Annotated in this window: 33 protein-coding genes, 1 rRNA gene, 3 pseudogenes and 1 riboswitch; of the genes and pseudogenes, 26 read left to right on the top strand and 11 right to left on the bottom strand. The window is 37.4% G+C overall.

From position 1 onward, the window contains the following. Window positions 1-105, top strand: a 5S ribosomal RNA gene (gene rrf, locus ACQKOF_RS21695); the annotation flags it as partial. A gap of 147 nt (window positions 106-252) precedes the next feature. Here rrf and ACQKOF_RS21690 read toward each other — a convergent pair. Next, a complete protein-coding gene (locus ACQKOF_RS21690; RefSeq protein WP_427561630.1) occupies window positions 253-717 on the bottom strand; it encodes a GNAT family N-acetyltransferase in 465 nt (154 codons plus the stop codon). Between the two features lie 159 nt (window positions 718-876). Continuing rightward, a complete protein-coding gene (gene chrR / locus ACQKOF_RS21685) occupies window positions 877-1,608 on the bottom strand; it encodes a class II chromate reductase ChrR (protein ID WP_427561627.1) in 732 nt (243 codons plus the stop codon). A gap of 284 nt (window positions 1,609-1,892) precedes the next feature. On the opposite strand from chrR, the gene ACQKOF_RS21680 reads away from it, so the two are divergent. Continuing rightward, window positions 1,893-3,413, top strand: a complete 1,521-nt coding sequence (locus ACQKOF_RS21680; protein WP_427561624.1) for a succinate CoA transferase — start codon at window positions 1,893-1,895, stop codon at window positions 3,411-3,413. A 148-nt stretch (window positions 3,414-3,561) separates the two neighbouring features. Here ACQKOF_RS21680 and ACQKOF_RS21675 read toward each other — a convergent pair whose 3' ends face one another. Together ACQKOF_RS21675 and ACQKOF_RS21670 are read right to left on the bottom strand one after the other, a co-directional pair. Beyond that, on the bottom strand, window positions 3,562-5,043 hold the full coding sequence (locus ACQKOF_RS21675; RefSeq protein WP_427561621.1) for a DASS family sodium-coupled anion symporter: 1,482 nt from the start codon (window positions 5,041-5,043) through the stop codon (window positions 3,562-3,564). A gap of 183 nt (window positions 5,044-5,226) precedes the next feature. After that, entirely contained in the window at window positions 5,227-5,859 is a 633-nt protein-coding gene (locus ACQKOF_RS21670) for a glycerol-3-phosphate acyltransferase (RefSeq protein WP_427561618.1), read from the bottom strand. A gap of 436 nt (window positions 5,860-6,295) precedes the next feature. After that, window positions 6,296-6,409: riboswitch (SAM riboswitch) on the top strand. Window positions 6,410-6,526: 117 nt separating this feature from the next. On the opposite strand from ACQKOF_RS21670, the gene ACQKOF_RS21665 reads away from it, so the two are divergent. The 3 genes from ACQKOF_RS21665 to ACQKOF_RS21655 all read left to right on the top strand — a co-directional run bounded on the left by ACQKOF_RS21665 (window position 6,527) and on the right by ACQKOF_RS21655 (window position 10,312). Next, the gene (locus ACQKOF_RS21665) at window positions 6,527-7,828 is read left to right on the top strand and encodes an O-acetylhomoserine aminocarboxypropyltransferase/cysteine synthase family protein (protein ID WP_427561616.1); all 1,302 of its coding nucleotides are present in this window, start codon (window positions 6,527-6,529) and stop codon (window positions 7,826-7,828) included. 395 nt (window positions 7,829-8,223) lie between these two features. Then, window positions 8,224-8,610 (top strand): hypothetical protein, encoded by a 387-nt coding sequence (locus tag ACQKOF_RS21660; RefSeq protein WP_427561613.1) that lies wholly within the window; start codon window positions 8,224-8,226, stop codon window positions 8,608-8,610. A gap of 715 nt (window positions 8,611-9,325) precedes the next feature. Then, window positions 9,326-10,312 carry a homoserine dehydrogenase gene (locus tag ACQKOF_RS21655; protein ID WP_427561610.1) on the top strand — a complete coding sequence of 329 codons (987 nt, stop codon included), beginning with the start codon at window positions 9,326-9,328 and terminating at the stop codon, window positions 10,310-10,312. 58 nt (window positions 10,313-10,370) lie between these two features. Here ACQKOF_RS21655 and ACQKOF_RS21650 read toward each other — a convergent pair whose 3' ends face one another. Then, the gene (locus ACQKOF_RS21650) at window positions 10,371-10,601 is read right to left on the bottom strand and encodes an excisionase (RefSeq protein ID WP_049667308.1); all 231 of its coding nucleotides are present in this window, start codon (window positions 10,599-10,601) and stop codon (window positions 10,371-10,373) included. 149 nt (window positions 10,602-10,750) lie between these two features. Between ACQKOF_RS21650 and ACQKOF_RS21645 the strand changes: the two genes are divergently transcribed. The 4 genes from ACQKOF_RS21645 (at window position 10,751) to ACQKOF_RS21630 (ending at window position 14,256) form a co-directional block, all read left to right on the top strand. Further along, window positions 10,751-10,975, top strand: coding sequence for a hypothetical protein (locus tag ACQKOF_RS21645; RefSeq protein ID WP_427561607.1), 225 nt, complete (start codon window positions 10,751-10,753; stop codon window positions 10,973-10,975). A gap of 244 nt (window positions 10,976-11,219) precedes the next feature. Continuing rightward, window positions 11,220-11,912, top strand: coding sequence for a response regulator transcription factor (locus ACQKOF_RS21640; RefSeq protein WP_370048551.1), 693 nt, complete (start codon window positions 11,220-11,222; stop codon window positions 11,910-11,912). Then, on the top strand, window positions 11,890-12,045 hold the full coding sequence (locus tag ACQKOF_RS21635) for a hypothetical protein (protein WP_199777833.1): 156 nt from the start codon (window positions 11,890-11,892) through the stop codon (window positions 12,043-12,045). Before ACQKOF_RS21640 ends, ACQKOF_RS21635 begins: the two co-directional genes overlap by 23 nt. Before the next feature lie 15 nt (window positions 12,046-12,060). Continuing rightward, entirely contained in the window at window positions 12,061-14,256 is a 2,196-nt protein-coding gene (locus tag ACQKOF_RS21630) for a histidine kinase dimerization/phospho-acceptor domain-containing protein (protein WP_427561603.1), read from the top strand. A 671-nt stretch (window positions 14,257-14,927) separates the two neighbouring features. Here the strand turns inward: ACQKOF_RS21630 and ACQKOF_RS21625 are convergent. Continuing rightward, window positions 14,928-16,076, bottom strand: a complete 1,149-nt coding sequence (locus ACQKOF_RS21625; protein ID WP_427561600.1) for an acyl-CoA dehydrogenase family protein — start codon at window positions 16,074-16,076, stop codon at window positions 14,928-14,930. A gap of 459 nt (window positions 16,077-16,535) precedes the next feature. Between ACQKOF_RS21625 and ACQKOF_RS21620 the strand changes: the two genes are divergently transcribed. The 4 genes from ACQKOF_RS21620 to ACQKOF_RS21605 all read left to right on the top strand — a co-directional run bounded on the left by ACQKOF_RS21620 (window position 16,536) and on the right by ACQKOF_RS21605 (window position 21,731). Further along, window positions 16,536-17,615: a metallophosphoesterase gene (locus ACQKOF_RS21620; protein WP_427561597.1), complete on the top strand. Its 1,080-nt coding sequence runs from the start codon at window positions 16,536-16,538 to the stop codon at window positions 17,613-17,615. Between the two features lie 257 nt (window positions 17,616-17,872). Then, window positions 17,873-18,706 carry an undecaprenyl-diphosphate phosphatase gene (locus ACQKOF_RS21615; protein ID WP_427561594.1) on the top strand — a complete coding sequence of 278 codons (834 nt, stop codon included), beginning with the start codon at window positions 17,873-17,875 and terminating at the stop codon, window positions 18,704-18,706. 235 nt (window positions 18,707-18,941) lie between these two features. After that, window positions 18,942-20,243 (top strand): protoglobin domain-containing protein, encoded by a 1,302-nt coding sequence (locus ACQKOF_RS21610; RefSeq protein WP_427561592.1) that lies wholly within the window; start codon window positions 18,942-18,944, stop codon window positions 20,241-20,243. Between the two features lie 525 nt (window positions 20,244-20,768). Then, window positions 20,769-21,731: a 2-hydroxyacid dehydrogenase gene (locus ACQKOF_RS21605; RefSeq protein ID WP_427561589.1), complete on the top strand. Its 963-nt coding sequence runs from the start codon at window positions 20,769-20,771 to the stop codon at window positions 21,729-21,731. Window positions 21,732-21,879: 148 nt separating this feature from the next. Here ACQKOF_RS21605 and ACQKOF_RS21600 read toward each other — a convergent pair whose 3' ends face one another. From ACQKOF_RS21600 to ACQKOF_RS21590, 3 genes are all read right to left on the bottom strand, one after another. Then, on the bottom strand, window positions 21,880-22,680 hold the full coding sequence (locus ACQKOF_RS21600) for a TIGR00266 family protein (protein ID WP_427561586.1): 801 nt from the start codon (window positions 22,678-22,680) through the stop codon (window positions 21,880-21,882). 176 nt (window positions 22,681-22,856) lie between these two features. Beyond that, entirely contained in the window at window positions 22,857-23,282 is a 426-nt protein-coding gene (locus ACQKOF_RS21595) for a type 1 glutamine amidotransferase domain-containing protein (RefSeq protein ID WP_427561583.1), read from the bottom strand. A 244-nt stretch (window positions 23,283-23,526) separates the two neighbouring features. Further along, complete coding sequence (locus tag ACQKOF_RS21590; protein ID WP_427561580.1) at window positions 23,527-23,865, bottom strand: ArsR/SmtB family transcription factor; 339 nt, start codon at window positions 23,863-23,865, stop codon at window positions 23,527-23,529. Window positions 23,866-24,033: 168 nt separating this feature from the next. Between ACQKOF_RS21590 and ACQKOF_RS21585 the strand changes: the two genes are divergently transcribed. The 7 genes and pseudogenes from ACQKOF_RS21585 (at window position 24,034) to ACQKOF_RS21555 (ending at window position 35,329) form a co-directional block, all read left to right on the top strand. Further along, a complete protein-coding gene (locus tag ACQKOF_RS21585) occupies window positions 24,034-25,032 on the top strand; it encodes an NADP-dependent oxidoreductase (RefSeq protein ID WP_427561633.1) in 999 nt (332 codons plus the stop codon). 401 nt (window positions 25,033-25,433) lie between these two features. After that, window positions 25,434-26,912: an aldehyde dehydrogenase family protein gene (locus ACQKOF_RS21580; protein ID WP_427561577.1), complete on the top strand. Its 1,479-nt coding sequence runs from the start codon at window positions 25,434-25,436 to the stop codon at window positions 26,910-26,912. A 26-nt stretch (window positions 26,913-26,938) separates the two neighbouring features. Continuing rightward, complete coding sequence (locus ACQKOF_RS21575; protein WP_427561574.1) at window positions 26,939-28,111, top strand: saccharopine dehydrogenase family protein; 1,173 nt, start codon at window positions 26,939-26,941, stop codon at window positions 28,109-28,111. Window positions 28,112-28,121: 10 nt separating this feature from the next. After that, complete coding sequence (locus ACQKOF_RS21570) at window positions 28,122-29,315, top strand: acyl-CoA dehydrogenase family protein (protein ID WP_427561571.1); 1,194 nt, start codon at window positions 28,122-28,124, stop codon at window positions 29,313-29,315. A gap of 420 nt (window positions 29,316-29,735) precedes the next feature. Further along, a pseudogene (locus tag ACQKOF_RS21565) lies at window positions 29,736-32,621 on the top strand (collagenase); the annotation flags it as partial. Window positions 32,622-32,633: 12 nt separating this feature from the next. Then, a pseudogene (locus ACQKOF_RS21560) lies at window positions 32,634-32,966 on the top strand (PPC domain-containing protein); the annotation flags it as partial. 269 nt (window positions 32,967-33,235) lie between these two features. Beyond that, the gene (locus ACQKOF_RS21555; protein ID WP_427561569.1) at window positions 33,236-35,329 is read left to right on the top strand and encodes a beta-propeller domain-containing protein; all 2,094 of its coding nucleotides are present in this window, start codon (window positions 33,236-33,238) and stop codon (window positions 35,327-35,329) included. 586 nt (window positions 35,330-35,915) lie between these two features. Here the strand turns inward: ACQKOF_RS21555 and ACQKOF_RS21550 are convergent. Then, a complete protein-coding gene (locus ACQKOF_RS21550; protein WP_427561566.1) occupies window positions 35,916-37,322 on the bottom strand; it encodes a polysaccharide deacetylase family protein in 1,407 nt (468 codons plus the stop codon). 261 nt (window positions 37,323-37,583) lie between these two features. On the opposite strand from ACQKOF_RS21550, the gene ACQKOF_RS21545 reads away from it, so the two are divergent. Together ACQKOF_RS21545 and ACQKOF_RS21540 are read left to right on the top strand one after the other, a co-directional pair. After that, complete coding sequence (locus tag ACQKOF_RS21545; protein ID WP_427561563.1) at window positions 37,584-38,336, top strand: threonine/serine ThrE exporter family protein; 753 nt, start codon at window positions 37,584-37,586, stop codon at window positions 38,334-38,336. A gap of 12 nt (window positions 38,337-38,348) precedes the next feature. Continuing rightward, entirely contained in the window at window positions 38,349-38,816 is a 468-nt protein-coding gene (locus tag ACQKOF_RS21540) for a threonine/serine exporter family protein (protein WP_427561560.1), read from the top strand. 79 nt (window positions 38,817-38,895) lie between these two features. On the opposite strand, the gene ACQKOF_RS21535 is transcribed toward ACQKOF_RS21540, so the two are convergent. After that, window positions 38,896-40,917: an EAL domain-containing protein gene (locus ACQKOF_RS21535; protein WP_427561557.1), complete on the bottom strand. Its 2,022-nt coding sequence runs from the start codon at window positions 40,915-40,917 to the stop codon at window positions 38,896-38,898. 710 nt (window positions 40,918-41,627) lie between these two features. Here ACQKOF_RS21535 and ACQKOF_RS21530 point away from each other — a divergent pair. The 4 genes and pseudogenes from ACQKOF_RS21530 to ACQKOF_RS21515 form a co-directional block, all read left to right on the top strand. Continuing rightward, a pseudogene (locus ACQKOF_RS21530) lies at window positions 41,628-42,169 on the top strand (DMT family transporter); the annotation flags it as partial. Between the two features lie 78 nt (window positions 42,170-42,247). After that, window positions 42,248-43,969 carry an ABC transporter ATP-binding protein gene (locus tag ACQKOF_RS21525; RefSeq protein ID WP_427561554.1) on the top strand — a complete coding sequence of 574 codons (1,722 nt, stop codon included), beginning with the start codon at window positions 42,248-42,250 and terminating at the stop codon, window positions 43,967-43,969. Further along, a complete protein-coding gene (locus tag ACQKOF_RS21520; RefSeq protein WP_427561552.1) occupies window positions 43,969-45,801 on the top strand; it encodes an ABC transporter ATP-binding protein in 1,833 nt (610 codons plus the stop codon). The genes ACQKOF_RS21525 and ACQKOF_RS21520 overlap by 1 nt, the downstream gene beginning before the upstream one ends. 661 nt (window positions 45,802-46,462) lie before the next feature. Continuing rightward, window positions 46,463-47,329 carry a GNAT family N-acetyltransferase gene (locus ACQKOF_RS21515; protein WP_427561549.1) on the top strand — a complete coding sequence of 289 codons (867 nt, stop codon included), beginning with the start codon at window positions 46,463-46,465 and terminating at the stop codon, window positions 47,327-47,329. Window positions 47,330-47,921: the final 592 nt, after the last annotated feature.

The raw sequence follows: 47,921 nt of genomic DNA, 5'->3' as shown, positions 1-47,921 counted from the left end.
TGGCAAAGAGGTCACACCCGTTCCCATACCGAACACGGAAGTTAAGCTCTTTAGCGCCGATGGTAGTTGGGGGCTTCCCCCTGTGAGAGTAGGACATCGCTAGGCACCTGAAAAAGTCGAGGATTTATTCCTCGGCTTTTTTATTTGCAATTTTTTAGTAAGTTACCCCTACCTTATTAATTGAAGAAGTGTCGACATTATATAAGCCCAGGCTCAAAATTAATTGAGTACTTGGGCTTTGGTGTTACATTTTCAAATTGTTTTAGCCATTGTTATATTCGTGATTTCATAACCCATTTTTTCATATAAGCCACGAGCAATTTTATTATGACCAAAAACGTTTAGACCAATTTTATTCATACCTAACTTTTTAGCAATAATTTCAGCTTCTTTCATTGCTTTTTTGCCATACCCCTGCCCTTGATACTGTTCAAAAATCACAAAATCGTATATAAAACCTTCATTAGGATTTGTAGGCGCCTTTTGTGAAATCCAAATCATTCCAACTAAGATATCGTTGTGAAAGATAGAGAATAAATGATTATTCTCGGTCTTCTCATTTTGTGGTAGTAGTCGTTCAAATGATTCCCTCGACAAGTCAATCGCTTTATCTTCACTCCAATTTCCGGAAGCAATCTTGTCTTTTGCATAGTCTTCAATTGCATAACTGATATATTGTTTGAACTCCTCTTGGTTCATAGGTTTTAATGTAATCAATTTATTTTCCTCCTATTCTATTTATTTAATTTTAGCATCTTTTTAAAATTTCCCATAATTGATACTTGAAACTGCGCATCGTACAATCCAATTAAAAAAATATAAAAAAAGTGGAGTTATTATCATAAGATAGTAACTCCACACAGCTTGTTGATGAATTTATTTCCAATTAAAACCCTTTTTCGCTAAGAAATCTTTGATATGAGGACGGCGTTGTTCAATTAAAAAATCAGCCATTTGCTTTGTCCAGTTATCAATTTTTCGATTGGATGAGCGATTATTATAGTATGCTTCCATTGTGTCGTTGTAAGCTGGTAAAAGCTCCTCATATTTTTCTGTATTGTATTCATTTTCATGTAATACTGCTGCGACAGGTAAACGAGGTTTTACTTCATTGCGACGAGCAGGAACCCCAATTGTTAAGCCGAATAGTGGGAAAACATAGTCAGGTAGATTGAATAATTCGCTTATTTCTTCAAGCTTATTACGCACTCCTCCAATGTAACAAATTCCATATCCCATAGATTCTGCGGCAACGACAAAGTTTTGAGCGAATAATGATACATCGGCTACTCCAACAAGTACGTTTTCTGCCGAATCAGCTACAATGTCTACACCTTCTAATTTACCTGCTGATTGAAGGCGCTTAAAATCTACACAGAAGACAAAGGCACCGCCAGAAGTTTCGTATTGACGAGGATTACCAGAGAGCAATCCTAATTTTTCTTTTTTCTCCGCATCTGTTACCCAAATTACACTATAAGCTTGTACAAAATGTGATGTAGCAGCCATTTGTGCAGTAGCAATTAATTCTTCAATAATTTCTTTTGAAATCGGATTCCCATCATAAATACGAACCGAAGAGTGGTTCCGTAATAATTCTTTAACCATTTATAAAATCTCCTTTTCCCCTTTATATATATCAAAAGCATATCACGCTTCTTCTTCAAAATCGAATTTTTTCGATTTTGAAGTTATTTTCAGATAATTTACGGATGTATAAAATCTCTCGTAAAATAAAATATTCCGTTAATTATAGATTAAAAATTCTAAATAGTTTAAAATTATGTATGGACGGTTTATTTGGTTGAATTTCTAATAATTGGATGTCTATACCAGGTGGATTAAACCGAGTAATTAGTTGGATAAAAATAAAGTGGGATGGAGGAATAAGGATGGCAGAAAAGTTGGCGAAAAAGCTTCGTAATGAACAGCTACGGAGCAAGGTTGTAACAGCAGAAGAAGCAGCATCTTGGATTAAGGATGGTATGGTACTTGGGATGAGCGGGTTTACACGTGCTGGTGATGTTAAAGTGATACCTCTTGCACTTGTGGAGAAAGCTAAAAAAGAGAGCTTCCAGGTAGATGTATATACAGGTGCATCACTTGGCCCAGAAGTTGACCAATACTTAGCGGAAGCTGGCGTTATTCGTAAGCGTGGACCTTTCCAAGCGGATGCTGGTATTCGTAACAAAATCAACAGTGGTGAAATCACATTTGTTGATGCGCATCTATCACATAATGCGGAGTTAGTACGTCAAGGTATTATTGGTCCTATTGATTTTGCGATTATTGAAGCGACAGCTATTACAGAAGACGGCTTACTAATTCCTACAACTTCAGTTGGTAACTCTCCGATTTTTGTGCAAGAAGCAGACCAAATAATCATTGAGTTGAATGTAGCTCAGCTTGATGCATTAGAGGGTGTCCATGATATTTTTGTACCAGGACCACAGGGGAAACGTGATCCAATTCCATTACAAAATGTATCTGATCGGCTTGGCACAATTGGCATACCACTAGATTTAGATAAAGTAAAGGGCATTGTAATTTCAGATATTTTAGATGCGCCATCAACGATCGTTCCTGCAGATGAAGAAACAGATATTATGGCCAATCATTTATTGAATTTCCTACGAGAAGAAATAAAAGTAGGTCGATTAACAACAAGCTTAAGACCAATTCAATCAGGTGTAGGCTCAGTTGCAAACGCCGTTTTATTAGGTTTTAAAGATTCTGAGTTTGAGAACTTAGAAGTATATTCAGAAGTACTGCAAGACGCAGTATTCGAATTAATTGATGCAGGGAAGGTAAACTTCGCATCTGCTACTTCTATTACCCTTTCCGAGGAAGTTGGACACCAAGTTTATAGTGATTTTGAAAAGTATGCAGATAAACTAGTATTACGTCCGCAAGAAATTTCTAACCAACCAGAAATTATTCGCCGACTCGGGTTAATTTCTGTTAATACAGCACTCGAAGTGGATATTTATGGGAATGTGAATTCTACGCATGTTTCTGGCACGAAAATGATGAATGGAATTGGCGGCTCCGGAGACTTTGCACGTAATGCACGATTAGGTATTTTCGTCACAAAATCTTACTCGAAAGGCGGAAATATTTCTAGTATCGTTCCAATGGTATCGCATGTAGACCATACAGAGCACGATGTAGACGTTATCGTAACAGAGCAGGGAGTAGCAGACTTACGTGGGCTTGCTCCAAAAGAACGGGTTGGGCTCATTATCGATAACTGTGCACACCCGGAATATCGTGAGCAATTATGGAAGTATTTTAACGATGCCAATGAAGCAACAGGTGGACACCATACGCCACACGAACTAGAAAAAGCGCTCTCTTGGCATGTGAATTACGCAAAAAATGGTACGATGAAGAACCCTGCTTTATCGAAATAATAAAAATAAAAGCCTTGAAGGACAGTTGACTTGTTCCTTCAAGGCTTTTAATTGTTAATAACGTAATCCCGAAAGCTTGGGTAGCTCTGGAATTTTGATCGGGTAACCCCCCGAAGTGCTCAGGTGTAAAAAAAACCCTAGCTGCTTCTTACAATAAGCCAACCCATTTCCAATACGTTGCGGAAAATAGAAGAACTAGGATGTATCCAATAATCGTTAATGGAATACCAGATTTTAAGAAATCCTTTGTTGTAAATGCTCCTGTACCATAGGCAAGCATATTTTGCGGTGCACTAATAGGTAAGAGGAAGCCAAAGCTAATAACGAATTGTTGCACGATAACGAAACCAACCTGATCGACATTAGCCGTTAATGTTGAGGCTAAAACGATAAATACTGGTATAAGCGCAGATGCTAAGCTTGTTGCACTTGCAAAGCCTAAATGAATAAGAATATTAAATAAAGTGACAAGGGCAATTGTTGCAAGAATTGGCATAGAATCTAAACCAAGTGAACCGAATACTTTATCAGATAACCACGATGCACCTTTAGTATTAAGTAAGACTGTTCCTAGCATAATTCCTACTGCAAAGACGATAATTGTCCCCCAAGGAATATGAGGCTCAACTTGCTTCCACGAATAGACTCCGATTTTTGGCATTAATAAAATGGCGATTGCAACGATTGTGACGGTTGTCGTATCGAATGGGTGGAGTTTGCCCTCCGCAGCCCAGAAAAATAGTAAAACTACCGATGTGATGATTAATCGAATTTCGGGAGCTTTTAATGGACCAAGTTCCGCAAGCTGTTTTTTGATTACTTCTTTACCACCTTCAATATTACTTGTTTCAGGCTTAATTAGTGTAATCATAATGAAAAATAGAGCCACTGACATGATGATTGAGAAGGGGGCAGCGTAAAGTAACCAAGCACCCCAAGAAATATCTACACCGAATTGTTCTTTGATGAAATTTAAAGCGACCATATTTTGAGCTGCTGCCGTTTTAATACCGATATTCCAAATGGAAACAGCTTGTACAGAGGTAATGACTAGTAAAGCAGCAAGTCGACTATCACGTGGTAAACCAAATGCTGCTACCATTCCGAGTAGTATTGGAACAACTGCGCCTGCACGTGCAGTAGCAGAAGGGACAAAGAATGCGAGTGCAATAGATACTAAAATAGCACCGAATACAATGGCTTTCGTTTTTGTCCCAACTAGTGAAAGTATCCATAGCGCAAGACGTTTATGTAAATTAGTAATTTGCATGGCTGCAGCTAGGAAGAGAGCTGCTGCTACTAGTGCAACTGCGGAATTACTAAATCCGCTTAATGCTAACTTTAATGCATCCGATGTTCCTAGCGCTCTCGTTGGATCTTCCATTGACGGAGCTAACCCTAGGAAAATTGTAACGAGAGCAATAATCATGGCAGAGCTAACGGGATAGGATACTGCTTCTGTAATCCATAGGATGACCGCGAAAGCTAAGATAGCTAAGGCTCGTTGTCCAGCTACAGGTAAATCGCTGTTGTTAGGTAAAAAAGTAATGATGATTAATGAAGCGAAGGCCAATCCAATCCATAGCGGCTTCAAATTACGTTTTGATTTTGCTTGTTCAGAAGTAGACATACTTTTTCATCCTTTCTATTACAATTTTCTATAACATCGGCTAGTAAAATGCTTTATTAAGAAAGTTAATTTGTCTATTTATTGTAAAAAAACTAGTATGTGAAATACCCTCTATTTATAGCGATAATGGGCAGTTACGAGAAAATATGCGGTCATAGAAAAGACAAAAATATCCAAAATATATTATTTTTTCTTTTTGAATGCAGAAGTCACTTTAGGCTCAGTTCCTATCATCAGTCGCTTAATATTTTCGATATGCAAAATGATGGCTAAACCAAAAAGTAATAGGGCTATAATCGTTGGGCCAACCCCAGGAATCCATAGATAAGTGGCTGTACAAAAAACGAGATAAAATTCAAGTACACCGACAATTAAATAGTTCGTTGCGAAAGATAAAATAACAAATAAAATGAGTGCAAATAAGCCAATTTTCCAATCAATCGCAAGTAATATCCCTATGATTGAAGCAGTTCCTTTACCGCCATTGAAGCCCATATAAAATGGGAAATTATGACCTAGAATAACACCAGCAGATATGATATAGAGAAAGAGCCAAACTTGTACTTCTGTTAATTGTGTTATATCTGCTAAATAGACATGTGCACCGATTATAGCTATAACGCCTTTACCGATATCGATCAGTGCAACTAATATGCCGTATTTCCATCCAAGTGAAAGTGTTGCATTAGAGGCACCTGCATTGCCATGACCAGTCTTTTTTAAATCTACCCCGGATAAAAACTGAGCAACTTTAGAGCCGTGAATACAGCCAATCAAATAACCAACAAGAAGAAAAATGATAACGGCTTTTATCATAAAAATCCTCCTTTCTAATAAGCTCATCACCATAGCGTGAGGTTGATTTCCATCCCTACTGGGCGCTTTGTTGCTGACGCTTCACTTTCGCACAGATAAAACATTTGTTGCTGACGCTTCACTTTCGCACAGATAAAACATTTGTTGCTGACGCTTCGCTTTCGCGCAGATAAAACATTTGTTGCTGACGCTTCGCTTTCGCGCAGAGCAAAGCTTCCTGGGGGCGTCCAGTCTCCACTCAACTGATATAAAGGCATACATTTTAAAAAAATTGCATCCCTAACTTTTGATAAAAATTATAAATATCTAAAATAGTGTATGCGTTCGTATTACGTAAAAAAGCAGACAGAAGTTTCGGAAAAAATAAAATTTTAGTGTTGACAGAGAAAAAGTCTATGTTTATACTTTGTAACAACGATGGAAATTGAATCTCATACTCTTATCAAGAGCGGCGGAGGGATAGGCCCTATGATGCCCGGCAACCAGTAAGTGACGAACTTGCTAAGGTGCTAATTCCTACAGATTCTTACTTGGATCTGGCAGATAAGGGGAGGAAAACTTGCAACCGCAACCCTCTTCTTAGCTGAAGAGGGTTTTTGTTTTCTACTGAAAAAATCCTCCTCATCTCCGGTACCATCGTAAAAAAATAACCATTTGGAGGTATACAATGACAAAATTTAAACCAGAAACATTGCTGTTACACGGTGGCCAAGAGCCAGACCCGGTAACAGGATCTCGTACAGTACCCGTATATCGCTCAACGGCTTTCGTTTTTAAAGACACTGCTCATGCGCAACGTCTTTTTGCCTTAGAGGAAGCTGGCAATATTTACACACGAATTACAAACCCAACTGTAGATGTTTTTGAAAAACGCGTCGCTTTATTAGAAGGCGGTACAGCAGCAGTAGCACTTTCATCTGGTGCAGCAGCAATCGCGTTTTCCATTTTAAATCTTGCAGGGGCAGGCGATGAAATTGTTGCAGGTAGCTCTTTATACGGAGGTACTTATAATTTATTCGCTAACACACTACCAAACTACGGTATTAAAACGATTTTTGTAGACGAAACAAATCCAGAAAATTTCCGAGCAGCTATTACTGATAAAACAAAAGCTGTGTTCGCTGAAATTTACGGTAACCCAAGTTTAAAGGTATTAGATATTGAAGCGGTAGCAAATATAGCACATGAAAACGGCTTACCATTAATTATTGATAGCACATTTGCTTCACCATATGGCTCTACACCAATTGACTTCGGTGCAGATATCGTTGTTCATTCCGCAACAAAATGGATAGGCGGCCATGGTACAACTTTAGGTGGCGTTGTAGTAGATGCAGGGAAGTTTGATTGGACTCGTGGGCGTTTCCCAGGCTTTACTGAGCCAGATGCTTCTTATCACGGTTTGCGTTATGGTATTGACACAGCAGATGCTGCATTTGCCACAAAACTGCGTGTGCAATTGCTACGCGACTTTGGACCAACATTAAGTGCCGATGCAGCATTTAATTTATTACAAGGTTTAGAAACGCTGCATTTGCGTATTCCTAAACACAATGAAAATGCATTAGCGGTAGCCGAATATTTACGAAACCACCCATCTGTGGAATATGTAAATTACAATGGCTTAGAAGATTTTGCTACGCATGATTTAGCTAAAAAATATTTAAGAAATGGCTTCGGTTCAGTGCTTACATTTGGCATTAAAGGTGGACGTGAAGCAGGGCGTAAATTAATCGATAGTGTGAAATTATTCTCGCACGTAGCAAATGTAGGGGATGCCAAATCGTTAATTATTCATCCAGCATCTACTACACATCAGCAACTATCAGCTGAGGAGCTAATCCAAACTGGCGTAACCGAGTCGCTCATTCGCTTATCCATCGGTTTAGAGGCAGTAGAGGACATTATTGCAGATTTAGAGCAAGCTATTGAACAAGTAACAGCTTCACAACAAAAAGTAGAAGCTTAATAAATAAAACATATTGGCTAATGTTGTAGCGTTTACGTATTTTCTCATTCGATAGGCCTCATTTGGTAATGCGTAAAAGTTGCTGCATCATCCGCTCACCTCATTTGATGAAGTAACTGAAATTTCTTAAAAATAATACCTAGTAATTTTATAAGTATTATTGACTTACTTAATTCCTTGCTTTATACTAGGAAATAAGAAAAGTGTTCGAAGGGCTACCAACCTAGAACCAATTTAAAGCGCCGACTAGTTGATCGGTAAAGTGTTTTCAATCAATGCTCAAACTAAATTAGTTTCATAAGTGCTCCCCCACTTTTGAATATATACGAAGAGGAGTAGTTGCTCAGCCAGTAGCTACTCTTATCTACAAAACTGATGATAAAGGAGTGTTTTAAATGGGAAATGTGTATAGTGCACAAAACATTGCATCTTATCTTATTTATGAGTTAAATGAAGGTCATGTGTTTGTGAACAACATGTCCATTCAAAACATACTTGCGTCAGTTGAGAGTAAATGGCAAGAGATCTTTGGACATTCTGTTTTTAAGGAAGTTGTTTATGTCAACGAGGAAGGCTATACAGTACAAGAAGTTTTCGAAGCTTATGAAGGCTATGGAACAAGTCATATTCCTCTACCTGCGACAGAGTATTATTTAAAATACGGCACATTCCAATTAGTTGAACGTACGTATGCAATACCAAATTTTACGCAGGAGGAAATAAGACTGGTGCAACGAGCTTTAACACAATATCGTTATAAATTGCTAGCCAAAGCTAGTTAATTATCCCTCATATAATTGGGCTCATTCTCTGCTGCTACAGGGAATGAGCTTTTTAATTAGATAAGGAAGATAGACCAGCATAATTGAAAAATTTTTTAATTAATATATTTCAAAAGAACAATTTTTATAAATGTCTTTACATACATATATATAATAGAAGAAAGGCATTTATTTTAACTTCTTTCAGCAAACATCCACTGAAAGAGAGGAACTCAGTCTAAGAACGCCACGTCCTGTGGCAATTTATCTGTGCGACAGCGGCAAATGTCTTCTGTAGTGAAAGCGAAGCGTCAGCTACAATTATGCCGAGGCATAATTGGTAAAGAATCGTCAATAGTTGTTCGATTATTATAGATCATGTGAAAAAACATATAATAAAAGGGATGAAAACGATTTCCCTTGCACGTCTACAGGAAACAAATGTCCATCCTAGAAAGATTTTTCTTGTGCAATGTATGTATTTACGTTACAATTTTCTTTAAGTTGATTTTTGAATTATTTGAAATTGTTTGTTTCCCAGTGTATCTTCATTCAGGATATTTTTTGTAGCGAAAGTGAAACGCCATGACTAAATATCTGTCTGAAGACGAAGTTTTAGAAACACGGCAAACTGACCTGCTTTGTATAGTCGGCGCACAATTCAAAATCTGTAAGAATTAAGCTGAGACGAAATAAATATAATGAAACTGCGGAATGTAAGTTGGAGGGAATAGGAATGGCAACTATAAAGGCAGCTATATTAGGATTTGGAACGGTAGGTCAAGGAATTTACCATATATTAAACGAAAAGCGTGAAGAGCTTAAAAATAAATTAGGAATTGAGCTAGAAGTAGCAAAAATTTTAGTTACAGACACTAGCCGTGAACGTGTACCAGGTACAGCGCATTTAATGACAACTAGTATGGATGAAGTCTTAGCGGAACCAGGTATGCAGGTTGTTTTTGAGGCGATCGTCAACGAGGAGCCAGCATTTACTTATTTAAAGCGCGCTGTTGAACATAAATGTCATGTCATTACAGCTAACAAAGTAATGTTTGCAAAACGAGGCTTGGAGCTACAGGATCTTGCAAAAGCAAACGGTGTTTTTGTAGGCTTTGAGGCAACGACTGCTGGTGGTGTACCAGTTATTAAAACGATGAAAAACATTTTGCTTGTCAATGATGTTAGTCGTATTCAGGGTGTTTTAAATGGGACATCCAACTATATTTTAACGAAAATGCGTTCACAGGGCTGGTCGTTCGAAACTGCATTAAAAGAGGCCCAAAATTTAGGTTATGCGGAGGCAGATCCATATAATGATATCTCAGGACAGGACGCCTTCAAAAAATTAATGATTTTAAGTGCTTTGGCATTTGGTGAACAACCAGACTGGTCTGACGTCGAAGTAGTCGGAATTGATAGCATTTCGGCAGAGCAAGTAAAAGAAGCGTGTGAAAAAGGCTTGCGTTTCCGCCACGTTGCTGAGGTTGAGAAGCTAGCAGATGGTAAAGTGGTCGCAAAGGTTGGCCCGCAATTAGTTGATAAGGAACATCCGCTTTATCCAGTTGATGATGTCAATAATGCTGTGGCATTGGATACAAATTATATTGGCACATTAACGCTAATTGGACCTGGGGCAGGTATGTATCCAACAGCAAGTGTAATGGTTGAGGATTATGCGGAAATTATCGGTAAGCGAGCTGGATTTGTCGTAACGATATAATTAGATAGATTATGCCTATCATTTAACAATGTACTAATTGTTGAATGATAGGCATTTTTTAATCCTCATCTTTAACATCAATATCCTCTGGAATAGGAGTATTCCGCCAAATTTCAATTTCCTCTTTAATACGATCTAACTGCTCAAAATAAGTGCTGAACTGTCCGCTATTAATCAGTATTTGATCACCGTCATATACTGAACGGATACGGCCCTCGTAAACGAGGCGAAGTACTTGATCCTCTGGCATACCAAGTTCGATGGCTGTTTCTTCAATGGTTTTATACATTTTTTCGCTCCTTTTGCTGTTTTTATTATAACCTCCCTCTAATAGAAAGCCTACTATGGGTTAATAAATGAAGAAAAAAGGTAATTGTTTGCTTTTGGATAAATCTGTATTATTAATGTTGATGAGTGGTGACGGTTGAGGGGCAATAAATGATGTATCCTGAAATGGTCATGGAAATGGACAAGTTTAGCTGCTACGAACATTGCGTTATTCCAAGGTCTTTTTTTTCATCAATTCGTCTAACCGGTGTAGCTATTGAAACAGTTGTAACGATTGGTAGCGCTCGTGTCTTTTCTGGTGCTTTAGAATGGATACTATGGAAATCACAGCCGACAAAGGTGTGGGGAATAGCAACTGTAATAGCAATTCATTAATAATGGGGAAGGGGCTGTCCATATAGGAGGGATTGGACTAGCCCTTTCTGCAGGTCTCCCCTTTGCCACATATTGTTGAAATAGAGAAAATAGAGGTGAGCGACTTCTGTTAGCTGACGCTTCGCTTTCGCTACAGAAAATAATTGCTGAAAGAAGTTAAAACCTTAAGAAATTCTTCATTTTTATAATAACTGGTTTTTAAGATTTAAAAGGTACACTATTAATTGAGAGCGAGGTGTATATCATGACGAAACTAACAGTTCTTGTAACAGACGATGATCAAGATATTCGTGATGGTATTGAAATCTATTTAAAGAATGAAGGCTACAATGTCATAAAAGCTGCTGACGGCTTAGAGGCACTCGAAAAATTAGAAAACAATGAAGTACATTTAATTATTTTAGATATTATGATGCCAAATATGGATGGAATTACAGCGACGTTTAAAATTAGAGCAGAGCGCAACATTCCAATTATTATGCTTAGTGCAAAAGCGGAGGATGGCGACAAAATTCATGGTTTGTCTGTAGGCGCAGATGATTACGTCACAAAGCCTTTTCATCCGTTGGAGCTATTGGCTCGAGTGAAATCTCAGCTGCGACGTTATGTACAACTTGGGACGTACAATGATGGAGCAGCAAAGGTGGAAATCGACGGACTTGTATTAGATGAAGATGCAAAGGAAGTCAATTTAGAAGGGGAGCCTGTTCGATTAACACCAATCGAATATAAGATTACGGAATTATTAATGAAAAATGCAGGGCGTGTATTTTCGATAAGAGAGATTTATGAGCGTGTGTGGAATGAGGAAGCTTACAATGCGGAAAATATTGTAGCTGTACACATTCGAAAAATACGTGAAAAAATCGAAGCAGATCCGAAAAATCCACGCTATTTAAAGGTGGTGTGGGGCGTTGGCTATAAAATGGAAAAATAAAATAGAGCAGTATGCTACAATTGCAGGGTTTGTAGCAGGGGTTATTGGACTAATTTATTTTGGTGTCTATGCGTATCAGATAGTAACTTCCCGTTCTTCGGGGATGCTACAATTGCTTGAGAGAATTTTTTAGAGAGGAGTTAAAAGTATGTTAAAAAATTGGAAACCTCTTCTCGCTCTTATATGCTTAATCTGGGTAATTTTCGGTATATTTACGTTCTCTAATATCGGGTACCAATATATTGGGAAGTCATATTTTCAATCTGAAAATTTCCAGCATGAACTTGATAATTTCCAGTCAGAAATAGGACCATTAGTGTTAAATATACCAACGGCTGAGGATTTAAAAAGTAAAATTGTGGTGACACAAAGTGAAATTGAAGAGCATCGAAATTTTTATGGAACATTAGGACAACAAATAGATAATATTAAGGTTCAATATGAAGAGCGTATTCAAGAAGCTGCTAATGTTAATGCAGCGGAATTAAAAACAAAGCTTGAAAAAGAGCGGGATGCAAAAATTAAAGATATTACGGCTAATTTCGAGGATGATGAGCATGTCCGTAAAAAAATTCTAACTCAAAAGGAAGAGCTTGTTGATAAATATATAAAGGCAGCAAAAGAAGAAGCAAAAAGTTTTGTGAAAAATTATAATTACTGGTCTTATGAATTAACGAACACTGAAACAGACAAAACATATCGTTCAGGTGATGTTTCGGATAGTAATGCTTTCAAAATAAAGTTCACAGGGCAACATCCATTAACGACTTCGAATATCAGCAGTTATTTAAATGATATTTTTTATCGAACTGATATCAACGTGGATACAGAAAATTTAAGGGAAACTTCTGATTACACTGGTATCATAACCATCTCGAAAAAATCAGCACAAGCAGTCGACATTTTGGAAGGATATGACCATTTTACACGCAATCAATACATGTTCTACTTTATATGGTTAACGAGTATTGTGGCAGCTATTGTTGCATGGAAAGGGCGTAAAGAAGTACTGCAGATGGTACGAGGTTTAAAGGAAAAAGAAGCTCTTGCAAAGATGAAAATTGATTACCCAATTGGATTATTATTAATAAGTGCATTCATATATTTGATAGCATCTGAAATTGCTTTTGAATCGATTGAGTTTGTTTCTTATCAATCTAACTATGTACATTACTTAATTAGTTTGCTGTTTAAAATAGGTGCCGTAATCATTATTGCAATGCTGTTCTTTGTACAGCTTATTTGGTTGTATGATCGAGTGAATACAACACAGAAATTAAAAGAGGACTTAAAAGCTAGCTATTTATGGTCACTAGGCGGATCAATGACAGATTTATTTATAAATCGTTCAATTGCATTACATTCCATTGTGATGATTGGGGCAGCATTTTTCGGTGGTGGCAGCCTTGTTGCCTCAATGATAGGAGGTGGCGGATTCCCCGTTCTAGTTTTGGGCGTTTGCGCAATGATTGGTATTCCAGCCATGATTCTCTTCCTTTCGAGAATGGGCTATCTAAACCGAATTATGAAGGATACAAAGGACATGGCGGAAGGGCGTTTAAATCGTGATGTCAAGGTAAGGGGCAAATCACCACTCGCGGGGCATGCCGAAAATCTTAATCATTTAAGAGAAGGCGTACGCACGTCTATGCATGAGCAGGCAAAAAGCGAGCGTTTAAAAACAGAGCTTATTACGAATGTTAGTCACGACTTACGCACTCCGTTAACATCCATTATTACGTATACAGATTTACTGAAAAATCCTGATATTACTGAGGAAGAGCGTAAGCAATACATTCATATCCTTGATAAAAAATCAGAACGTCTAAAATTACTGATTGAGGACCTTTTTGAAGTGTCTAAAATGGCGAGTGGTAATATGGAGCTTCATCGCAGTCGAGTTGATTTAACCCAGCTTGTACAGCAGGCGGTAGGTGAGCATGAGGAAGATTTAGCACAAGCTCATTTAGATTTACGCCTGACAAAACCACATGAGCCAATCTACGCGTATGTGGACGGACAAAAATGGTGGAGACTGATCGATAATTTAATCGTTAATGTATTGAAATATGCATTAGAAGGCACACGTGTTTATGTAACATTGAAACGTACGGCAGAAGGTGATGCTGAATTCACGGTGAAGAATGTTGCGAAATATGAAATTAGCGAGGATGCCGATGAGTTATTTGAACGCTTTAAGCGAGCAGATGCTTCACGCCATACAGAGGGCTCAGGGCTAGGCTTAGCCATTGCACAATCCATTGTAGATTTGCATGGTGCTCGTATGAGTATAGATGTAGATGGAGATTTATTTAAGGTAATCGTTCGGATTCCAACAGCATAAACAAAAAAGAGGCTGGGACATAACTAAATGGTTCCTTTATAAAGCCGAATAATCTCTAAATTAACAAAACACGATAAATAGAAAAACCGAACTATTCCGAAACACTTCATGAGCGTTTCATTGGATAGTTCGGTATTTTTGTTGGCTGAAACACTTTTGTCCCAGCCTCTTTTTTTTACTTTGAAAAACAAAAATGCTGAGGAAATCCTTTTGAATGTTGGGAATTTCAATCCGTCATTTTGGCGTTTTATTCCGTCGCTTTGGGTGTTCTATCCACGACATTGACGGTTCTATCCACGGTTTTGGGTGTTCTATCCACGACTTAGACGGTTCTATCCGTCACCTCGGATCTCCGTTTTAAATCGCTGCCAATTCGTTAGCACTACACTTTCACACATCCACATTTGTGCTGGAATTTTGATTATCACATAAAGTGATACGAAGCGAAGCGGATAGAGGAACGAAGGCTAAAAGCATCACGTCCTGTGATAACGCCTTTGTGACCAACATCCTGTCGCTGCCCATATGTTGCACTACGCTTTCGCACAGAAAACATTTGCTGCTGCCGCTTCGCTTTCGCACAGAAAACATTTGTTGCCCCGACACCCCCATGAAAGCGCTCAGTCAGAACGAAAATCAACCACTCGTTGTGAAGAGCCATACTTTATTAGTTATAACCCTAAATTCTTGGCAATAATCACTTTCATTACTTCGTTGGTACCTGCATAAATGGACATGACAGGAATATCTCGATACCTTCTAGCAATCTTGTATTCCTCCATATAACCGTAGCCACCATGTAACTGCATACACTGGATAGCAAGCTCGCGTGCATTTTCTGTTATCCAGTATTTTGCCATTGAAACTTTTGTCACAACATCGTTTCCTGCGATATGTTCCTCTATTAAAGATTCTAAAAATGATTTGCCAAGTTCAATTTTTGTCGCCATTTCAGCTATTTTAAATTGCGTATTTTGGAAGTCACTAATTGACTTTCCAAAAGCTTCGCGTGATTTTACATAATCAATTGTTAAAGTTAGCATGTCCTCAGCAGCGGCTTGTGCGGCGATGGCTACTGCTAAACGCTCTTGCTGTAGCTTTTCCATCATATAGATAAAGCCTTTACCTTCTTCACCAAGGAGATTCTCTACAGGTACGCGACAATCCTCAAAATATAGCTCGGCTGTGTCCTGCGCGTGCATACCAACTTTTTCGAGCTTGCGACCTTTTGTGAAGCCTGATGTCCCGTCCTCAATGACAAGGAGGCTAATGCCACGATGTTTTTTTTCTGCCTGAGGATTTGTTTTTACAGCAACGACTGCTAAATTTGTATGAATGCCATTAGTAATAAATGTTTTTTGTCCGTTAACGATATAATGATCGCCATCACGATTGGCAGTTGTTTGGATGTTTGCCAAATCGGAACCTGTACCTGGCTCTGTCATAGCAATGGCTGTAATATTTTCGCCTGTAACGCATTTTGGTAGCCAGCGTGATTTTTGCTCATGTGAGCCGTATGCCTCGATATAGGGCACGACAATATCGTTATGCAGACCAACGCCAATAAGGCTTGAACCTACACGCTCTAGCTCTTCTTGAATAATAACGCCAAAACTAAAATCAAGTCCGAGACCGCCGTATTGCTCTTCTACTTGAGGGCATAGATAGCCCATTTTCCCAAGCTTACGCCAAAATTCAAGTGGAATAAGATGATCTTTCTCCCATTGTGGATAGTGTGGCTCGGCTTCCTCTGCTAAAAACTTACGTAAGGTTTTACGAAATAACTCATGCTCTGTTGATTCGAATTTATATCTTGTCATATGAACAACACCCCTTTTTCGTTCGTACATGCGTTAAATTTGCTCTTGCAATTATAATGTTACTTAAATATTCAGAAAAATTAAAGAGTATATTAATCATAGATTTTTTACATAATCTTATAATTAGGTTGAATGGGGATTTCACCATTACATAGGTTTGATTTAGTAGGCGCTTTCTTAGGGCGTCCGATGAGCACTTCAGGGTTCCATTTGTGATCCTAAAGGAGTCAAACAACCTTCAGTGGTGGATGGTTGTATACGGCTTCATGTAATCGCCTAAATTACGATATCGTCACTTTCCTAATTAGATTGTCATGTAAATCATACGGTTAAATTACAAGGAATATGTACACTTAATATCATGAGCTGATCGGTTGTTCTTTTGCACTTACTTTCAATAAGAGAATGTTAAGTATAATGCTATAATCAACTAAGACTATATGAAAGTAGGGAACTGAAATGCCTAAAGTAGTTGGTGGAATTCTTTTATTAAGTATATATAGTGCATTAACTTTTTACTTAGGATGGGGATTGAGACATTGGCTTGTGGCAATGGGATGGTTCCGTTATCCAATTTTATATTGGTTAGTGCTGTATATCATTGCGTTTAGTATTATTATTAGCAGATTGCATGAGTCTTTACGAGTGTTTTCAATAATCCATAATTACTGGATGTTTATTTTTGAATACGGATTACTACTTTGTTTGGCAGCACACTTGATTCTTTGGCTAAGTCCTTTTAAAAGTGTACAGATAATTGGTAGTATTGCGATTGCTATGTTGTTTCTACTAAGTATTGTGGGCACTTATTTAGCGTATTCACCTGTTGTCCGTCATTTAGAAATAACGATGGATAAAAAGAGTAGTGAGCTAGAATCGATGAGAGCTGTAGTTGCATCAGATTTTCATTTAGGTGTTCTATCACATAAAAAACATTTACAGCGTTTTGTTACGTTATCGAATGAAGCAAATCCGGACATCGTCTTTTTAGCTGGGGATATTGTGGATGACGACCCTAAATGGTTTGTTAAAGATGGAATGGCAGATGTGATGAAACAATTAACATCTACATACGGAGTGTATGGTGTATTGGGCAATCACGAGTACTATGGCAAGAAAATTCCTGAATTTATTAAAGAGATGGAAAACGCTAATGTAAAAGTTTTGTGTGATGAAACTATTAGAATCGATAATGTGTTAGTATTAACGGGGCAAGAGGATATTACAAACAAGGATAGAAAGCAATTAGATGCATTGAAGACAACAGATGACTTGCCTTGGTTTGTCATGAATCATACCCCGAATGATTTAATTATGCCTGCAAAAATGGGTGTAGACTTCCATATGTCAGGTCATACACATAAAGGTCAACTATGGCCTAATCAGTATATAACAGCTCGTGTATTTGAGCTCGATTATGGTTATAAGATGAAGGAGAAAATGCATACACTTGTTTCATCAGGTTTTGGCTTTTGGGGTCCTCCAATGCGAATAGGCAGCCGTTCTGAATTATGGGTTGTGGATATAAATTTTCGTTAGTTGGTAAATTGGGCATGTGGCTCAAAATAGCCCCTGTATTATGGTGATGAGCTATCTACTCATAACTAAATGTTATAGTCATAGTATATGAAGAAGTGTATTTTATCTACATTCAGTAGAAGACTCTTACCTCTGAAGGGGTAAGATGAATGGGGATGTAGTTCCTCTTTGTCCAAACATCTACTGAATGACGCAATTACGCCAAGGCGAAATTGATAATATGTTGATATTTAATTAATAAAAGGTAAGGTGACAATGTGGATATCATTGAATTATTAAAGGCGCTTATTTTAGGCTTTGTCGAGGGAATGACAGAGTTTGCACCAGTGTCGTCAACAGGTCATATGATTATTGTGGACGATATGTGGCTAAAGACAGAGGAGTTTTTAGGGATGTATCCCGCCAATACATTTAAAATCGTTGTACAGCTAGGCTCCATTTTAGCCGTAGTCGTTGTAATGTGGAAACGAATGTTAAATTTAGTTGGACTCTATAAAATTGATGGCCAATCGAAATCAGTGAAAGGTCACTTCAACTTATTACATGTTATTGTGGGCATGTTACCAGCGGTTATATTAGGTTTTGCGTTCAAAGATTTTATCGATGATCATTTATTTAAAGTAGAGCATGTTGTTTATGCTTTAGTAGCTGGAGCACTTTTAATGATTGCTGCAGATAAATTAGCACCGAAAAGACCAAAAGTAGATTCTCTAGACAAAATTTCTTATGGTTTAGCATTTAAAGTAGGGTTAGTACAATGTTTATCACTTTGGCCAGGGTTCTCCCGTTCAGGTGCAACAATTTCTGGTGGTGTACTATTTGGAATGAGTCACCGTGTAGCGGCAGATTTTACTTTCATTATGGCAGTGCCAATTATGGCAGGTGCTAGTTTAGTGTCTGTACTGAAAAACTGGGATACGCTATCTATGGATTATTTTGGATTTTATGCAGTGGGCTTCATTAGTTCATTTATCTTTGCATTACTCTCAATTAAATTCTTCTTAGCACTTATTTCAAAAGTGAAATTAATGCCATTTGCTATTTATCGTTTAGTACTAGCTGCTGTACTAGCTGTTATTATCTTTATGTAATTAAAAAAGTCACTCTTCTGTTCAGAATGAGTGGCTTTTTTTAGCGTTTTTATCTTGTTTTAGGGAAAATTAAATGGTTAATAAGTATTGTTTGTAAGTAGGGTGGATCAATCCTTATTGCGAAAACAGATATTTTTTACCTATATATTGTCATTTTAATTGTCTAGAACTTATAATTGAATCATAGTTTTTTTTGCTATCGGATAATATTTAGTAAAATAGACATAGAGGTGAGGTGGATTTATTGTTTCAGATTGGAAATAGACCCAAGAAAAATACAGTTGAAATTAGTAATGAAGTAAATATAGGGGTTATTATTCAAGATCAGGAACGTTTATTACAGCTAAATCTAGTAAATTTAACTAGAGATGATTTGCAGTTGATCAGGAGTTTAAAACCGTATATTGAACGAAATGTCTTAGAGGTTGTAGCGGCATTCTATCATGCAATTGAAAGGGTGCCAGCCTTACGTGAGGTTATTGAAAAGTATAGCTCTAGTGAGCAGTTACGCCAAACATTACGCCATCATATTATAGAAATGTTCGAGGGGCGTATAGACGATGCATTTTTGGAGAAGAGAAGGCGAGTAGCGAAAATGCATGTGAAGATTAACTTGTATCCTAAGTGGTATTTAGCAGCCTTTCAAAATCTTGAAAAATTTTTAAGAAAGATTGTTTATAAGCTTCAATTATCGAGGGATGAAGAAGAGAAGTTTTGTGATGCCATCAGTAAAATCTGTAATTTCGAACAACAGATTGTCCTAGAGGAATATGATAATTATGCTAATACATTAATTGAGAAGCAACAGGATAGTGTTCGAGCACATGTTAAGGAAATTATAGGTGGGATATCTACGCAGCTAGAGACTCAATCTCATAGTACCAATGAAACAGTGACCGAACTTGTTTATAACGCCAAGGAAGTGAATGAATACTTGAAGGAAAGTATCGATGAGGCAAAAACAATGCAAAAGGTATCGTCTGAAGGTTATTCTAAAATAACATTAATTAATGAGCAAACAGGAAAAATTCATCATAAGACAGTTGAAATGTCGGGTATGGTGGAGCAATTAGATCACTCTTCCTCAAAAATCAATGCTGTTATCGAAATAGTGAAAAGTATTTCTGGCCAAACAAATTTACTGGCGTTAAATTCAGCTATTGAGGCTGCACGTGCAGGGGAGCATGGAAAAGGCTTTGCTGTCGTGGCGAGCGAAGTTCGTAAGCTTGCAGATCAGACGAAAAGTTCGGTTGAACAAATCGCGGATCTCATAACAATGTCTAATGGAATCACAAACCAAGTTGTTCAAGCAATTCATGAAATCCAAGAGCTGGTGAACAATAGTATTGAGCAAAACGCAGAATCTTTAAAAGCATTCGATGCAATATCTGGCTCAGTAAACGGTTCTATCTCAAACTTCCAAAACGTCGGACTGAAAATAACGGAATTATCAGGAATTATAGAATCAATTGGAGAATCTTCCGAGGAATTAAAACAAGCTGCCAATCGATTAGATACAACAATTAGAGATTTCTAATGACTATGCATAAAGCCTATGCATAGTTTTTTTGCTTATCACCTTAACGTGTGGTTGATTTCCGTTCCGACTGGGCGCTTTGTTGCTGACGCTACGCTTTCGCACAGAAAACATCCGCTACGCTCCAGTATCTCGGGCCAACAGATGTTTTTTGCGCGAAAGCGAAGCGGCAGCGGCACCGATGTTGGTCACGAAGGCGTTATCACAGGACGTGATGCTTTTAGCCTTCGTTCCGCTATCGCTAATCCCCAAAGAGTCCCAGTCTCCACTCCAATCAACTTAGCCTCATAAACAACTGTTTAAATAAAATGTCATTTTCAACTTTTAATGATAAGCCTAGTTTTATTTTTCATAAATGATAGGACAAAATCGCTTTTCTGAAGGATAAAACAATAAATAGACGGATGAAGTTTGTAGAGTGATAAAAAGGAATAGTTATCACACATGTAAAGATAAGAAATCCCTAGAAAATGAGCGTTCTAAGTGTTACGCTATAGGCGAATTGAATTGAGGGGTGTTCGGAATATGAAAAAGAAATTATTTATTACACGAAAGTTCCCAGCGCATATAGTTGAGCCATTGAAAGAGTATTATGATATCAAACAATGGGACGAGGAGGAAATTGTTATACCACGGGAAAAACTATTGGCAGCTGTTGCAGATTGTGAAGTATTGTGGGTAACGATTGCTGACCAAGTCGATGAAGAGTTATTATTACATGCACCCAATCTAAAACTCGTGACTAATTTAGCAGTTGGATTTAATAATATTAGTGTCAAAGCTTTGCGTAAGCGTGGAATAATGGCGACTAATACTCCAGGAGTTTTAACAAATACGACTGCAGATTTAGTATGGGGATTATTGCTTGCGACTGCTCGAAGAATTCCAGAAAGCGAACGATATTTGCGTGAGGGTAAATGGAAAAGCTGGTATCCGATGCAATTAGTAGGTAAAGATGTTTCAGGATCCACTATAGGAATTATTGGTATGGGACGTATTGGCCAAGCTGTTGCAAGACGAGCAAAAGGTTTTGATATGAAAATTTTATACAACAATCGTAGACGTCGCCATGAGGTAGAAGAAATGTATGGCTTTCAATATGTATCGTTGGAGGATCTTTTAAAACAATCGGATTTTGTTGTTATTATGACACCTTTTAACAATGATACTGTAGGACTTATAGGAGCAGAGGAACTTGCTTTGATGAAGGATGACGCGGTATTAATTAACGCATCACGTGGTGGCATTATCGATGAGAATGCACTGTATGAAACTTTAAAAAACGGTAAGTTGTGGGCAGCAGGGTTGGATGTCTTTGAACAAGAGCCTATTGCGTTGGATCATCCATTGTTGACGCTTCCAAACGTTGTAGCACTCCCGCATATCGGTAGTGCCTCGCTTCAAACTAGAACTGCAATGCTGATGCTGAACGTTAAAGAGCTTACCGCATATGGGCAGGGCAAGGCTGTAACGAATCGAATAGATTAATGATACGGAAGATAAAAGAAGTAGGAGTATCTTTTGCGATAAAGCGGCAAAGATTTGTTTGTGTTAGAAATAAATTGTATAAATCAACTGTAATTATAAGAGAGGGAGCACATCGAAATAAGATGTGCTCCTTAAATAAATAGCGTCATTATTTATTAAACATATCAAATAAACCGCCAATGCCACCTTCACCTTTAGATTGACCGCCTCCGCCTTGAGAAATGGGTGCTGCAGCAAAGACGCGGCTTGCTAAACGGCTAAATGGTAATGATTGAATCCATACTTTACCCGGACCACTTAAAGTAGCGAAGAAGATACCTTCACCACCAAATAATGCAGTTTTTACGCCCTTGACCATCTCGATATCGTAATCTACATCAGATGTCATAGCAACTAAACAGCCTGTATCAACACGTAATACTTCACCGGGTGCTAGAGTCTTTTCGTGAATAGTGCCACCTGCATGTACAAAAGCCATGCCGTCTCCTTCAAGCTTTTGCATAATGAAGCCTTCACCACCAAAGAAGCCAACACCGATTTTTTTCTGGAATTCAACGCCAATTGAAACTCCTTTTGCAGCAGCTAAAAATGCATCTTTTTGACAAATAATCTTTCCGTTTAATTGACTTAAATCCATTGGAATAATCTTACCAGGGTATGGAGAGGCAAAATACACATGACGTTTACCTGAACCAACGTTCGTAAATGTCGTCATAAATAAACTTTCACCTGTAATTAGACGTTTTCCAGCTCCAAATAATTTACCCATAAGACCACTTTCTAGGCTTCCTCTTGAACCATCGCCAAAGATAGTTTCCATGTGGATAGAATCATCCATCATCATTAAAGCTCCAGCTTCAGCTACTACTGTTTCTTGAGGGTCAAGCTCAACTTGTACGTATTGCATATCATCGCCATATAATTTGTAGTCAATTTCGTGATTATTCATAAAGGATTCCTCCAAAAAATAATTTTGTTATTATATACGATTATAAGTTGCATTAGTTTCAATGCAGGATTAAATATTTCAGGAAAAAAGGGGGATAAGCTAGTAAATCGATGTGGAACGGTTCTGTGTTCTCTTACTCCTACCATTTTAAAAAATGGCTATTACTTCAATTAATTTTATAAATTAGTTAACAACTTCTTAGCAACCTCTCTTGTTGAAAAAGGATTTTGACCAGTTATGAGGTTGCCATCTTGCACCACAAAAGAACGAAAGGCTCTAGCTTTCTGGAAAATTGCTCCATGCTTAATAGCCATATCTTTGTTTAAAAATGGGACAATAGATTTTTTAGTACTTAAAATTTCCTCAGTTGTAGTAAAGCCTGTAATCTTCTTATCTCTAATAAGATAATCATCATTTTTATCTTTAATGTTTAATAAACCTGCTATACCATGACAAACTGATACAATATAACCACCGTTATTATAAATGGTTAAGCTAAGTTGTTGTAATTTAGCATTATTAGGGATATCCCACATAACACCATGACCACCAGTATAATAAATTGCAATATAATCGTTGGGATTAATATCTGAAGGTTTCATAGAATTTCTTAATGCTCGATTTTGAAAATCTTCACTTACATAGATGAAAAGGTGGATTCGTCAACATATTTCATACTACGTGGATCAATAGGTACAAACCCTCCATTAGGGCTGACATAATCTACTTCAAAACCGCTTTTGGTAACTTCCTCAACAAATTCAGTAGCTTCACCAATCCATTATCCCGTAGCCTCAGTTGTATTTGCGTATCTCGCTATGTTTGTTAAAACCACTAAAATTTTTTTCATTTTTCCCTCTCACTTTTTTCAATAATAGTTGAAACATGATTTAATAATTTCATTAATTTATCAATTTCAGTAGTTTTATGAGATAGAAAATAATAATTTTTAGTTCCTTCACTATACATTTCGATAAGCCCAACTTGTTTTAAAATTTTCAAATGATGTGACACTGCTGGTCGAGATAATTGAGTCGCATCAGTTAAATCGATGACACGTAGCCCTTTACATGAATTGTTTTGTAAAAGCGTAATGATAATAGATTGACGTTTTTCATCACCTAAAGCAATGAGAAAGTCGCTAACATCGTTAAATTCTTTTTTTAATTGTTCTAAACATTCCATATGACTTCCCCTTGGTTTGTATTTTTAAACCATTAAACCAGTGTTCGTTATTATTGTCAACAAATCAGTAGATGATGATATGGTTGACAAATTAAATATTCCACCTTAATATATTCATTGGTTTAAACTAACGAACCGAACGTGGAGGTTAAAATAATGAATAAATATATGAATGCTGCAGTAATCAATCAATATGGTCAAAAAAATTTAGAATTAACTAAAGTGGAAATTCCGAAGATTTCTTCTGATGATGTATTAGTAGAGATCCATGCAGCAAGTATAAATCCCATTGATTATAAAGTGCGTGATGGTAAAGTAAAGATGCTTTTAAGTTATAAAATGCCACTAGTTTTAGGTAACGACTTTTCTGGAGTTATTGTACAAGTCGGGGGGGATGTTACTGAATTTCAGGTAGGTGATGAAGTATATGGCCGACCAAGAAAGTCTAGAATTGGAACATTTGCAGAATACATTGCCATTCATAAAGATGATATTGCTATAAAACCTAAAAATTTAAGTTTTGAAGAAGCTGCAGCTATACCATTAGTCGGCTTGACTACTTATCAAGCATTTCATGATATTATGCAATTAAAACCGAATGATAAAGTGCTTATTCACGCTGGTTCTGGTGGTGTTGGAACATTAGCTATTCAATTAGCAAAGTTAATGGGAGCATACGTAGCAACCACTACGAGTAGTAAAAATGAGTCACTAGTTAAACGTTTAGGTGCGGATAAAGTCATCGATTATAAAAGCGAAAATTTTGAAGATATATTGTCCGATTATGATTATGTTTACGATACATTAGGCGGAGAAACATTACAAAATTCGTTTAAAATTCTTAAACCTGGTGGGAAAATCGTATCTCTTTCAGGCACACCTAACTATCGCTTTGCCAAAGTGTACGGTTTGAATTTCTGGAAATCATTACTACTTAAATTTGCTACTAGAAAACTAACAGCTCTGGAAAAACAGTATCAAGTAGAATATCATTTCCTATTTATGAAGCCGAGTGGAATACAATTAAAACTTATCCGAGAATTTATTGAAGCAAAAAAAATTGTCCCTATTATTGATCGGGTAGTATTAATGGATGATATTCAAAAGGCTTTTGAATATTCTGAGTCTGGTAGAGCTAAGGGGAAAATTATTATAAAAATAAAATGATAGCTGATTGTTATTTTATACGATTATAAGTTTCTTTAGTTTTAATGAATAATAAATTATTTTAGAAAAAAAGGGAATAAACTAGTAAATGTCGAATATAAAACACTAGAATGAGTATTTTTATTTTCGTTTAGCTGAAAGCTTGTGATTGTTTTATATCGCTCACAAAAGACTTTCATCCTTAAGACATCAATGTTCAGCTAAAAGAAAATAAAGCCTCTGACGATTGTCACCGATATTGATCCAAAAGCATGCTCTTCAGACCTCTATATATTAAAAATTCGGAATTTTGACATATCTAATTCTATATAATATAGAGTAATAGATGATATCTGTCTGAAAGCAATGCGATTGGTAACAATGAGGCAGAGGCACCATAGATAGTTTAGGGGGTGTTTGTAGTGGAAATTAAAAACTATATCGGCGGTGAATGGGTAACACGTTCACATTTACAAAGTATAGTAGTGACCAACCCTGCTAATGGGGAGCAGTTAGCTACAATACCGCGTTCTACTGCAAGTGAGGTAGATGAAGCGGTAGCGGTTGCAAAACAGGCACAAAAAAACTGGGCATTAGTACCTGCGCCTAAACGTGCTGACTATTTATATGCCATCGGTCAAAAAATGAAAGAGAAAAAGGAACATTTAGCGACCGTTTTAACAAAAGAGATGGGAAAGGTTATTGAAGAAGCTAGAGGCGAAGTGCAGGAAGGGATAGACATGGCCTATTATATGGCTGGTGAAGGGCGACGGTTATTTGGGGAGACAACGCCGTCTGAGCTAGCTAATAAATTTGCCATGAGTGTACGGGCACCTATTGGCGTTGTAGGATTAATAACTCCGTGGAATTTCCCTGTAGCTATTGCTACTTGGAAGTCATTCCCTGCAATTGTTGCTGGCAATACATTCATTTGGAAGCCATCTAATGAGACACCAATGATGGCGTATGAAATGGGTAAAATTTTTGAAGAGGTTGGCTTACCAAGCGGAGTAGCAAATATCGTCTTTGGTACAGGGCCAACAGTTGGAACAGCATTGATTGAACATCCAGACGTTAAGGTCATTTCATTTACCGGCTCTACAACAACAGGAAGTAAGGTAGCGGAGCTAGGTGGTAAACACCTAAAGAAGATTTCGTTAGAGATGGGTGGAAAAAATGCAGTCATAGTGATGGATGATGCCGATTTACAACTAGCTACTGAAGGCATCTTATGGAGTGCATTTGGCACTGCTGGCCAAAGATGTACAGCATGTAGTCGCGTGATCGTGCATAAAGATGTAAGAGAGGAACTAGAAAAACGTCTATTAGACGAAATGCAAAAGCTAACAATTGGGGACGGCCTAGATGAAAGTGTAAAAATCGGACCTGTGATTAATAAAGCCGCATTGGAAAAGATTAATCACTATGTGCAAATCGGCAAACAGGAAGGGGCGACGTTGTTAGCTGGAGGTAGAATATTATCTGAGCCTCCTTATGACAAAGGGTTTTATTATGAGCCTACACTATTTACCAATGTGAAGCCTGACATGATTATTGCACAGGAAGAAATCTTTGGTCCGGTCGTTTCTCTAATTGAAGTAGCAAGTTTGGAAGAAGCAATCGAAGTAAACAATGGCGTAAAATTTGGCTTATCCAGTTCAATTTTCTCGCAAGATGTGAATACGATTTTCCGCGCACAACGAGATTTAGATACAGGTATTGTTTATGTGAATGCTGGCACAACAGGTGCTGAAATCCATTTACCATTTGGCGGCACAAAGGGCACGGGGAACGGTCACCGCGACTCAGGTGTAGCTGCCTTAGATGTCTATACGGAATGGAAAAGTATTTATGTAGACTATAGCGGTAAATTACAAAGAGCACAAATCGATACAGAATAACAGATCAATGAAAGGGGATGTTCTTGATGAAAGTTGTTGTATTAGGTGCAGGTTTAATGGGGAAAGAGGTAGCTCGTGATTTAATAAAAAATAGCAAGGTGGAACGTGTATTTTTAGGAGATATAGACGTAAAAATAGCGCAGAACTTTGTGGACTCCTTAAATACAGATAAGATTGAGGTTGTAGAGCTTCATGCTGAGCGCGACGACTCGTTAATGGAAGTTATCTCAAAAGGTAATGTAGTCGTTAATGCATTATTCTATTCCTTTAATGAGCGTGTAGCAAGAGCGGCAATCGCAGCTGGTGTTCATTCCGTGGATTTAGGTGGTCATATTGGCGGTGTAACAGAAAAAATATTAGATCTTGACGAAGAGGCAAAAGCAAAAGGTGTAACCATTATTCCGGACTTGGGTGTTGCTCCAGGTATGGTCAACATTTTAGCGGGTTACGGTGCTTCGAAATTAGATGAGGTAGAATCTATTAAACTATTTGTAGGCGGTATTCCAACAGAGCCAAAGCCACCTCTTCACTATACGCGAGTATTTTCTCTAGATGGTGTCTTTGATCATTATACAGAGCCGTCAAAAATGATTCAAAAAGGTAAACTTCAAGAAGTTCCATCGTTATCAGGTGTTGAACCTATTTATTTCAAAGATTTTGGTGTACTTGAGGCATTTTATACATCTGGCGGTATATCGACATTATATAAGACATTCCCAAATGTCCAAACACTAGAATATAAAACAATTCGTTATAAAGGACATGCAGAGAAATTTAAGCTATTAGCAGATTTAGGATTCCTTGATGCTAGTAATAAGGTAGAGGTAGAAGATCAGGAAGTTTCTGTGCGCCCAGTTGTTCGCGAGGCACTTAAAAAGAAACTTGAGCTTGGTACAAAACCAGATGCAGTGCTGCTACGTGTTATTGTAGCGGGTGAAAAAGCGCAGCAACAAGTGACGTATGAGTTCGAAATGGTTGTGCGTAAAGATATGACGATTAATGAAACGGCTATGGCTCGTGCAACAGCAAATACAATTTCTGTCGTTGCTCAAATGATTGGAGAAAATAAAATTACAGAGCGCGGTATATTTGCACCTGAATCAATTGTACCGGGCGATATTTATATTCAAGAGATGGCAAAACGTGGTGTTGTCATTAAGGAGACGTCTCATATATCAGCAATGATTGTGAAATGGTAGGTGCTTGGTCATGAATTTCGAATTTACCACTGAGCAAGAAATTCTACGTAAAACAGTGCGGCAGTTTGTGGATGCCGAGATTATTCCACATATTGCGAAGTGGGATGGTGAGGGTGGCTTCGATCCGAAGATTTGGTCAAGACTTGCTGAGCTGGGCTTAATGGGTGTTTGTGTACCAGAACAATACGGTGGCAGTGGGATGGATTACAATGCACTGGCCATCGTTTGTGAAGAACTGGAACGTGGAGATACAGCGTTTCGCACAGCTGTTTCAGTTCATACAGGCTTGAATAGCATGACCTTAATGCAATGGGGAACAGAGGCTCAAAAACAGCAATATCTTGTTCCACAGGCAAAAGGAGTTCGAATTGGAGCATTTGGTTTAACAGAGCCTGGAGCAGGGTCAGATGTAGCTGCAATGTCTACCACCGCTGTAAGGGATGGAGATTTTTACGTGTTAAATGGACAGAAAACATGGATTTCCTTATGTGATATAGCTGACCATTTTATCGTTTTTGCCTACACTGATAAATCGAAGAAGCATCATGGCATTAGTGCATTTATCGTAGAGCGTTCCATGGCGGGCTTTACATCGAAGGCCATTAAAGGTAAATACGGTATTCGTGCGGGTAATACGGGTGAGCTCTTTTTTGAAAATCTACGTATACCTGTAGAGAATCGCCTTGGAGAAGAGGGAGAAGGCTTTAAAATTGCCATGTCTGCGTTAGATAATGGTCGTTTCACAGTAGCTGCAGGCGCTGTCGGTCTTATTCAAGCGTGTCTCGAGGCGAGTGTGAAATACTGTCATGAACGCGAAACATTTGGTAAACCTATTGGTGAGCACCAGCTAGTAGGGCAAATGATTGCCAAAATGGAAGCGGGCTATCAAATGAGTCGCCTACTTGTATATCGTGTTGGAGAGTTGAAAAACAAAGGTGTACGCAATACGCGCGAGACATCATTAGCAAAGTGGCAGACTTGTGATTTTGCCAATAAAGCTGCGGATGATGCTGTCCAAATTCATGGAGCATATGGTTATTCGGATGAATATCCAGTCGCTCGTTATTTACGTAACTCGAAAGCACCGGTTATATACGAAGGCACGCGGGAGATTCATACAATTATGCAGGCTGACTATGTATTAGGAAAACGTCAAGATAAGTCATTAGCAAAAATGCTACCAAAATGGCCATTTGAAGAATAGGCGTTTTATCAAGACTTTTTATTGATTGATCCAAAGTTAATTAGACTTGCTTCAAATGTGAATCTTGTACGCTAAGTAAAATTTCATAAAGAAAAAGCCGATTTCCTAAACTTTTAAAGGAATAATCGGCTTTTTTACTGTTAAGTTTTCTGTAGTGGACGTAGAGGGTCTAAATGGTACAATTGCTTTCCAGTTCGCTTTAACATTAAAGAATCCGAATTTCGGGTTCTTTTTTATGTTAAGTAATGGTTTTATGGTCTAATTGTGTCTTAGTGTTCAAATCGAACAAGAAAATATTTCTAAATATAACATTTTATATTGCTTTATTCACATAATATGTTATTTTTTAAATGGGCAATATAGTTCCAAATGTTCAATATATTGCCATTGAATAAAGGTAGTACTATAGGAGGACTTGTTATGAAAAAGAAATTAAAACTCAATCAAGTGTTAATTGGAGTAAGTACAATGGCACTGTCGTTTGGAGCGTTACAAGCGGAAGTATCAGCAGCAGAAAAAACGCCTTATAATGTATTACAAATGAAGCCTGTTGGCATAGATACTCCGAAAGATGAAATTGCACATTCTACAATGGCTGATGAAACATTATCATTTGAAAAACGTTTGGAAATGGGAGATTTTTCGGAACACCCAGCTCCAACTATCAAAGTTGCTGAAACGAAGCAATTGCAGGAAAAGTACTCGTTGGCAGAGCTTAATAAAATGAGCGATAGTGAGCTAATTGATACGCTAGGAAATATTCGCTGGTATCAAATTACAGACCTATTCCAATTCAATGATGAAACAAAAGCTTTTTATCAAAATAAAGAACGCATGCAAGTTATTATCAATGACTTAGGGAAAAGAGGAAGTTCTTTTACGAAAGATGATTCAAAGGGTATTGAAACATTTGTTGAGCTATTGCGTTCTGCTTTTTATGTAGGATTTTATAATAAGGAACTAGGTTATTTAAATGAGAGAAGTTTCCATGATAAGTGTTTACCAGCATTAAAGGAAATGGCTAAGAATCCGAACTTTAAACTTGGTACAGATGAGCAAGATAAAGTGGTATCCGCCTATGGGAAATTAATAGGTAATGCTTCTAGTGATGCAGAAACAGTTCAGTATGCTTCGAAGATTTTAAAACAATATAACGAAAATCTCTCTCCATATGAAAGCGATTCTTTAAAAGGGCAAGCTATCTATGATTTAATACATGGAATTGATTATGACTTGCAGTCGTTTTTGCATGAGACAGGTAAAGAAGCTAATACGACGATGTGGTATGGAAAGATTGATAGTTTCATCAATGAAGTGAATAAAATTGCTCTTATACATAATATAACAAATAACAATAGTTGGTTAATCAATAATGGCATTTATTATGCAGGGCGTTTAGGAGGATTCCATAGTAATCCGGATAAAGGTTTAGAAGTTGTTACACAAGCGTTGCATATGTATCCATATTTAAGTGAAGCTTATTTTGTGGCAGTAGAGCAACTTACTACAAATTATGGTGGAAAAGATTATAGTGGCAATACAGTAGATTTACAGAAAATGCGTGAAGATGGAAAGAGACAGTATTTACCGAAAACATATACATTTGATAATGGATCGATTGTATTTAAGACGGGAGAAAAAGTAACAGAAGACAAAATTCAAAGATTATACTGGGCTGCCAAAGAAGTAAAAGCACAATATCACCGTGTAATTGGGAATGATAAAGCATTAGAACCAGGCAATGCTGACGATGTATTAACAGTTGTAATTTATGACTCTCCAGATCAATATCGAATAAATCGTCAATTGTACGGGTATGAAACAAATAATGGTGGTATTTATATCGAAGAGAAGGGAACGTTCTTTACGTATGAACGTACACCAGAGCAAAGTATTTATAGTTTAGAAGAGTTGTTCCGCCATGAATTTACACATTATTTACAGGGAAGATACGAGGTTCCTGGTTTATTCGGAACAGGAGATATGTATCAAAATGAACGACTAACATGGTTCCAGGAAGGAAATGCTGAATTCTTTGCAGGATCAACACGTACAAATGATGTAGTTCCACGTAATAGTATTATTAGTGGATTATCATATGAAGCATCACAACGCTACACAGCTGAACAAACAATGTTTGCGAAATATGGATCATGGGATTTTTATAACTATTCATTTGCACTGCAGTCTTATATGTATAATCATCAATTTGATACATTTGTTAAGATTCAAGATTTAATTCGTGCGAACGATGTGAAAAATTATGATGCGTATCGCGACGTATTAAGTAAAGATCCACAACTGAATTCGGAATACCAAGCGTATATGCAGCAATTGATTGATAATCAAGAAAAATACGAGGTGCCACAAGTATCAGAAGATTATTTAGTGGAACATGAACCAAAAGCGTTAAATGAAGTAGTACAAGAAATTGCCGATGTTGCTAACGTAAAAGATGCAAAAATTACAAAACATAAGTCTCAATTTTTTAATACATTTACAGTCGAAGGTACGTATGTAGGTAGTGAAACAAAAGGTGAATCTAAAGACTGGAAAACAATGAGTGAACAAGTGAACCAAGTACTAGATCAACTGTCGCAAAAAGAGTGGAGCGGCTATAAAACAGTGACGGCGTATTTTGTAAACTACCGTGTGAATGCAGCAAACCAGTTTGAATATGATATTGTTTTCCATGGCGTTGCGACGGATGAAGGAGATAATCAAGCGCCTATTGTAAATATAAATGGTCCATATGCTGGAATCGAAAATGAAGAAATCCAGTTCAAAAGCGATGGTTCAAAAGATAAGGATGGAGAAATAGTTTCTTACCTTTGGGATTTTGGTGATGGAAAAACAAGTAAAGAGGCAAACCCTACTCATGTATACGAAAAAGAAGGCACATATAATGTGACATTAACAGTGAAAAATGATAAGGGAATAGAAAGTAAGGATCATGCAATTGTAACTGTACGGAAGGGAGCACAAACAGAGAATAATCATCCAGAAGAAGCAAAGATAATTCCATTTAATACGCCCCTAAAAGGTAGTTTGATTGATGATAATGATACGGATGTATACACATTCGATGTTACGTCTCCGGAAGAAATAGATATTTCTGTCGTAAATGAAAATCAAATTGGAATGACATGGGTGCTTTATCATGAGTCGGATATGCAAAACTACGTATCATTTGGACAGGAAGATGGAAATAGTATAGAAGGTAAACTTACTGCGGAACCAGGAAAGTATTATTTATATATTTATAAATTTGATAATGAAAATGGGACATATACAGTAAATGTACAGAATGAAGCAAAAACAGATATAGAACCAAATAATCGTCCAGAAGAAGCGAATATGATTCCATTTAATATGCCCCTAAAAGGTAGTTTGATTGATGATGATCATACGGATGTATACACATTCAATGTTACGTCTCCAAAAGAAATAGATATTTCTGTCGTAAATGAAAATCAAATCGGAATGACATGGGTGCTTTATCATGAGTCGGATATGCAAAATTACGCATCCTATGGACAGGAGGATGGAAATAATATAAAAGGTAAATTTACTGCGGAACCAGGAAAGTATTATTTATATATTTATAAATTTGATAATGACAACGGGACATATACAGTAAAAGTACAATAATTATATTTTTAAGCGTATACGAAAGATTTAGTTTCAATAGTAGAGGCTGATCTGATTTAATGCATAATCATATATCTAGTGTCTAACCATAAAAAAAGAGCAGCAGCTAACGTAGAATACATTAGCTATTGCTCGTAATTATAGTCTATATAAGCCGAGAGGGATTCACTTCCTCTCGTTTTTTACTGAGAAAAAATTCAGAATAATGTAACTTTCCTACTCTTTAGCAGTCTAATTAATAAACAAATTTATGAAAGGTAGGTAAATTGATGAAAAATAAGTGGATAGCAATTTTACTCATCACCGTATTAGCTATTTTGCCAGGAATTTTTATGTTGATGTCGGTCCCAAAAGTAGAGGCACAGACTGCAAGTGCGAGTATGACAACTCATAGCTGGCAAATATCCTTTACTAAGACACTAAATGAAAGCAAAATAACGGAAGACAATGTTTACGTAACAAATAGCAAAGATCAAAAGGTGTCGGCAACAGTAACATTGGGAGAAGATAAAAAGACAATGATCGTAAGCGATTTAGCACCTGGTAGTTATAAATTACATGTGAATAAAGAAGCGTTTGTACTAGGTGGACCTAAAACAACATCGCAAGTAATAGCGTTTACCATCATTGAAAAGCTTGAAGTTGTAAAATCAGAAAAAGAGCTACAACAATATTTCGAAGCACTTTTAGCTAACTCACAAAAAGAACTGAACTATGAAGCAACAGCAGAAATTGCAAAGAGCGAAGACAAAGCGAGTGCAGACAACTCCTCTACAACGAATAATCAAGTCGAAGGAGTGGAAGAAGGAGATATTGTCGTTGTCAAAGATGGCTTTATTTATGCTGTAAAAGATCATGGCATTACTGTAGTAGATGCTAAAGATCCGAAAAATTTAAAGCTAGCGACAACAATCAAGCTGAAGGAGTCACAGTATATTTCGAAGTTAGCATTATATGATAATTTATTAATAGCGATTGGGGATGAATATTTAGAAAAAGTAGGCACAAGCATGTCGACTGCTACTTTGTATGATATTTCAAACCCAAAGAATCCAAAGCTCATACGTGAAGTGGGGCAAGAGGGGTATTTACAAGATATTCGAATTACAAATGACACATTATATTTAATCGGTAATATGTATCCGAATTATTGGATGCTTAGAGAGCAAAAAACGCCGGATTTAAAACCGAAAACATTTGATAGTGTAGAAGGAAAAGAATATAAGAGCTTACCTCTAGAGAAAATTTCTATTTTACCAAATACAATGGATGGAACATATAGTTTAATTACAGCAGTGGATTTAAAAAATGGCGCAAAGACAACTGCAAATACTAAAGGATACTTAGGTGGTAGTAGTGGACTTTATATGTCGGAGAATACACTTTATTTAACAACACCCATTTATGATGGAAATCCAGTGCCTGCTGCTGGTCGCGTTATGGATATGATCTGGATGCCAAGAACAACTGATACACAAGTTTTTAAATGGAATGTTGATGGAACTGCTATGAATTTTGTAGGTACTACAGAAGTAAAAGGAACAGTGTTAAATCAATACTCAATGGATGAGTATGAAGGCAATTTCCGCATCGTTACAACTGAAGGAAATGCGTGGGACGAAAAAAAAATATCACGAAACCACCTATTTATTTTCGATAAAAATTTACAAGAGCTCGGTGCAGTAAAAGATTTAGCTCCTGGTGAAAAAGTATATTCAGCACGTTTTATGGGTGAAAAAGCATATGTAGTAACATTTAAGCAAGTGGATCCATTGTTTGTTATTGATGTCGCAAATCCGAAAAAGCCAACTGTGCTAGGGGAGCTAAAGATTCCAGGCTTTAGTAACTATTTACATCCATTAGACGATACACATTTAATCGGTATTGGCTATGATACCGAGCAACGCTATAATGAATATTCGAAGCGTGATTTTACGGTTACAACTAATATGAAAATGTCATTGTTTGATGTTTCTGATTTCAAAAATCCAAAGGAACAATCAACAGTAAAAATCGGTGGAAAAGGCTCGTACTCCGAAATTCAATACAATTCTAAAGCGCTATTCCGCAATAAGGAATACCATTACTTTGGTTTCCCAGTTGTCCTGTATGATGCAGGGAAGGGCGATGAAATTGTCTACAAAGGTCAAGGCGCACAAATCTATGAAATCACAGCAAATAAAGGAATCGTACTAAAAGGAAATATTGTTTATAAAAGCACTGGCGATCAGTATGAAAGTTGGGAACAGCGTGTACAGCGAGTAGTTTATATAGATGACGCTCTTTACACAGTAGCTAACAATGAAGTGAAGAGCTACCAGCTAACAGACTTCAAACCACTTGATACATTAACTATAAAATAAAAAGAAAGTCCAATAACTCATCTTTGAGCTTATTGGACTTTTCATGTTGTTGAAAACTATTATGTTAATGAAATTAAGGTGTCATAGTATATAAAGCTTGGCTCTTTGGCAAAATGAGGGGTTGATTTCCGTTCCGACTGGGCGCTTTGTCGCTGCCGCTACCAATTTTTTAGTTTTTTCGGGACATTTTCAGGAATTATCGCCCAACTTTTAAATTTTATCGATAAACTTTCACGTTTTATCGCCCAACTTCTGAATTTTATCGACAAACTTTCACGTTTTATCACCTAACTTTTAATTTTTATCGACATCCACCTTCCGAAGAGCAAAAAGGATTCATACACAAAACTGTGCGTGAATCCTTTTACTTTATTATGTTGCCCAGTCTCCACTCCAATCAACCAATTCATTTAGTTTAGCATTTCATTCTTTAATTTATAGTGATAATATGCAAAAGTATAGCACTGTAATTAAATGTTTTAGGTGCGCAGCAGATGTACAATAACATTCTCTATTCTGTTCGATTATGGTGCTCCAACATTCAAAAAGTCCAATAAACATTGAGTTCATTGGACTTTTTCTTTAATTATTTCTGACGATATGGAAGAATTTCCGATACTGTCACGAATTCATAGCCTTGCCCTTGTAAATAAGCAAGCACGGCATCAAGACCATCGGCAGTCGATTGATGAATATCATGCATTAAGACAATGGCGTTATTGTGTAAATTATTTTTAATATTAGGTAGTAACAGTTTCGCATTACGATGCTTCCAGTCTAATGTATCGATCGTCCATAAAACAACAGGAACTGGAATTTGAGCATTAATCGCATCGTTTGTTGCTCCGTACGGTGGTCTAAATACAGTAGGTTTTTGATTAATGGCCTTCTCTATCTCCGCAACCGTAGATGTGTATTGATTCACTGCCGACTCTAGTGACAGTTTTGTTAATACAGGATGGTTCCATGAATGGTTCCCTATTTCATGTCCTCGTGCAAGTACGTCTCTTGCGATATCAGGGTAATATTGGACACGACTACCAAGCATAAAGAAGGTAGCTTTTGCATGATATTTATCGAGCGTATCTAAAATCTGTTCTGTAACCTTTGGATGTGGGCCATCATCAAAAGTTAAGGCAATACGTTTTTTGTTTGGATCGCCTGTATTAATTGGCTTCGTCGGCTTTTCCATAGCAATTTGGAAATCAGAGGCTAACAACGGATTGATAAGTGAAAGGGGAAGCTTCACAATTGGTGAACCAGCTGCTCCGCTAGCAATCTCATACTCATCAAAATAGAATTGTAACGAATCATCAACGATAGCAAAGCGATTGAAGTTAGACCACTTCGGTTCAGTTGATTTTATTAAATCATCCTTGAAAAGCTCATCCTTTAACTTGAGGTTTTGTTGTAAGTCATTACGTACATGAGTAGCTAATGCCGATAAGTTGTTTTCATCGTTGTTCAACAATGTTTTAATGGAAATTAGTTTACCATTTTCATGATTGATGAAGAATGTTTTTGTTGAAACCTCGGGATTGGCTCCGCCTGTATACAGCATTTTTGTTAGTACAAAAGAATAGTATTGTTTTTGATATGGGAAAGTTTCCAAACTAATATTAAGCTCACCCATTACCTCTTTATCTTTATTTTCTTTCATAGATGACAGATAGTTTTCTTTTGAATCCGTTATGTACTGTATTACAGCATCGTTAAAAGCTTTATTATCTGTTTCTGGATAGTGAATAGCAAAAGGAGTTCGCTTATCATTAGAAACATCTGTTACAATACGTATACCTGGAAACGCAGAGCTTTCTGTGGATAGATTACTCGTTATTGAATCTGAATTTGTCTCTTTTGAGGCACTAATTTTTTGAAACTTAAAGTCATCCTTTGATAGGATAATAACTAAAATAATAGTCGTTAATGTAATGATGAGGCCAATTAATAGGAAATCAATCATTGGGCCGCGTCTTTTTCTGCGTTCCGGCATTTTGATGGATACGCTCCTTTCCATATTTATTTTTCTATACAATCAGACGTGTTAGCCATTGAAAAAGTTATACGAATCTACGAAGTTTTGCTATCAATTTATGGGAAACCAATCTTCATAAATAAATTACCCATTAGCTTACCATTTCTAACTTATGAAAGCCAAAGTACTTTTGTTAAAAGTTAAATTTTTTTTGTTGAGTTTTTATTTGCAGTTCGATACTATTGGCAAGGAACCTTTTGAAGGAGGCAGATAACTGTAATGGTTTTACATGAAGTGGATAATGAATCTACGATTGACTGTTTATTGCTTGCAGGGCGAATTATGATTGAAAGTGGTGCGGAAACATATCGTGTGGAGGATACAATGCTACGCATGGCACATTCTCAAAATATGCTGGACGCGCAATGTTATGCCACACCTACAGGAATCATTTTTTCGTTAGGCAAGACACAGCCGACGAGAATTACATCGATTTCCAACAGGGTAACAGATTTACAAAAAATAGCCTTGGTAAATTCAGTATCTCGGAGACTCACATCTCACATGATAACACTAGAAGACGCTTATGACGAGCTAAAGTCGATACAAAAAACAAATTATTTTTTACCAACATATATTCAAGTATTAGCATCGGCTCTTGCGAGTGGTTGTTTCCTTATAATGTTTAAGGGGGGATGGTCTGATTTCCTTTTTGCCTGTTTGGCAGGGGGATTAGGCTTCCTAGTGCTTTTATTGATAAATGACTTAACAAAAGTGAAATTTTTCTCAGAATTTACAGCTTCATTAGTAGTAGGATCGATTGCTGTCTTTTCAGTGAAATATGGCCATGGTACGGAAATAGATAAAATTGTTATTAGCTCTGTTATGCCACTAGTACCAGGTATTTTGATCACGAATGCAGTTCGGGATTTAATGGCAGGTCATTTTATGTCAGGGATGGCAAAGGGCGTAGAGGCATTTTTAACAGCTTTTGCAATTGGTGCAGCTATTGCCGTCACTCTATCGTTTTAGGAGGCAGATGACATGGACTATATCATACAGTTGATTCTTAGCTTTTTTGCGACTGCAGGTATCGCAATTATTTTTAATGTACCTAGAAAAACCCTAATTTATTGTGGTTTTGTTGGGGTAGTAGGCTGGATGATTTACTTCGTCCTAACAGAGCATGGCATGGATGTAGTAAATGCCTCATTCTTTAGCTCTTTCGTAATTGCTATCGTTTCTCATTTGTATGCTCGGCGCTTCAAAATGCCGATGATTATTTTTATTGTTGGTGGTATTATCCCGTTAGTTCCGGGAGGCATGGCTTATAATGCAATGAGGAATGTTGTAGAGGATGATTATATACAGGGGCTACAGTATGGATTAAAAGCATTTTTAATTACAGGTGCCATCGTTATAGGACTTGTATTTGCAGAGGTACTAATACAGCTTATTTTCCGTTCTGTACGTACCGGTAAGGCGAAATTCCAAAAGGTCTACAAGAAATAAGACTCTACATCAAATGTAGGTGGATAGAACAACTATAAAGAAGGAGGTTACGTTCTTAAACGTAGCCTCCTTTAAATTACTATTTAACTAGTAATGCTTCAATTTCCTCTGCATGAATTGGTTTACTAATATAGTAACCTTGAATTGCATCACAGCCATAAGAAATCAAAAGATCTGCTTGTTCAGCAGTTTCGACACCTTCTGCGACAACTTTAAGTTCCATAGATTTTCCGAGTTGCACCATACCGTTCATGAGCTTTTGGGTTTTTTCAGATTTTAATAAAGAACTTGTAAATGCTTTATCGATTTTCAATGTATCTATTGGTAGAATTTGCATATATCTAAATGAACCATACCCGGTACCGAAATCATCTAGTATAAAGGCGATACCTTCATTTTCAAGCTTACGCATTTGCTTTGTAATAAAGGTAGCAGCCTCTGCTTCTAGGGCAAATTTCTCTGTAATCTCGATTTGAATAAGATTAGCAGGGCAACTAGTTTTCGCTAACGTGTCAAGAACTGATTTTGCCATGTTTTTATCACGGAATTCGCGTACAGATGAGTTAATGGATACTTTTAGATCAAGACCAGCTTTTTTCCAGGATAGTGCCTGTTCACAAGCTTTTTCTAGCATAAAGGAACCAATATTATTAATAAGACCCGTTTCCTCTGCAATTGGAATGAGTTCATCTGGTGAGACAACGCCTATTACTTCATCTTCCCAACGAACTAGTGCTTCTACAGCTGTAATTTTACCTGAAGTAACATCAATTTGCGGCTGATAGAGAACTTTTAGGTTTTTTTGGTCAAGAGCTTGAAGTAAACGTTTTTCAATTAAAGCTTTACGATTTAATGCCTTATGTGTTGCTTTTGATAGTGAGACGATTTTATCGCCACCTGCTTCACGGACTGTTGTAATAGTAGCAATGGATGCCTTCATTAGTTGGGAGAATGTAGTTTGATCCTCTGGATAACGTGTAATTCCGCCACTAATAGAAATAGGGACCGCAACATTACTGTTATAAATTGGATGCTGTTGTAAGTAAGACAGGAAGCCTTGAATAAACCATTCACTTAATGGTGTAATCACGACAAAATCATTTTCGTTAATACGTGCCATTGTGCTATCTTGGAAGTACATTTTTATACGTTTGGTAAACTCTATAATAAGACTTTGATCGATTTGCTGATCATGTAACTCTTTTAATGTATAAAATTTATCTATACTTAAATAGACAAAAGAGAAGTTTCTTTCTTCCTCAATCATTTTGGAAATCACTTTTTCGAGTCGATGTGCATTCATAAGGCCTGTTTCTGTATCGATATAAGCGATTTTTTCAAGCTGATGCTGTATAGTCTTGGACTTCGTGATATCCTTTTCAATTAAAAAAAATTGTTGTTCATTTGTTTCAATATCAAATGTTGGGATAGCTGTTAGGAGTACCCAATAAGACTGACCTGTTTTTGTAACTTTTTCGACTTCACCTTGCCACGTATAGCCGTTGTTTAAATTACGCCAGATGGTATTAGTAATCTTTTCACTTTCTTTATTTTCAGGGAACAGCTGCCAAAACGTTTTACCAATAACGCGTTTTGGTGTCCATTGACTCGTTTTTAGAAATTCAGCATTACATTCTAAAATGAACCCATCATGATCAAGTGATACTGTCATAAATGTCGAGTCTAATCCCTGTTTTAAGTCTATGAGGGTGCTGCTACTTGAGACAGAATTAATCATTAATTCTGGTAGCATAAATATCATAAGAATGAAACGCTCTCCTTGTTCAGTAAATGGATTAGCTAGCAGCGCTGTTGTAATTTCTTCATTTGTATATGTGTTCAGTTGAATTTGGTTGATATACGTACTGTCATCATTTTGTAAAAGGGTTTGAAACTTTTCTAATGAAAGCTGACGTAGTAAATTTTCATGAATAAATGAAGCGGTATGTTCTTTAATAGTAGTAGCTGAAAAGCCAAATAGGTGTTCAGCAAGCTTTCCCAATTTTATAGCTTGTCCATCTTGATTCATGACAATTGCAGGAAAAGGAAGTGAATTTAAATAATGTTCATCAATCGTAAATGATTTATGCATATGACTCATGATTATCCGATCTCCTTGAGTAATCTATATATACTATTATTATAGTTAATTATCAGGAATTAGTCATTATGAATATGATTGTAAATATTTGATAATGACTAATTCCGGGACCTTTTTAGTGAAAAATAAGGAAAGAATTGATGAAAAATAACATTATTTAGTATTTATATAGGGAATGAGAATTGTATAAAACAATTAAATGGAATAGTATTTATCGTCTCCGGTGCGATGTTATGGGGAGCAACTGAACGTTTGATGAAGTGGTTACTCAACCATACGCCATTGACAGTCTACTTTATGTTAACAATTCGTTTATCGGTTGCAGGTATTATATTACTTACATATTTATCTTCATTCAGTAGGTGTCCTAACACCTACTGAAAATAGAGGAATTCAGTCTAAGAACGTCACGTCCTGTGGCAACGACTGAGTGGTCAACATCATGCTGTTGCCGCTGCCGCTACGCTTTCGCGCAGATGAAACCCTTTTGCTGTCGCTTCGCTTTTGTACAGACAAAACACGTTGCTGCCGCTGCGTTAGCACTACGCTTTCGCGCAAAAAACATCTGTTGGCCTAAAGCCTCCGGCGGATGTCACGGATTTTGAGAGGAATGAAGTGTGCAGAGGCACAATTCAAAATCCGGACGCATTGTTTATCTGTGCGAAAGCGTAGCGACAGCAACAATTACGCCAAGGCGAAATTGATTTTGAACTAGAAAAAATATTTTCGGCATTTGGTAACAAAAACTATGGAGTAGACAACTTCTTGTGTTCGGGGTAGCAGAAATGTTGGGCGTACAGTTTGCTTTCGCGGCGGCAATCAACGAAAGTAATGCTGTATTTTATACCTTATTACAGTTTCTAGCACTTATATTTGTTGTTGCCTATGTCTCTCTTAGTTTAAAGAAATGGTCACCGAAATATCAAGTATTAGGGATTATTGGTACACTTATAGTTCTTTACCTCCTACTAACGAACGCTTCATTTGATGCTTCGTTAGTTAGTGGTAAAGCCTTATTGTAGGGAGTAGAGGTTGGTCTTACGTTTGCCTTCTTTATGCCGAGGCATAATTGATGTAGCATGAAATACATTACAGCAGTTGAGACAAGTATCCTTTCTAGTAATGAACCGCTAACCGCAAAGGTTATTTCAGTTATCGTGTTTGGTACATCATTAGGTTTTGGCAATTCGTTGGTGTATTCGTTATGCTTGTTTGTGTAACGTGGCTTTCTGTAGGTAGAGGAAAAGCATAAAAATACTATCTATATAGGAGTTCTTCACTATATTTGAATTTTATGGAACTTCTTTAACTGAGAACGAGGGGGAAGAATATGAAAGAAGTTTTTTCCTATGTAAAGCCTTATAAATGGACGGCATTCATCGCGTTTAGTTTAATGCTGGTGGAATTGTTTGTGGAGCTCGCGCAGCCATTGATCATGGCGAAAATTATTGATGATGGCGTGCGAGCTCAAAATCAGGGGATGATTTGGCAATGGGGAATGGTGTTACTGGCCTTATCTTTCGTAGCTTTTATAGCTGGTGTCGTGAATTCATATTTTTCATCGCATACAGCACAGAGCTTTTCCTTTGATTTACGAAATGCATTGTTTGAAAAAATACAATCCTTTACATTAGCTACTTATCAAAAATTCTCAACGGCGTCCCTTATTACAAGATTAACGAATGATGTGACGCAAGTACAGACGGTGCTGTTTATGAGTTTGCGTATTATGCTTCGTGCACCACTTGCCGTTGTTGGCAGCATCATTATGGCTTTTGTTGTAAATGCTAAACTAGCGTTGTTTTTAGTTATTGGCGCACCAATTATTTTAATTTTTCTTATTTTTATGGTAGCAAAAGGCGTGTCTTATTTTGGACTTGTACAAAAGAGAATTGATCGTTTGAATCGTGTGCTACAGGAAAATTTACAGGCTATTCGATTAGTGAAGGCTTATTTACGCGGTGCATATGAAGCCTCTCGTTTTGATGAAGTTGCCTCACGCTTAAAAATAGATACTGTAAAGACTCTACGCACAATGGAGTATATTATGCCTGTACTGTTATTTATCATGAATATGAGTTTACTTGCAGTGCTGTGGTTTGGAACGAAGCAAATAGCTACAGGTACAACACCACTTGGAGATGTTGTTGCCATTGTCAATTATGCCATGCGCATGACAGGCTCGTTCTCGATGTTTGCCTTTATTATTATTTTTTATGCGCGTGCAAAAGCCTCAGCAGAGCGTATGGCAGAAGTCCTTTCAACTGAAAATGAGATTGAGCTACCATCATCTTCAGAGAAAACATCTAATGGCATGAGTTTTGGAGAATTAGCTTTTGATCGTGTGAGCTTTACTTATCCAGGGGAAGACTCGCCTGTCCTCTCCGATGTAAATTTCCGAGTGAAATCTGGTGAAAAGTTAGCCATTATGGGAGCAACAGGTGCAGGGAAATCTACGTTGCTACAGCTTATTCCTCGTTTCTACGATGTCACAGAAGGCAAAATAGTAGTAGAGGGGAAAGATGTACAGCAATGGGATTTACAAGAACTGCGCGAAATCATCGGCTATGTTCCACAACAATCTTTATTATTTACAGGAAGCATTGCTGATAATGTTCGTTGGGGCGATGCAGAGGCTGAAATGGATGCGGTGCTACAAGCTACAATGCAAGCACAAATCCATGCTTCTGTGGAGGATTTCCCGAACGGTTACGAGACAAGAGTCGGTCAGAAGGGTGTCAATCTTTCAGGTGGTCAAAAACAACGATTATCGATTGCGAGAGCGTTATTAAGAAAAGGGCATATATTAATGCTCGATGATAGTACAAGTGCGCTTGATGTTAAAACGGAGCAGGCATTATGGGAGGCATTGAGTGAAGAACAAGCAACGATGCTAGTGGTCACTCAAAAGATTCGGACAGCTAGAGGTGCTGATCGCATCTTACTCATTGATGCAGGAAAAGTGGTCGCATACGGGACGCATGAAGAGCTTTTGCAAACTTCTGCGCTCTATAAAAAAATCGCAATCTCCCAACAGGAGGTGGAGGAATAATGGGATTTTTCCAAAAACCTTTTGGCTATGAGCCGATTTTGACGAAAGATGATGTGAAGCAGGCCGTTAAGAAAAAGAAGGGACCTCGTGCGACAAATTGGAAAAGTACGCTACTACGTTTATGGAAAATAGTTGATGAACAACGTGTACTACTAGTTATTGTGCTGTTACTTGTCTTGGCGAGTTCCATTTTGGCTCTCCTCGGTCCGTATTTAATCGGTAAAATGATTGACATGTACGTAACGCATGGAGAGCTTGTAGGACTAGAGAAGGGAATTATGCTGTTAATCGGCATTTATGCTCTATTAGCAGTATCATTATTTTTGCAAAACTATTGGATGATCGGTATTGCTCAACAAACCATTTATAGATTACGAACGAGTGTATTTGCTCATTTCCAAAGACTACCGATTGCCTTTTTCGATCGCCGTCAACATGGGGAATTAATGAGTCGGATGACGAATGATATTGAAGCGGTTAGCTCCACATTAAATAGCTCCTTTATCCAAGTGTTTTCTAGTGTATTAACACTTACGGGAACAGTGATCATCATGTTAAGTTTAAGCCCTTTACTTACGGTATTAACAATGATGATTATACCAATTATGTTTTGGGCGATGCGTTGGATCACCCGGAGAACCGCACCATTATTTAAGGAACAGCAAGCGGCTATAGGAGCTTTGAATGGCATGATTGAAGAAACGATTTCGGGCCAGAGAATCGTGAAAGCTTTCTCACAAGAGGAACGCATGAAAGAGGAGTTTAAAGAGAAAAGTTTACGCTTAAAAAGTACTGGCTTTTGGGCACAGACATACTCTGGTTATATTCCAAAGGTCATGAACTTTTTAAACAATATGAGCTTTACAATTGTGGCTGGTATTGGCGGTATACTTGCTTTTTATGGGCATGTGTCAATCGGAGTAATTGTTATTTTTACAGAATACGCAAGGCAATTTACACGACCGTTAAATGATTTGGCCAATCAATTTAATACCGTGCTGTCAGCGATTGCTGGTGCTGAGCGTGTATTTGCGTTACTGGATGAACTTCCTGAAGAGGAAGCTACTTCTGCGCAGAAGCACAAACTATTAGGCCAGGTGAGCTTTCAACATGTGTACTTTAAATATGAGCAAGGAGAAGAAGCTTACACTTTGAAGGACATTAATTTTAACGTGGAGTCCGGACAAACGGTAGCTCTTGTTGGGGCAACTGGCGCAGGAAAAACAACGATCTTGCAGCTTATTGCAAGATTTTATGAGGTATTAAAAGGTGAGGTTTTATTTGATGGTGTAAACGTTCAGCAAATAGAACGACAAGCATTGCGCGCACAAATGGCCTTTGTGTTGCAGGACCCATTTTTGTTTGAAGCATCTGTACGTGAAAATATTCGTTATGGTCGATTAGATGCTAGTGATGAAGAGATAGAGGAAGCGGCGAAGCGTGCAAATGCGCATGACTTTATCATGACGCTAAAGGATGGCTATGATACAGTACTTGCCGCAGATGGCAGCGGAATTTCGCAAGGCCAAAAGCAGTTATTGTCCATTGCTCGAGCATTGATTGCCGACCCGAAAATTTTGTTGTTGGATGAGGCGACAAGTAGTATTGATACTGTTACGGAACTTGCGATTCAAGAGGCTCTTGATATGTTAATGCAGGGACGCACTAGCTTTGTCATTGCACACCGTTTAAATACAGTGCACAATGCCGATATAGTGCTTGTTATGCACAAAGGTGAGTTAGTTGAAGCAGGCCCACAACAAAAATTAATGGAATCCGGTGGCATCTATGCGCAGATGTTACAATCTTCATCCCATCATCTTGATGAGTAAGTTGAAAGTAACGATGTAAGTGTCAATCACATTCCTCAAACATAAGAAAGAGCGATTTCAAAATTCTTGGGATTGCTCTTTTTTAGTTGAAACATTGACTTTTATCTCATAATTTAACTTCTTTCAGCAGATGTTTTTTGTACCGAAAGCATAGCGACAGGTACAGAAGTCTCCCATCTCTATAAGTGGTGAGATGAATGCGGTTTAAGTTACTTTTTCAGCAGGTGTACAAACATCCACTGAAAGAAGTTAAAGCCTCCGGCGGATGTCACGGAAATCGGAAAGGAGTTCTTTGTGCAAGCACAAAGCCGATTCCGGACGCAATTATGCCGAGGCATAATTGATATGTAATTTATCTATAAAAATAGTATAATTATGGATAAATATCTAAATGAAAATAATTTTCTTAGATAAGGGAGCGACTTGACGTTCAATCGCAGCGGAAATCGGGCCTTCAGATGAATGGTAGTGTATAAAAATGCATACCTTATTCTAGTAATTTTGTAGTCTATAACCGTCAAAAATCATATAAAACCTTTTAATTTCACTATATTTGAAGTAAAATTGTTAATAATTAGAAGTTGTTAGTATATTTTGTTGCCAGCTTATTTTCTTTCTTGCTACAATAGGGCAATAGGCTGATACAAGAACGGAGTAAATGATGAATATTTCAGTGATGACAGTGTCTTTTCCGTTAGATGGGGAAACATTAAATGAATTAAAATTATTGTGTGAAGAAGCGACCACAGATGATTATCGTGTATATGAAACTGCTATGGGTTTGCCTATGGCGAGTTCCTTTGAATCGAAGGGCTTTATGGTACTTGCTTATGAAGATGACAAAGATGTATTAGTTGGTGCAGCTAGTGCAATAGATTTAATGGGGCTGCATACTTATGAATGGTCTTTGGTTGTAACACCTCCGTACCGTCAAAAGGGAATCGGAACCGCTTTAGTGGAAGCTTTACAGGCGGGCCTCGAAGAGCGTGGGGCAGAAGGGCAATTGGCGGTAGTGATAGATGGCTCACCTTTTGGACATACATTTATTGAAAAGAAGGGCTTTGCATATAGCTTTTCAGAGGCCACTTTAGAAACAAGAGCAGAGTCAGTAGAATTAAAGAATGATATCGAAATTATCCCTTATGCAGATGAACAGGAAGAGCTGCTTGCTATTTATAGTGCAGCGTTTGGAGACCTACCTGAAGAGTCTGAGGAGCTAATCGCTTTTAATACATCAACGACTGGAAGAAAGCTATGGGTAGCACGTAAAGACGGAGAAATCGCTGGAACAGTGACGACTGCCCAGGAAAATGAAATTCAATGGGTAACGGCATTGGCAGTTCATCCAAACTGTGAGGGGCAAGGAATTGGTACTGCGATGCTTTCATTTTCCAAAGATTATGCGAGTAAAATTGGAGCAAAATTCGTCATGCTGGATGTAGAAATTGACAATCGAAAGGCGCTTTCTGTTTATGAGAAGGCAGGCTTTATGAAGGCTCAGCAAATAGACTATTATGTAAAACAATAAGTGAAGAGTGAGGGGTGTGCTTTATGCATCGCTCCTCACTTTTTTGTGTCCAGCAATGAAGTCCAAACACCAGAGATAAGGAAGCAGGGATTTTTCGGATGGAGAGACGACATAAACTAGTGGGTAAGTCCGTTCTTTCAAAGGAGGTTCCAAGAAAACATGATCCGACCCTTTAAGATAAAGTTGAAAATAATTTCATAATGATCCAAAAAAGCAATTTATCAAATTTAAATAACGATAAAACATTAAATTAACTTCAGATAGTCATTCTAATATTAAATTGTTTTTTCAATTATAATATAGGAAGTTTCTCGTTGAAGTTAAAAGCCATAAATTTTTTCGGAAAAAGTATTGACCTTTTTAAATTAAGAGTGTAGTATTATACAAGTCGTTAAGGCAGCTACTGAAAAACAATTAAATTAAATAAAATTAGTAGTTGACATATAGCGAACGACATGATATTATATAAGAGTTGCTATTGAAGAAGTGGCGACGAAATGAACCTTGAAAACTGAACAAGCAAAACGTAATCAATAAAGTTTTTAGTAGCTAACCTTGAGTTGGTGAACGAAACAAAATTTTGGACATCAAA

This window comes from Lysinibacillus sp. NPDC093190, from assembly GCF_050280425.1.
GTDB lineage: Bacteria > Bacillota > Bacilli > Bacillales_A > Planococcaceae > Lysinibacillus.
Note: the sequence above shows the minus strand (reverse complement) of the source record. Positions and strands in the feature narration are given on the sequence as shown.

What these genes read in the sequence shown, in the direction of transcription:
- chrR (WP_427561627.1), bottom strand. Translation starts at nt 1,608, where the DNA reads ATGGTTAAAGAATTATTACGGAACCACTCTTCGGTTCGTATTTATGAT.
- ACQKOF_RS21680 (WP_427561624.1), top strand. Translation starts at nt 1,893, where the DNA reads ATGGCAGAAAAGTTGGCGAAAAAGCTTCGTAATGAACAGCTACGGAGC.
- ACQKOF_RS21675 (WP_427561621.1), bottom strand. Translation starts at nt 5,043, where the DNA reads ATGTCTACTTCTGAACAAGCAAAATCAAAACGTAATTTGAAGCCGCTA.
- ACQKOF_RS21670 (WP_427561618.1), bottom strand. Translation starts at nt 5,859, where the DNA reads ATGATAAAAGCCGTTATCATTTTTCTTCTTGTTGGTTATTTGATTGGC.
- ACQKOF_RS21665 (WP_427561616.1), top strand. Translation starts at nt 6,527, where the DNA reads ATGACAAAATTTAAACCAGAAACATTGCTGTTACACGGTGGCCAAGAG.
- ACQKOF_RS21660 (WP_427561613.1), top strand. Translation starts at nt 8,224, where the DNA reads ATGGGAAATGTGTATAGTGCACAAAACATTGCATCTTATCTTATTTAT.
- ACQKOF_RS21655 (WP_427561610.1), top strand. Translation starts at nt 9,326, where the DNA reads ATGGCAACTATAAAGGCAGCTATATTAGGATTTGGAACGGTAGGTCAA.
- ACQKOF_RS21650 (WP_049667308.1), bottom strand. Translation starts at nt 10,601, where the DNA reads ATGTATAAAACCATTGAAGAAACAGCCATCGAACTTGGTATGCCAGAG.
- ACQKOF_RS21645 (WP_427561607.1), top strand. Translation starts at nt 10,751, where the DNA reads ATGATGTATCCTGAAATGGTCATGGAAATGGACAAGTTTAGCTGCTAC.
- ACQKOF_RS21640 (WP_370048551.1), top strand. Translation starts at nt 11,220, where the DNA reads ATGACGAAACTAACAGTTCTTGTAACAGACGATGATCAAGATATTCGT.
- ACQKOF_RS21630 (WP_427561603.1), top strand. Translation starts at nt 12,061, where the DNA reads ATGTTAAAAAATTGGAAACCTCTTCTCGCTCTTATATGCTTAATCTGG.
- ACQKOF_RS21625 (WP_427561600.1), bottom strand. Translation starts at nt 16,076, where the DNA reads ATGACAAGATATAAATTCGAATCAACAGAGCATGAGTTATTTCGTAAA.
- ACQKOF_RS21620 (WP_427561597.1), top strand. Translation starts at nt 16,536, where the DNA reads ATGCCTAAAGTAGTTGGTGGAATTCTTTTATTAAGTATATATAGTGCA.
- ACQKOF_RS21605 (WP_427561589.1), top strand. Translation starts at nt 20,769, where the DNA reads ATGAAAAAGAAATTATTTATTACACGAAAGTTCCCAGCGCATATAGTT.
- ACQKOF_RS21600 (WP_427561586.1), bottom strand. Translation starts at nt 22,680, where the DNA reads ATGAATAATCACGAAATTGACTACAAATTATATGGCGATGATATGCAA.
- ACQKOF_RS21595 (WP_427561583.1), bottom strand. Translation starts at nt 23,282, where the DNA reads ATGAAACCTTCAGATATTAATCCCAACGATTATATTGCAATTTATTAT.
- ACQKOF_RS21590 (WP_427561580.1), bottom strand. Translation starts at nt 23,865, where the DNA reads ATGGAATGTTTAGAACAATTAAAAAAAGAATTTAACGATGTTAGCGAC.
- ACQKOF_RS21585 (WP_427561633.1), top strand. Translation starts at nt 24,034, where the DNA reads ATGAATGCTGCAGTAATCAATCAATATGGTCAAAAAAATTTAGAATTA.
- ACQKOF_RS21575 (WP_427561574.1), top strand. Translation starts at nt 26,939, where the DNA reads ATGAAAGTTGTTGTATTAGGTGCAGGTTTAATGGGGAAAGAGGTAGCT.
- ACQKOF_RS21570 (WP_427561571.1), top strand. Translation starts at nt 28,122, where the DNA reads ATGAATTTCGAATTTACCACTGAGCAAGAAATTCTACGTAAAACAGTG.
- ACQKOF_RS21555 (WP_427561569.1), top strand. Translation starts at nt 33,236, where the DNA reads ATGAAAAATAAGTGGATAGCAATTTTACTCATCACCGTATTAGCTATT.
- ACQKOF_RS21550 (WP_427561566.1), bottom strand. Translation starts at nt 37,322, where the DNA reads ATGCCGGAACGCAGAAAAAGACGCGGCCCAATGATTGATTTCCTATTA.
- ACQKOF_RS21545 (WP_427561563.1), top strand. Translation starts at nt 37,584, where the DNA reads ATGGTTTTACATGAAGTGGATAATGAATCTACGATTGACTGTTTATTG.
- ACQKOF_RS21540 (WP_427561560.1), top strand. Translation starts at nt 38,349, where the DNA reads ATGGACTATATCATACAGTTGATTCTTAGCTTTTTTGCGACTGCAGGT.
- ACQKOF_RS21535 (WP_427561557.1), bottom strand. Translation starts at nt 40,917, where the DNA reads ATGAGTCATATGCATAAATCATTTACGATTGATGAACATTATTTAAAT.
- ACQKOF_RS21525 (WP_427561554.1), top strand. Translation starts at nt 42,248, where the DNA reads ATGAAAGAAGTTTTTTCCTATGTAAAGCCTTATAAATGGACGGCATTC.
- ACQKOF_RS21520 (WP_427561552.1), top strand. Translation starts at nt 43,969, where the DNA reads ATGGGATTTTTCCAAAAACCTTTTGGCTATGAGCCGATTTTGACGAAA.
- ACQKOF_RS21515 (WP_427561549.1), top strand. Translation starts at nt 46,463, where the DNA reads ATGAATATTTCAGTGATGACAGTGTCTTTTCCGTTAGATGGGGAAACA.